General features: G+C 52.5%; 54 protein-coding genes and 1 riboswitch (2 of these 55 cut by a window edge). Of the genes, 27 read left to right on the top strand and 27 right to left on the bottom strand.

What is annotated here, in order from left to right; translation table 11 throughout:
- Both EDM56_RS17330 and EDM56_RS17335 read left to right on the top strand, forming a co-directional pair.
- Window positions 1–46 carry the 3' end of an energy-coupling factor transporter transmembrane component T gene (locus EDM56_RS17330; protein ID WP_122919116.1) on the top strand. It extends 779 nt beyond the left edge of the window, so only the last 46 of its 825 coding nucleotides appear in the window; its start codon lies off the left edge, out of view; its stop codon occupies window positions 44–46.
- Between the two features lie 95 nt (window positions 47–141).
- The gene (locus tag EDM56_RS17335) at window positions 142–654 is read left to right on the top strand and encodes a DinB family protein (RefSeq protein ID WP_122919117.1); all 513 of its coding nucleotides are present in this window, start codon (window positions 142–144) and stop codon (window positions 652–654) included.
- A gap of 53 nt (window positions 655–707) precedes the next feature.
- Here the strand turns inward: EDM56_RS17335 and acnA are convergent, their stop codons facing one another.
- Window positions 708–3,422 carry an aconitate hydratase AcnA gene (gene acnA, locus EDM56_RS17340; protein ID WP_122919118.1) on the bottom strand — a complete coding sequence of 905 codons (2,715 nt, stop codon included), beginning with the start codon at window positions 3,420–3,422 and terminating at the stop codon, window positions 708–710.
- Window positions 3,423–3,631: 209 nt separating this feature from the next.
- Between acnA and EDM56_RS17345 the strand changes: the two genes are divergently transcribed.
- The 5 genes from EDM56_RS17345 (at window position 3,632) to EDM56_RS17365 (ending at window position 11,024) form a co-directional block, all read left to right on the top strand.
- Window positions 3,632–4,411 carry a carbon-nitrogen family hydrolase gene (locus tag EDM56_RS17345; RefSeq protein WP_122919119.1) on the top strand — a complete coding sequence of 260 codons (780 nt, stop codon included), beginning with the start codon at window positions 3,632–3,634 and terminating at the stop codon, window positions 4,409–4,411.
- 455 nt (window positions 4,412–4,866) lie between these two features.
- Window positions 4,867–5,328, top strand: a complete 462-nt coding sequence (locus EDM56_RS17350) for a MarR family winged helix-turn-helix transcriptional regulator (RefSeq protein ID WP_122919120.1) — start codon at window positions 4,867–4,869, stop codon at window positions 5,326–5,328.
- Complete coding sequence (locus tag EDM56_RS17355) at window positions 5,325–8,468, top strand: efflux RND transporter permease subunit (protein ID WP_122919121.1); 3,144 nt, start codon at window positions 5,325–5,327, stop codon at window positions 8,466–8,468. Before EDM56_RS17350 ends, EDM56_RS17355 begins: the two co-directional genes overlap by 4 nt.
- Window positions 8,469–8,484: 16 nt before the next feature.
- On the top strand, window positions 8,485–9,726 hold the full coding sequence (locus EDM56_RS17360) for an efflux RND transporter periplasmic adaptor subunit (protein ID WP_122919122.1): 1,242 nt from the start codon (window positions 8,485–8,487) through the stop codon (window positions 9,724–9,726).
- Between the two features lie 125 nt (window positions 9,727–9,851).
- Entirely contained in the window at window positions 9,852–11,024 is a 1,173-nt protein-coding gene (locus EDM56_RS17365; protein ID WP_122919226.1) for a pyridoxal phosphate-dependent aminotransferase, read from the top strand.
- 58 nt (window positions 11,025–11,082) lie between these two features.
- Here EDM56_RS17365 and EDM56_RS17370 read toward each other — a convergent pair whose 3' ends face one another.
- Window positions 11,083–11,508 carry a helix-turn-helix domain-containing protein gene (locus EDM56_RS17370; RefSeq protein ID WP_183192489.1) on the bottom strand — a complete coding sequence of 142 codons (426 nt, stop codon included), beginning with the start codon at window positions 11,506–11,508 and terminating at the stop codon, window positions 11,083–11,085.
- A gap of 201 nt (window positions 11,509–11,709) precedes the next feature.
- On the opposite strand from EDM56_RS17370, the gene EDM56_RS17375 reads away from it, so the two are divergent.
- A complete protein-coding gene (locus EDM56_RS17375) occupies window positions 11,710–12,180 on the top strand; it encodes a hypothetical protein (protein ID WP_122919124.1) in 471 nt (156 codons plus the stop codon).
- A 58-nt stretch (window positions 12,181–12,238) separates the two neighbouring features.
- On the opposite strand, the gene EDM56_RS17380 is transcribed toward EDM56_RS17375, so the two are convergent.
- From EDM56_RS17380 to EDM56_RS17390, 3 genes are all read right to left on the bottom strand, one after another.
- Complete coding sequence (locus EDM56_RS17380) at window positions 12,239–13,492, bottom strand: M20 family metallo-hydrolase (protein ID WP_246009422.1); 1,254 nt, start codon at window positions 13,490–13,492, stop codon at window positions 12,239–12,241.
- Between the two features lie 150 nt (window positions 13,493–13,642).
- Complete coding sequence (locus EDM56_RS17385) at window positions 13,643–14,488, bottom strand: family 1 encapsulin nanocompartment shell protein (protein ID WP_122919125.1); 846 nt, start codon at window positions 14,486–14,488, stop codon at window positions 13,643–13,645.
- A 26-nt stretch (window positions 14,489–14,514) separates the two neighbouring features.
- Window positions 14,515–15,102, bottom strand: coding sequence for an IMEF encapsulin system ferritin-like cargo protein (locus EDM56_RS17390; protein WP_122919126.1), 588 nt, complete (start codon window positions 15,100–15,102; stop codon window positions 14,515–14,517).
- Between the two features lie 246 nt (window positions 15,103–15,348).
- On the opposite strand from EDM56_RS17390, the gene EDM56_RS17395 reads away from it, so the two are divergent.
- Together EDM56_RS17395 and EDM56_RS31525 are read left to right on the top strand one after the other, a co-directional pair.
- A complete protein-coding gene (locus EDM56_RS17395; protein WP_122919127.1) occupies window positions 15,349–15,630 on the top strand; it encodes a DUF2325 domain-containing protein in 282 nt (93 codons plus the stop codon).
- Window positions 15,631–15,690: 60 nt separating this feature from the next.
- Window positions 15,691–15,828 carry a hypothetical protein gene (locus EDM56_RS31525; RefSeq protein ID WP_183192490.1) on the top strand — a complete coding sequence of 46 codons (138 nt, stop codon included), beginning with the start codon at window positions 15,691–15,693 and terminating at the stop codon, window positions 15,826–15,828.
- A 171-nt stretch (window positions 15,829–15,999) separates the two neighbouring features.
- On the opposite strand, the gene EDM56_RS17400 is transcribed toward EDM56_RS31525, so the two are convergent.
- From EDM56_RS17400 to EDM56_RS17410, 3 genes are all read right to left on the bottom strand, one after another.
- A complete protein-coding gene (locus EDM56_RS17400; protein WP_122919228.1) occupies window positions 16,000–16,248 on the bottom strand; it encodes a S1C family serine protease in 249 nt (82 codons plus the stop codon).
- 9 nt (window positions 16,249–16,257) lie between these two features.
- Window positions 16,258–17,904, bottom strand: a complete 1,647-nt coding sequence (locus EDM56_RS17405) for a recombinase family protein (RefSeq protein ID WP_122919128.1) — start codon at window positions 17,902–17,904, stop codon at window positions 16,258–16,260.
- A 119-nt stretch (window positions 17,905–18,023) separates the two neighbouring features.
- Window positions 18,024–18,404, bottom strand: coding sequence for a Na-translocating system protein MpsC family protein (locus EDM56_RS17410; protein WP_122919129.1), 381 nt, complete (start codon window positions 18,402–18,404; stop codon window positions 18,024–18,026).
- 229 nt (window positions 18,405–18,633) lie between these two features.
- Window positions 18,634–18,777: riboswitch (cyclic di-AMP (ydaO/yuaA leader) on the top strand.
- A 632-nt stretch (window positions 18,778–19,409) separates the two neighbouring features.
- Between EDM56_RS17410 and EDM56_RS32260 the strand changes: the two genes are divergently transcribed.
- From EDM56_RS32260 to EDM56_RS31530, 6 genes are read left to right on the top strand one after another with little or no spacing between them, the layout of a single operon-like run.
- A complete protein-coding gene (locus tag EDM56_RS32260; RefSeq protein WP_122919229.1) occupies window positions 19,410–19,487 on the top strand; it encodes a potassium-transporting ATPase subunit F in 78 nt (25 codons plus the stop codon).
- Window positions 19,488–19,533: 46 nt separating this feature from the next.
- A complete protein-coding gene (gene kdpA, locus EDM56_RS17420; RefSeq protein ID WP_122919230.1) occupies window positions 19,534–21,207 on the top strand; it encodes a potassium-transporting ATPase subunit KdpA in 1,674 nt (557 codons plus the stop codon).
- A 20-nt stretch (window positions 21,208–21,227) separates the two neighbouring features.
- A complete protein-coding gene (gene kdpB, locus EDM56_RS17425) occupies window positions 21,228–23,267 on the top strand; it encodes a potassium-transporting ATPase subunit KdpB (protein ID WP_122919130.1) in 2,040 nt (679 codons plus the stop codon).
- Window positions 23,268–23,312: 45 nt separating this feature from the next.
- Window positions 23,313–23,870 carry a potassium-transporting ATPase subunit KdpC gene (kdpC, locus tag EDM56_RS17430; RefSeq protein WP_183192491.1) on the top strand — a complete coding sequence of 186 codons (558 nt, stop codon included), beginning with the start codon at window positions 23,313–23,315 and terminating at the stop codon, window positions 23,868–23,870.
- Window position 23,871: 1 nt separating this feature from the next.
- On the top strand, window positions 23,872–26,244 hold the full coding sequence (locus EDM56_RS17435) for a histidine kinase (RefSeq protein ID WP_122919131.1): 2,373 nt from the start codon (window positions 23,872–23,874) through the stop codon (window positions 26,242–26,244).
- 28 nt (window positions 26,245–26,272) lie between these two features.
- A complete protein-coding gene (locus EDM56_RS31530; RefSeq protein ID WP_183192492.1) occupies window positions 26,273–26,437 on the top strand; it encodes a hypothetical protein in 165 nt (54 codons plus the stop codon).
- Between the two features lie 109 nt (window positions 26,438–26,546).
- Here the strand turns inward: EDM56_RS31530 and EDM56_RS17440 are convergent, their stop codons facing one another.
- The gene (locus tag EDM56_RS17440; RefSeq protein WP_122919132.1) at window positions 26,547–27,992 is read right to left on the bottom strand and encodes a recombinase family protein; all 1,446 of its coding nucleotides are present in this window, start codon (window positions 27,990–27,992) and stop codon (window positions 26,547–26,549) included.
- A gap of 135 nt (window positions 27,993–28,127) precedes the next feature.
- Between EDM56_RS17440 and EDM56_RS31535 the strand changes: the two genes are divergently transcribed.
- A complete protein-coding gene (locus tag EDM56_RS31535) occupies window positions 28,128–28,286 on the top strand; it encodes a hypothetical protein (protein ID WP_183192493.1) in 159 nt (52 codons plus the stop codon).
- On the opposite strand, the gene EDM56_RS17445 is transcribed toward EDM56_RS31535, so the two are convergent.
- A complete protein-coding gene (locus tag EDM56_RS17445) occupies window positions 28,283–28,807 on the bottom strand; it encodes a hypothetical protein (protein WP_122919133.1) in 525 nt (174 codons plus the stop codon). The two genes, EDM56_RS31535 and EDM56_RS17445, sit on opposite strands and share 4 nt — an antisense overlap.
- A gap of 430 nt (window positions 28,808–29,237) precedes the next feature.
- Entirely contained in the window at window positions 29,238–29,861 is a 624-nt protein-coding gene (locus tag EDM56_RS17450) for a trypsin-like peptidase domain-containing protein (protein WP_122919134.1), read from the bottom strand.
- Between the two features lie 185 nt (window positions 29,862–30,046).
- On the opposite strand from EDM56_RS17450, the gene EDM56_RS17455 reads away from it, so the two are divergent.
- Window positions 30,047–30,583, top strand: coding sequence for a PadR family transcriptional regulator (locus tag EDM56_RS17455; protein WP_122919135.1), 537 nt, complete (start codon window positions 30,047–30,049; stop codon window positions 30,581–30,583).
- Between the two features lie 53 nt (window positions 30,584–30,636).
- Here the strand turns inward: EDM56_RS17455 and EDM56_RS17460 are convergent, their stop codons facing one another.
- From EDM56_RS17460 to EDM56_RS17470, 3 genes are all read right to left on the bottom strand, one after another.
- Window positions 30,637–31,749 (bottom strand): aminopeptidase, encoded by a 1,113-nt coding sequence (locus EDM56_RS17460; RefSeq protein ID WP_122919136.1) that lies wholly within the window; start codon window positions 31,747–31,749, stop codon window positions 30,637–30,639.
- Between the two features lie 142 nt (window positions 31,750–31,891).
- Window positions 31,892–31,978 (bottom strand): YjcZ family sporulation protein, encoded by an 87-nt coding sequence (locus EDM56_RS17465; protein WP_122919137.1) that lies wholly within the window; start codon window positions 31,976–31,978, stop codon window positions 31,892–31,894.
- A gap of 44 nt (window positions 31,979–32,022) precedes the next feature.
- Entirely contained in the window at window positions 32,023–32,118 is a 96-nt protein-coding gene (locus EDM56_RS17470) for a YjcZ family sporulation protein (protein WP_122919138.1), read from the bottom strand.
- Between the two features lie 182 nt (window positions 32,119–32,300).
- Between EDM56_RS17470 and EDM56_RS17475 the strand changes: the two genes are divergently transcribed.
- The 3 genes from EDM56_RS17475 to ytxJ all read left to right on the top strand — a co-directional run bounded on the left by EDM56_RS17475 (window position 32,301) and on the right by ytxJ (window position 33,917).
- Complete coding sequence (locus EDM56_RS17475) at window positions 32,301–32,537, top strand: hypothetical protein (protein ID WP_122919139.1); 237 nt, start codon at window positions 32,301–32,303, stop codon at window positions 32,535–32,537.
- 488 nt (window positions 32,538–33,025) lie between these two features.
- Complete coding sequence (locus EDM56_RS17480) at window positions 33,026–33,430, top strand: hypothetical protein (RefSeq protein WP_122919140.1); 405 nt, start codon at window positions 33,026–33,028, stop codon at window positions 33,428–33,430.
- Between the two features lie 166 nt (window positions 33,431–33,596).
- Window positions 33,597–33,917: a bacillithiol system redox-active protein YtxJ gene (gene ytxJ, locus EDM56_RS17485; RefSeq protein ID WP_122919141.1), complete on the top strand. Its 321-nt coding sequence runs from the start codon at window positions 33,597–33,599 to the stop codon at window positions 33,915–33,917.
- Between the two features lie 115 nt (window positions 33,918–34,032).
- Here ytxJ and EDM56_RS17490 read toward each other — a convergent pair whose 3' ends face one another.
- The 4 genes from EDM56_RS17490 to EDM56_RS17505 all read right to left on the bottom strand — a co-directional run bounded on the left by EDM56_RS17490 (window position 34,033) and on the right by EDM56_RS17505 (window position 38,552).
- Window positions 34,033–35,391: an Ig-like domain-containing protein gene (locus EDM56_RS17490; RefSeq protein ID WP_122919142.1), complete on the bottom strand. Its 1,359-nt coding sequence runs from the start codon at window positions 35,389–35,391 to the stop codon at window positions 34,033–34,035.
- Between the two features lie 132 nt (window positions 35,392–35,523).
- On the bottom strand, window positions 35,524–36,441 hold the full coding sequence (locus EDM56_RS17495; RefSeq protein ID WP_122919143.1) for a glycine betaine ABC transporter substrate-binding protein: 918 nt from the start codon (window positions 36,439–36,441) through the stop codon (window positions 35,524–35,526).
- 52 nt (window positions 36,442–36,493) lie between these two features.
- Complete coding sequence (locus EDM56_RS17500) at window positions 36,494–37,339, bottom strand: ABC transporter permease (protein WP_122919144.1); 846 nt, start codon at window positions 37,337–37,339, stop codon at window positions 36,494–36,496.
- Window positions 37,326–38,552 (bottom strand): quaternary amine ABC transporter ATP-binding protein, encoded by a 1,227-nt coding sequence (locus EDM56_RS17505; RefSeq protein ID WP_122919145.1) that lies wholly within the window; start codon window positions 38,550–38,552, stop codon window positions 37,326–37,328. Before EDM56_RS17505 ends, EDM56_RS17500 begins: the two co-directional genes overlap by 14 nt.
- 245 nt (window positions 38,553–38,797) lie before the next feature.
- Between EDM56_RS17505 and EDM56_RS17510 the strand changes: the two genes are divergently transcribed.
- Window positions 38,798–39,337 (top strand): GbsR/MarR family transcriptional regulator, encoded by a 540-nt coding sequence (locus EDM56_RS17510; protein ID WP_122919146.1) that lies wholly within the window; start codon window positions 38,798–38,800, stop codon window positions 39,335–39,337.
- 76 nt (window positions 39,338–39,413) lie between these two features.
- Here EDM56_RS17510 and EDM56_RS17515 read toward each other — a convergent pair whose 3' ends face one another.
- A complete protein-coding gene (locus EDM56_RS17515) occupies window positions 39,414–41,603 on the bottom strand; it encodes a cell division protein FtsA (protein ID WP_122919147.1) in 2,190 nt (729 codons plus the stop codon).
- 288 nt (window positions 41,604–41,891) lie between these two features.
- Here EDM56_RS17515 and EDM56_RS17520 point away from each other — a divergent pair, with 288 nt between their 5' ends.
- The 4 genes from EDM56_RS17520 (at window position 41,892) to EDM56_RS17535 (ending at window position 45,244) form a co-directional block, all read left to right on the top strand.
- The gene (locus EDM56_RS17520; RefSeq protein WP_122919148.1) at window positions 41,892–42,989 is read left to right on the top strand and encodes a bifunctional 3-deoxy-7-phosphoheptulonate synthase/chorismate mutase; all 1,098 of its coding nucleotides are present in this window, start codon (window positions 41,892–41,894) and stop codon (window positions 42,987–42,989) included.
- Window positions 42,990–43,135: 146 nt separating this feature from the next.
- Window positions 43,136–44,140: a catabolite control protein A gene (gene ccpA / locus EDM56_RS17525; protein WP_122919149.1), complete on the top strand. Its 1,005-nt coding sequence runs from the start codon at window positions 43,136–43,138 to the stop codon at window positions 44,138–44,140.
- A gap of 162 nt (window positions 44,141–44,302) precedes the next feature.
- Window positions 44,303–45,004: a 5'-methylthioadenosine/adenosylhomocysteine nucleosidase gene (locus EDM56_RS17530; RefSeq protein ID WP_122919150.1), complete on the top strand. Its 702-nt coding sequence runs from the start codon at window positions 44,303–44,305 to the stop codon at window positions 45,002–45,004.
- Window positions 45,005–45,244 (top strand): glutaredoxin family protein, encoded by a 240-nt coding sequence (locus EDM56_RS17535; RefSeq protein WP_122919151.1) that lies wholly within the window; start codon window positions 45,005–45,007, stop codon window positions 45,242–45,244. It abuts the gene before it with no gap.
- 64 nt (window positions 45,245–45,308) lie between these two features.
- Here the strand turns inward: EDM56_RS17535 and EDM56_RS17540 are convergent, their stop codons facing one another.
- From EDM56_RS17540 to EDM56_RS17565, 6 genes are all read right to left on the bottom strand, one after another.
- Entirely contained in the window at window positions 45,309–46,178 is an 870-nt protein-coding gene (locus EDM56_RS17540; protein ID WP_122919152.1) for a pentapeptide repeat-containing protein, read from the bottom strand.
- A gap of 104 nt (window positions 46,179–46,282) precedes the next feature.
- Window positions 46,283–47,437, bottom strand: a complete 1,155-nt coding sequence (locus EDM56_RS17545) for an acetoin utilization protein AcuC (protein WP_122919153.1) — start codon at window positions 47,435–47,437, stop codon at window positions 46,283–46,285.
- Window positions 47,434–48,081: a CBS and ACT domain-containing protein gene (locus EDM56_RS17550; protein WP_122919154.1), complete on the bottom strand. Its 648-nt coding sequence runs from the start codon at window positions 48,079–48,081 to the stop codon at window positions 47,434–47,436. The genes EDM56_RS17545 and EDM56_RS17550 overlap by 4 nt, the downstream gene beginning before the upstream one ends.
- 22 nt (window positions 48,082–48,103) lie before the next feature.
- Window positions 48,104–48,736 carry an N-acetyltransferase gene (locus tag EDM56_RS17555; RefSeq protein WP_122919155.1) on the bottom strand — a complete coding sequence of 211 codons (633 nt, stop codon included), beginning with the start codon at window positions 48,734–48,736 and terminating at the stop codon, window positions 48,104–48,106.
- A gap of 208 nt (window positions 48,737–48,944) precedes the next feature.
- The gene (locus EDM56_RS17560) at window positions 48,945–52,094 is read right to left on the bottom strand and encodes a penicillin-binding protein 1A (protein WP_122919156.1); all 3,150 of its coding nucleotides are present in this window, start codon (window positions 52,092–52,094) and stop codon (window positions 48,945–48,947) included.
- 150 nt (window positions 52,095–52,244) lie between these two features.
- Window positions 52,245–53,621: an MFS transporter gene (locus tag EDM56_RS17565; protein WP_122919157.1), complete on the bottom strand. Its 1,377-nt coding sequence runs from the start codon at window positions 53,619–53,621 to the stop codon at window positions 52,245–52,247.
- 162 nt (window positions 53,622–53,783) lie between these two features.
- On the opposite strand from EDM56_RS17565, the gene EDM56_RS17570 reads away from it, so the two are divergent.
- Window positions 53,784–54,161, top strand: a complete 378-nt coding sequence (locus EDM56_RS17570; RefSeq protein WP_281274964.1) for a RidA family protein — start codon at window positions 53,784–53,786, stop codon at window positions 54,159–54,161.
- A 102-nt stretch (window positions 54,162–54,263) separates the two neighbouring features.
- Here the strand turns inward: EDM56_RS17570 and rpsD are convergent, their stop codons facing one another.
- Both rpsD and EDM56_RS17580 read right to left on the bottom strand, forming a co-directional pair.
- Window positions 54,264–54,863, bottom strand: a complete 600-nt coding sequence (rpsD, locus tag EDM56_RS17575; RefSeq protein ID WP_122919159.1) for a 30S ribosomal protein S4 — start codon at window positions 54,861–54,863, stop codon at window positions 54,264–54,266.
- Between the two features lie 247 nt (window positions 54,864–55,110).
- Window positions 55,111–57,149 carry the 3' portion of a YcdB/YcdC domain-containing protein gene (locus EDM56_RS17580; RefSeq protein WP_122919160.1) on the bottom strand. Its footprint extends 235 nt past the window's final position, so only the last 2,039 of its 2,274 coding nucleotides appear in the window; its start codon lies off the right edge, out of view; the stop codon is at window positions 55,111–55,113.

Consider the following 57,149-nt stretch of genomic DNA (forward strand, 5'->3'; position numbering starts at 1 on the left):
CATCCATCCCGAGCATATCGGCGTGCTATTACCAGGACGAATTTAGAAAAGAGCATTCAATCATTTGAAATTTTTTGAATGATTTGGTAAAATTCGAGTGATTTCAAGAGAAATGGCTTTTACAAAAAGGGGGAGCGTTTTGTGAATCAGCGTCCAGCAGCGGAAGACCACTCGGCTTATTACGGGCAATACATCGGATTGGTTCCCGATGGAGAAATTTCGGAGATTTTGGTCGATCAGCATGAGGAGATGACCCGCTTTCTTTCGGAGTTAACAGAGGAGCAGGCAAGCCATCGCTATGAGGAAGGGAAATGGAGCATAAAAGAAGTGATCGGCCATATCGCGGACACGGAGCGGGTGATGTGCTATCGTCTGCTTCGCATCGCGCGGGGGGATCAAACCGCTCTTCCCGGCTTTGATCAAGATTTGTTTATGGAAGGTATTTCGTTTGACGCGTATTCGGTAGCGGACCTGTTGGAAGATTATTCGGCAGTGCGACGCGCCACGTTAACATTGCTGCGTGGTTTGCCGGCTGAAGCGTGGGATAGAAAAGGCGTGGTGAGTGATAACAACACCACGGCGAACGCATTGGCCTACGTGATTGCTGGCCATGAGCTGCATCACATGAACATTATCAAAGAACGGTATTTGTAGGCATAAAAAAGGCTCTCGGAATGACCGAGAGCCTTTTCTTATTGGTAGGAATCTTATTTACTGGTGCGCAGTTGGCGTAGTACGGATTGCAAGATACCGCCGTTTTTGTAGTAGTCGACGTCAACGGTGCTGTCCAGACGAACGATTACATCGAATTCGAATGTGCTGCCGTCTGTACGGGTTGCTTTCACTTTCGTGCGTTGACCAGGTGTTACGTTGTCGTCGATACCTACGATATCGAATGTTTCGGTACCGTCGATGCCGAGGGACTGCCAGCTAGCGCCATCTGCGAATTGCAGTGGCAGCACGCCCATACCAACGAGGTTGGAACGGTGGATACGCTCGAAGCTCTCAGCGATAACAGCTTTTACGCCAAGCAGGAAGGTACCTTTTGCTGCCCAGTCACGGGAGCTTCCTGTACCGTATTCTTTACCAGCCAGTACAACGAGGTTCACGTTGTCTGCTTGGTATTTCATCGACGCATCGTAAATGCTCATCACTTCGCCGGTTGGCAAGTATTTCGTTACGCCACCCTCTGTGCCTGGAGCAACTTGGTTACGGATGCGGATGTTTGCGAACGTACCGCGCATCATGACATCATGGCTACCACGACGAGCGCCGTAGGAGTTGAAGTCTTTGCGTTCTACGCCGTTTTCTTGCAGATATTTACCTGCAGGGCTGGTAGGGGAGATGTTACCAGCAGGCGAGATATGGTCAGTTGTGACGGAATCGCCCAACAGCGCCAATGTTTTCGCGCCTTTGATTTCAACGATATGGCCAGGTTCAGCAGCCAGGTCTTTGAAGAATGGAGGCTCTTGGATGTACGTGGATTTTTCATCCCACTCGTACAGATCGCCTTCTGGAGCATCGATTTCGTTCCAGCGTTTGTTTGCAGAGAATACATGCTCGTATTCGGAGCGGAACAATGCTGGGTTCATCGCTTTGCCCATTGCTTCAGACAGCTCTTGGGAAGTTGGCCAGATGTCTTTCAAGAATACAGGTTGTCCGTCTTTGCCTGTACCGATCGGCTCTTTGGTCAGGTCGATGTTGACAGTACCAGCCAAAGCATATGCGATAACCAATGGCGGAGAAGCCAGGTAGTTCGCTTTTACTTGAGCATGGATACGGCCTTCAAAGTTACGGTTTCCGGACAGAACAGCAGCTACAGTCAGGTCGCCGTCAGCGATCGCTTTGCTAGTTTCATCAGGCAATGGACCGGAGTTACCGATGCAAGTGGTGCAACCATAACCGACAACGTTGAAGCCGATAGTGTTCAAGGAATCGATCAGGCCAGCATCTTTTAGGTATTGCGTTACAACGCGGGAACCAGGAGCGAGCGAGCTTTTCACGTGAGCAGGTTTTACCAAACCTTTTTCAACCGCTTTTTTCGCTACGATACCTGCGCCCAGCATTACGCTTGGGTTAGAAGTATTTGTACAGGACGTGATCGCCGCGATTACGACGGAACCTGCTTTCAGTTCGGATTTCTCGCCATTCGCATAGGAAACCGGAACAGTTGTGTTGATTTTTTCTTCGGACAGTCCGAAGCCAGCTTTGTCGATAGGAGCACGCAGGCTTGCGTTGAATGCTTCTTTCATGGAAGTCAGTTCTACGCGGTCTTGCGGACGTTTTGGACCAGCAAGGCTTGGTACCACTGTGGACAGATCCAGTTCCAATGTTTCGGAGAATACAGGGTCTGGAGTGTCATCGGTGCGGAACAGTCCTTGTGCTTTGGTGTAGGCTTCAACCAGTTCCACAGTTGCTTCATCGCGACCGGTTTGACGCATGTAGTTGAGCGTCTCTGCATCGACTGGGAAGAAGCCCACAGTTGCGCCGTATTCAGGTGCCATGTTGGCAACAGTCGCACGGTCAGCAAGCGAGATGTTGGAGAGGCCGGAGCCATAGAACTCAACGAATTTACCAACCACGCCTTTTTTGCGCAGCATTTGCGTTACAGTCAGTGCCAGGTCAGTCGCAGTAGAACCTTCTGCCAAAGTACCGGTCAGTTTGAAACCAACAACCTCAGGTGTTACGAAATAGAGCGGTTGGCCGAGCATACCTGCTTCTGCCTCGATCCCGCCGACACCCCAACCTACTACACCAAGACCGTTGATCATGGTAGTATGGGAATCAGTACCAACGAGCGAGTCAGGGAAAGCAACCAATTCGCCGTCAACTTCACGGGAAGCAACAACTGTTGCCAGGTACTCCAGGTTTACTTGGTGAACGATACCTGTTGCAGGTGGTACTGCACGGAAGTTATCGAATGCAGTTTGTGCCCAACGGAGGAAACGATAACGCTCTTCGTTGCGTTCAAACTCCAGGTTCATGTTTGTGTCCAGTGCGGATTCGCTACCGAAAGCGTCAACCATCACGGAGTGGTCGATAACCAGGTCAACTGGTACAAGCGGGTTGATCCGTTTTGGATCGCCGCCGAAGCGTTTCATTGCGATACGCATTGCTGCCAAGTCAACAACAGCAGGTACACCGGTAAAGTCTTGCAGCACGATACGTGCAGGCATGAGTGGAACTTCTTGGTTCGCGTCGCGGCCTTTTGTCCAGGTCGCCAGCGATTGTACATGTTCTTTTGTGATGGCGCGATCGTCAAATTGACGAACAGCTGCTTCAAGCAGTACCTTAATAGAGAAAGGCAGCTTGGAAACTTCGCCGATGCCTTGCTCTTCAATTCCTTGCAAGCGATAGTAGGCGTACTCTTTGCCGCCAGCTTGCAAAGACGATTTCACGTTATAAGCGTCTTGCTTTGCCAAAGGAATGACCTCCTATGAATGGAATGAAGGCTGAGAAAGCTCGAGTTCCATCTAGTGAAACCGAGTTTCGTTTCTCGATCGTTTTCATTATACTCGATTTGCCAGTAGTATTCTACCCCATTTTCACAAAATGTTTAAATCTAGTGAAGGCAATTTCTAACCAATTGGAGAAAAAGATGATTTCCTGATGATAAGGGAGGAGAGAAAGCATGAAAGTAGCATCCATTCAAGTCGAAATCAAAGACACAGAAACGCGCGATGAGCGTATCAAACGGGTAGAGGGCATGCTTGACGCGCAGGCAGGAGCGGATTTGATTTTGCTGCCGGAAATTTGGGCGACCGGATATTTTTCGTTCGATCGATACCATGCGGAGGCGGAGCCAATCGATGGCGATTTCGTTCAGCGCTTTGCGCGAAAAGCGAAGGAACTGCAAACACTCCTATTCGCCGGCAGCTTTGTGGAGCGCGACGGCGACAACTATTACAATACGAGTGTTTTGTTCAGCCCGGCAGGCGAATTGATCGGCAGCTACCGTAAAATCCACCTGTTCCGCTATGGCTCGGCTGAAGGCCAGCTCTTGACCGCAGGCAGCGAACCGGTCGTCGTCGAGACGTCTTTTGGCAAAGTGGGACTGGCCACCTGCTATGACCTGCGCTTTCCGGAGCTGTTCCGCCGCCAAGTCGATTTGGGCGCTGAGCTGCTCCTGGTTACATCCGCATGGCCGCATGCACGGCTCGCACACTGGAACTTGTTCAACCAGACGCGCGCGCTGGAAAACCAATGCTATCTGATCTCCTGCAACTGCGTTGGAAAAACCCGCGACGTCTTCATGGGCGGACACAGCCAAATCGTCGACCCGTGGGGCGTCACCATCGCATCGGGCGGTGAGCACGAAACCGTCATCAAAACAGAGATCAACCTATCCCAAATCACCCACATCCGCGAAGTGTTTCCTCAATTAAAGCATCGCATGCTGCCAACTTCTTAAAGGAAGATATAAGAGAAAAAGAAAAAGCCGCCAAATCAATGGCGGCTTTTCGCATGTTATGCCTCGAAGCATTCCTGCTAACGAAATGTTTCTACATATTTAAAGAAGCTTTTATTTATCCTACCACAGCAGCGAAGGGCTTTTTGAAGAAAGCGGAGCACAGCCTTGACCATGCCGACCCAGGCGGAGGCAAAAAACGAAAACGCCTTTAGCGCCACATATCATCCTTGAGAGGCACCCGCCGCGCAGCGTGTGGCTTTGGGGCGCGGTTTTCGTTTTTTACCGGAGCCGGCCATTCCTGCCCTCAGGGGCATGGTAACAGCGAAGCGCAGCTTTCTTCAAAAAGCCCCTCACCTCCACCAATCCTTAACAATTCTTCATCCAATTATTTCTTGCTGCGAAATACCTTCTATGTCATAATATTTTGCAGCACGAAATAGTTTGTGGAGGCACTTATGAAACCTGTCATGCAATTGTCTTCTCTCATTTCACGAGTTTGCGAGCTGTATTTCCTGATCGGTTCCGAAGAGCTTGAACGATGCGGCGTCACAAAGCCACAGATGCTGATCATTCAGCAGCTCAAACAAGGCCCCAGAACCATCGGTGAAATCAGCAGGCTGGTCGATCTCTCCTACAGCACAACATCTGGCATCGTCGACCGCATGGAGCGGCACCAAATGGTCGTGCGCAAAAAGGATGAGAAGGATCGTCGGGTTGTTTGGGTTTCATTGGCGCAACATTTAAAAGATTTGGAGGATAAACTACCTTTTTTGCAGGAGCAGTACAATGAAGAGCTGTTCTCACGTGTGAAACCGGAGGATATGGAGGGAATCATGCAGTCCTTGCAAATCGTTTACACATGCTTTACGCACAAATGGGATGCGTTAAAGCGGGAGAAAGGGAGTGAACACGAATGAGTTTTTCCAGTTTTTCGATCAGACGGCCGATCACCATCATGATGCTGGCGATTGCGGTCCTGATCTTTGGATTTATTTCACTGCCCAAGCTGGCGGTGGATCTGTATCCGGAGCTGAATTTTCCGGTGGCGATCGTGGTCACTTCCGTTGACGGCGGCACGCCGAGCGAGGTGGAGAAGCTTGTCACCAAACCGATCGAGGAGTCGGTCGGAACCGTCGCCAACATCAAGCGGGTTACATCCAACTCGGCAGAGGGCGCATCACAAGTCATTGTGGAGTTCAACTGGGGCGTCGACATGGACCAAGCGACGTTGAACTTGCGCGACAAGGTCGACCAGGTGCGGGGAGCGCTGCCGGATTCCGCCAAGTCGCCGCGTATCTTGCGTCTGGACCCGAATTCGATGCCGATCATCACGCTGGCGGTAACGGGCGAATCCGACATCGTCAAGCTTAAGGCACTCGTGGAAAACGTCATGAAGCCGCGTTTGGAGCGGATCGATGGTGTCGCCTCTGTCGGTATTTCCGGCGGGAAAACGCGCGAGGTGGAAGTTGAGCTTGACCCGAATCGGATTGCGGCTTACGGCCTGACGCTGGACCAAATCCAGCAGGCGGTTATGAGCACCAATATTTCTGGTGCGGCAGGCGTCATTCGCCAAGGGGACGCCAAGATCAACATCAGGCTGCAAAGCGAATTCAAGGACGTTGCGCAAATTGGCGAAACGCCGATTCACGTCGGTCAAGGCAGCATTCAGTTGAAAAATATCGCGACAGTCAGCGACACGTTTAAAGAAGTCACGCAAAAAGCCTATCTCGACGGCATGCCGAGCGTCGGGCTCAACATCCTGAAAGCATCCGGCGGTAACACGATTTCCGTCGCCGATCAGGTGAAAGCCAAGCTTGCTGAGCTGCAGGCAGAGCTTCCAGCAAACATCAAGGTGACAACGACGCTCGATACGTCGACCTTCATTAAAGACTCGATTTATACGGTAGGCGAGCACGCCTTGGTCGGTGGACTTTTCTCCATCTTGGTGCTGCTTTGCTTTTTGAACAGCTACCGCTCCATGATCATCATCGCGATCGTGATTCCGATTTCGGTTATCGCGACATTCTGTCTGATGTATTTTACCGGACAGACGATCAACATGTTCTCCTTGAGCGGACTTACGCTTGGCTTGGGGTCACTCGTGGACTTTGCGGTCGTTATTTTGGAGAACATTTTCCGCCATCGGGAAGAAGGCAAAAGCATGTGGGAAGCCGCAGACATCGGCGCGCGAGAGGTCAGCACGGCCGTTATGGCGTCGGCATTGGCGCAAATTTCCGTATTTTTGCCGATTGTATTCGTCGAAGGTCTGGCCTCGCAATTGTTCGGCCCGCTTGCGCTCACGGTTGTCTTTTCCCACTTGGCAGCCTTGATCGCTTCCATGGCACTTGTGCCGATGCTTAGCGCTCGCTGGCTGAAACGACTGCCGAACACGGCGATTTACGAGAGCGGTACGTACCGTGGCATCAACCCGATTGTCTGGTTTAATGTCGGCTTCCATAAAGTGACGAAAGGCTACGGACGCTTGCTGCGCTGGTCGGTCGGCCACCGCAAAACCGTGTTTTTCATCACAATCGCGATGTTCATTGCGACGATTCCACTGGCGGGCATGGTCGGGGCTGAATTCATACCTAAGCTTGACCAAGGGAAAATCAGCGTCAACATCAAGCTGCCCAATGGTAGCATGCTGAAAGAAACGGAAGCCATTGTTACCCAAGTCGAATCATTTGCCAAAAAGGTTCCGGAGCTTGAGCAGCTATACACGTCGGTTGGTTCCGCCGCGGGCAATTCCGTTGTTGCGCAGGCAGCAACCAACGAGGCGCAGCTGACAATTTCGGTTGGGGATAAAGAAAAACGGAAGCGCACCACACTGGAAATCGTCGAAGATTTGCGTAAGCAGGTCGCGCATATCGCTGGGGCAGAAATAACGGTGAAGGAGCTGGACAACTCCGGCGGCCCGCCGACCGCTCCGCTTGAAATTAGCTTGCGCGGGGACGACATGGCGGTGTTGGAGGACATTAGCAGCATCATCGCCGAAGAAGTGAAACAAGTGAAGGGAACGAGAAACGTCACGACATCGCTTACGTCAAAACAGAATGAGCTGCAGCTGGTCGTTGATCTGCAAAAAGCAGGGACATACGGGCTTTCTAGCCAGCAGATTTTGTCCAGCGTGCGGACGGCATTCCAAGGACAGACCATCACCAAATTCCGAACAGGTGATGATGAAGTCGATGTTAACATGCGTCTGCCGGAAGCGTACAAGGATGACATTTCTTATTTGGAACAACTGCGGATTCCAACGCCGAGCGGTGCGCAGATCTCGCTTTCCTCGGTGGCTAAGATCGTCGAGGAAAACGTTCCGCAGCTGATTAAGCGCGTCAACCAAACGCGTGAAGTGACAATCACGTCCGACATCGTGGATCGCGATCTCAATTCCATTTCAGCGGATTTGCAAAAACGGTTGGCCGGGCTGCGGTTGCCGGACGGCTATACCATCGAGTATGGCGGCCAAAGCAAAGACATGGCTGAAGCATTCGGCAGCCTGGGCTTGGCGATCGTTCTGTCAATCGTACTGGTTTACATGGTCATGGCGAGCCAGTTCGAATCGCTGTTCGCGCCGTTTATCATCATGTTCTCCATTCCACCAACCTTCATCGGCGTGGTGATCGGGCTGTTGGTTACGGGAATATCGCTTTCCGTCTCAGCATTCATCGGCTACATTTTGTTGATCGGGATCGTCGTGAACAATGCGATCGTACTGATCGACTACATCAACACGCTGCGCAAAAAAGGTGTGGAGCGCAATGAGGCAATCTTCACAGCAGGGCCGGTACGTCTGCGTCCGATCCTGATGACGACGCTCGCGACGATTTTGGCGATTTTGCCACTGGCGTTTGGCGGTGGCGCAGGGAACGAATCGCAGGCGCCGATGGCCGTCGTCGTGACGTTCGGTCTGTCGTTCTCGACATTGATCACACTCATTTTGATTCCGGTGGTGTACACCTGGTTTGATGATTTGGGTAACAAGTTCCGCAATCGCAGAAACAAGCGCAAGGCCAAGAAAAAACCTGGAATTACTTCCGATCTGGCGGTCGAATAGGAGGCTCACAATCGCAATGAAAAAGAATGGGAAACTCACCCTTGGGCTGCTCGCGCTCTTTCTCGTGCTGGGAGGCTGCTCGGCAGGCAAGGAAGCGGCGGTCGAGCCGAAGCAGGAAGCAGCGCCGACACCAGTTCAGGTCGAACCGGTCAAGGCTGGCTACATTGAAATCAGCGCCGGAATCTCCGGCAAGCTGGCGCCTAGCGAAGAAGTGAAAGTGGCGCCAAAGGTGAGCGGCAAAATCAAAGACTTGAATGTAAAACTGGGCCAGCAGGTGAAACAGGGAGAAGTGCTGTTCACCTTGGAGCAGACGGACCTGAACAATGCGGTCCAATCGGCACAGGCAGCGCTAAACTTCGCGCAAGCAAGCTTGAATCAAAGCAAAACGAGCTCCAGCCAAGGTGTGGAGCAGGCGAAAAACAGCCTGCAGCAGGCGGAGAAATCGTTGCAGGACGCACAGCGCAATCTGCAGCGCATGCAGCAGCTGTTTAAGGACGGGGCGATCTCGACACAGCAGCTGGAGCAGGCGCAGCTCGCTGCAACGAACGCCCAAATCGCTTACTCGAATGCACAGGATGTCTACCAGTCGGCGCAAAAGCTGACAGGGGTGAATGTCTCCGAAGCGTCGTTCAACCAAAGCCGCGTCACGCTGGCGAATGCGCAGGAGCAGCTCGCAAATACCGTCATCAAGGCGCCGATTTCCGGCTATGTCGCGATGGTCATGGGCGCGTCAGGTGAAATCGCGTCACCGCAAGCAACGGTCGTTACCATCGTGGATACGGATCCGTTGAAAGTGAAAGCGAACCTGGCTGAGCAGGAAGTCACCAAAGTGAAAGTGGGCAGCAAGGTGAATGTAGAAATCACCGCGCTCGCCAAAACAGCAGAAGCGACGGTGACAGCAGTAAGCCCGGTAATGGATCAGACGCTCAAGGCGTACCCGATCGAAATCACCATCCCCAACCCATCTGGCGAGCTGAAGGCGGACATGGTGGTGTCGGTTAAGTGGAAAGCCGATGCCTCGACGGAGAAAAAATCGTTGATCGTCGCCAGAAAAGCGGTGTTTGACGAAGGTGGCAAACACTACTTATATTTGGTCGACAACAACGTCGCGAAAAAAGTAGAAGTTACCACAGGCAAGGAATCGAGCGACCTGATTGAAATCACATCCGGGGTTGCCGAAGGTAATACGGTTGTTGTGCGGGGCCAAACGCTCGTAAAAGACGGGGGCAAGGTCCAAATCCAGCAGACAGGGAATTGACACGCTGGCCCTGCGCTGGTACGCTCACTTCAACAGAAGTTTTTCCCCCTTCTTCTGTCAAAAGGAGAAGGGGGTTTCGCTATGCTCGATCGTATTTTGGGAGTGGAGAAAGGATGAGAGATGAGATGCGTATTCAACCGGCCTCGATGATGGGGCGGCTTCCGACCCAGTTTTTTGCGACACTGGTGGGAAAGGTCAACAAAGTCATTGCTGAAGGACATGATCTAATCAATTTGGGACAAGGCAACCCAGATTTGCCGACGCCACCACATATTATAGAAGAAATGCAATTGCAGGCGGCCAAACCGCTGCATCACAAATATCCGCCGTTTCAGGGCAGACGCGAGTTGAAACAGGCGATTGCTCACTGGTACAAGACGGAGTTTGACGTAGATCTGGATCCGGATGAAGAGGTTGCCATCCTGTTTGGCAGCAAGACCGGTCTGGTGGAGATTTGCCAAATCATGATGAACCCGGGCGATGTTGCGCTTGTGCCAGACCCTGGCTATCCAGACTACTGGTCGGGTGTGGAGATTGTCGGCGGCCGTATGGCGATGATGCCGCTGCGTGCGCAAAACAATTTCCTACCGGATTACGCAGAGCTTGCTCCAGCTGATTTGGAACGGGCTAAGCTGATGTTCCTCAATTATCCGAACAATCCGACTGCGGTCAATGCGCCGATGGAGTTTTATGAAGAGACCATCCAGTTTGCCCGTAAGCATGAGATCGTGGTATGCCACGATTTCGCCTATGGCGCGATCAGCTATGATAATCAAAAGCCGATTAGCTTCATGCAGGTGCCGGGCGCCAAAGAGGTCGGCGTCGAATTCTACACATTGTCCAAAACGTACAACATGGCAGGCTGGCGCGTCGGTGCGATGGTCGGCAACCGCGAGCTGGTCAAACTGATGAACGAGCTGCAGGACCATTATTTCGTCAGTTTGTTTGGTGCCGTACAGATGGCAGCGGTACGCGCGCTTACCGATTCGCAGCAATGCGTCCGCGACTTGGTCAACGTGTATGAAAAACGCCGCAATACGCTGTTTGATGGGCTGGCACGCATTGGTTGGGAAGCGAAACCGTCGCAAGGCTCATTCTTTGCCTGGTTGCCGGTACCGACAGGCTTCACGTCGGCTTCCTTTGCTGACCACCTGTTGGAAAAAGCCCATATCGCCGTTGCGCCGGGCATCGGCTTTGGTCCGACTGGAGAAGGCTATGTACGCGTGGCTTTGCTTTCCACTGAAGCGCGGCTGCAGGAAGCGGTCGAGCGAATCGAGAAGCTGAAGCTGTTTACCTAAGGCAAAAGAAACCCCCTTTCGCAAATCAGCGAGAAGGGGGTTTTGTTCGTTATGCGAATCAAGGGGAAGATACCTTAAGATGCGATTTCCCCGCTTTTTTTGCCCATTCGTCCAAAGCGGTCCGTGGGAACAAAAACGACTGATTCAGCTTGACGTACGGGATATCGGTATGATCAATGAGGGCATTCAGTTCTTTTTCCGTTAGATTCAAATAGCGCTGGGCTTCTTCCTTGGACAGCATAATGGTCTGCTGCTGTGCCGTTAGGAGGGAGCCGTCGTTCGCTTCGCCAAAAGCAGTGAAACGGGACAGCCCGCCAAGGAAATTGGACATGTTGGCTAATTGGCTGTTGATTTGCGCAGCGCTTGATGTGAGCGCCTCGCCATAATCAGCCACCCGATTAATTGCGGAATAAAGCAAATAAGAGCCGATCAGAATGGCAACGCCCAAAAAAATCATCGCTTTATCCAGGTAAGACTTTTGCATAAAAGGTGGCTCCTTTTGGGAATTTCCCATAGTATACCATATGGTCATACGCGGATAAAACGTATGGAAAAAGAAGAAGCTAATCGAATAAAAATCATTCTCAATTGTATTGACAGAGAATGATTTTCATTATAGGATAGCTGTATTGATAATGATAATGACTTTCAACGACAAGTCCAAATGCTGGATCAGGAGGTTGCCATGCGATACGAGATTAATGGATATACCGATATGTATACGGTCATCAGCAACGAACGAAAAATTGGCGGAGCGGTGGAAGCGGCAAAAATTCGCCTTCGTTCCGGGGAAGAGTTTTCTCATGCGGTGATAACCCGTTTAGAGATGTGTGACGCTCAGTTTTGCTCGATCGGCATCGTTACTGAAGAAGGGCAGCGGTTTATCGTACATATTCAAGATATCGGCATGGTCATTGATCCGGTTCATGTGAACGTATCGGACTTGTGCAACATCAAAATGCGCGAAATGAAAATGGCGGAGCGCCTCAAACGTTTGAAGCGTCTGGTGGAGCTCAATGAAGGCAGCTGTACGCTGCCGTTCCGTGAAGAAGCTCAAATGCTCGCAGAAGACATCGGTATCGAATATGCGCTTTCGCATGTAGACCTTCCTTTCCTGCCAAATCCAGATAAAAGCCGCGTTGTGCGGATCGCCTAACGAAAAAAGTACATCCAACCGTAAATGGTGGATGTACTTTTTGGTTTTGTCATCTTATCTACTGTTTTGCCAGCAACCGGGCAAGGGTGCGATATAGCAGTTCCGTTCCGAGCGACATGTCTCCCCAGCTGGAATATTCTTTCGGATTGTGGCTGATTCCATCTTTGCTGCGGACGAAAATCATCGCATAGTCGCAGGCGTAGGAGAGGGCGAGGGCATCATGGAACGGACCGCTCATCAGCTCAGGTGGTGTAAGGCCGATCGCCCCCGCTTCCTCACGCATGATCGCCTTTATCGGCTCGGCGCAATAGCGCGGCTCGCTGTTGGTATCCACGCTGATGCTGTAGGTGAGGCCATTTTCCGCGCAAATCGTCTCAATTGCTTCGCGGAGCTGGGCTTCCCGCTCGTTGCGACGCTCGATGTCGATGTCCCGCAAGTCGACAGTGAATGTCACGCGCTCTGCGATGATGTTGCGTGAGTTCGGGAATACTTGGAGATTTCCGACGGTTCCGACAGTAGGTGCCTCGGGATCTTGCTTGGCGATGTCATTGAGCGCGGTGATGATTTTGGCAGCGCCGAGAAGAGCGTCCTTGCGCAGTGGCATTGGCACGGACCCCGCATGACCTGCGAATCCGTTCAGTTCAACCGTCCACCACAACGGACCGGAAATGCCACTGACGATTCCGACCGGATGATCCAGTGCTTCCAATACCGGTCCCTGCTCAATATGTAGCTCCAAGAACGCACCGATGCTGCCGACCGGATACTCGGAAGCGGCGAAGCCGTCGAGATCGCAGCCGAAATCGATCAAAGCCTGCCGGCGTGTGATGCCATTCTGATCGGCACGCTCCAGCTCACCTTCCTCAAGCTTGCCGAGAATCCCGCGCGAGCCAAACAGTCCTTTGTTAAAACGACAGCCTTCCTCATCGCAAAACGCAACGAGCTCCACGGGGACAGGAGGGATGGCCCCGGACTCACGGTACGTCTGAATCGCTTCCAGACCCCCAAGCACGCCGAGGACGCCGTCGAAGCGGCCGCCGTACGGTTGGGAATCAATATGGGAACCAACCATCAAGACCGGGGCAGCTGGATCGCTTCCTTCCAGACGTCCGATCAGGTTGCCGAAATTGTCGATGCGTGCGGTCATGCCTGCTTCTTCCATCCATGATTTGACCAGTTCTACGGCTTTTTTGTCTTCGGGGGACAGCGCGAGGCGGCACACGCCTGTTTCGGCAATGCGGCCGATGTGAGAAAGGGCTTCAATTCGGTTTTGCAAGCGTTCCGAGTTAATGCGCATGGAATGGTCGGGCATAGAAAGAGCCTCCTTCAATGTGATTTATCGTCATTCTATTCTGAAAATAGATGCGATTATGAGAGAAGAAAAAAACAAGCGCCGCTTACGAATTCGAACCTGTATTGGTTTTAGCGTAAGCGGTGCTTGCTCTTAAGTTGCGGTGATCTGTTATTCCGTTTCTTCCAATGTGCAGATCGCGCTCGGGCGCTTGATCCGCAATGCGGCACACTCATAGACGCGCAGCAGGCTGTTCATTTGCTCGTCGCCAAGGAAGGCGGAGTCAAAGTCCTCGGCAATCGCCAGATCGAGGTTGTGTCTGCCGGTCGCGACGATCACGCCGGAGCGTCCTTTGATCACAGGGGATTGGTAGACGCCGTCTGTCACGAGATTGCGGATATGCTCGATCTCCAGCACGGTTGTACCTTTGTGCACGCGATGCAGGAGGGTATACAGCTCAGGAGAAACAACCATTGCATATGGGCCGCTATGACCCATTTTCAGCAGCTTGTTGCGGGCCTCGACCACATCGGCGAAGGCATTGCCGGATTCCATCCAGTCGCTTTTCAGATGGGTCAGACGGCCTTTGACATTCATCAGTCCAGGGAGATCAAACTCGCTGGATCCGTTGAAAATCAGGTCATCTTCCATCAGGGCGCAGCTCGCTGCAGCGTTGGCGGAAGCGCTCAGGTCGAGCGGCATGCCCAAAGTGCGCGCTTGCGAAATATCGCGGCGATACAGCATGAAATCTTTATACAGGATCGGGATCGTAAGGCTGACGCGGCGACTTGGCTGGGTCAGCTCCAGCGATTCTCCACGCAGATTCAAACCGCCGAAGCGGGATTCGTCATAAATGTCGTTGGTGATGGTTTGGACCCCTTCACCGAGCGGGCCGTAAATATCGAGAAAACGGCGACCTACCAGCTGGCGGCGCGCCATGTCGATAACCGTATCGTCCAATTGCTTCCATTCATCCCGGGAAAGAGGGGAGTCAGGGTAGCGGCTGAGTTTATCCATCGTATGTACCTCCACAAAAAGTGATTTTATTTACCGCGCAAGCTGCCCACGGTCAGCCCTTTTTTGGCTGGGATTGCCACTGCCGGAGCAGTAGCGGCTGGCGTAGCTGTTTTTGACGAGGCTTTGAGATGGTCTACCTGATGAATGTCGTGGCCGTGATCGTGGTCTTCTATGGACGAGAGTTTGACGTCTGAGAAGCGGCTGGCAAGCTCGGTCATGATATCTTTCATACGCAGATAGTCGTTTTGCGTTGACTCCCGCATGGTATTGAGCAGCGAACGGCGCTCTTCATCGCTGAATTCATAAAGCGAAAGCTCCAGATGTTCGCGAAAGTTATGTAATCCAAAGCGCTCTAGATTCAGGTCGGAGAGCATGTGGGAAAGCTCGCGGTCGCTTAGGTTTTCGACAGGTGCGGAGCTGATTTCTTTTAGATAAGGAATCAGTTCTTCCAGCCGGCCCAGCCGTTGCTCTTCTTCCTCTAATATGTGGTGGTAGTAAAGACGCGTATGCTCATCCTGCGCATTGTCGATCACAGGCTGAATGATGCTCATGAACTTGCCGATCGCAGCCTTTGTGCGCTCAAATATGGCATGTGCCTCAACGATTGTCTGCACGGTTCGCCACCTCCTTTATGTACTTGTCCTTATTATATCCTTGAAAATTCCAATGGAGCAAGACAACAAAAACATAGCCAGACAAAATTGGAAAAAATAGCACGAGCATTGTCACAAAAAAGTAGGCGATGAGTATTGTCAAAAACATTTGGGAATGATAATATTTATCAATAAGAATGAGATTCATTCTCAACAATAAAATTCAATCACTCACATACATAAAAAGCCTTAGGGAGGAACACAAACATGTCTCAAATTTTAGTCATTGGCGGCGATCGCCTCGGTAATATCGTCAATCTTCTACAGGATCGCGGTTTTCGCGAGGTCCATCACGTGACAGGGCGCAAAAGCTCGCAAACGAGCGTGAAAATCCCGGCGGGCACGGACCTGATCCTGGTTCTCACCGACTTCGTCAATCACAATCTGGCGAAAACGGTGAAATGCCAAGCGAAAGAGCGCGAGCTGCCGATTTTGTTCTGTAAGCGTTCGTGCGCTGCGATCGAGAAAGTTCTCGTTACCCCGGCGTAACATGACTAAGAATACCTACGCAAGGTTATAGTACAGATGAAACCACTGCGGGAGGTATGTATGGAGAACGCAAACAAACTCAATCAATTACCGATTGCCAGTCTCACGGAAGAGCAGCTGAATCAATTGAAGAAAGCAGAAGAAGCAATCAATCAGACGGGCGAAGATGTCTATTTGATTGCCTTTCAAAAAGAGTAAAAAAGTCCGATCCTCGATCGGGCTTTTTTTTTGTACGTGCCCTAGTCGGATGTCTATCGGCTGAGAGCATCACCCGTCACATGCTAATGCATGGTTCGGGCGATGCAAGCGAAACAGCCGAAAAAGAAGGAGGGGTTTCCCGCCTATCTTTTGTGAATCGCGCCTGGCGCATCAATCTGGGACGATTTCTTCCAGATAAGGCTTCAGGGAATTGACACCGATCGAAAACCCCAGGCTTTGACTAGCTTGAATGATAAACGCGTTCAATCCCACAACCTCGCCGTGCAAGTTGATCAAAGGGCCACCGCTGTTGCCAGGGTTGATGGCAGCATCGGTTTGCAAAATTTCCTCATATACTCGTTTCGCGACCTGAACCCGCCTGTTTTTGGCACTAATGATACCCGTCGTGACGGACTGCATACGTGGCAACTAAAGAGGGAAGTGGGTTGTGGTGAGCTCCGACGGCCGAAATGAGATCGCAAGCTCCAATACGGCAGGCTTGCCGCGTTTTCCCTTGCGGATGACCGAAAGCGACGCCGAATCGATGAGAAAGCGGAGCAGTCTGTTTTGGGCAGGAGCATACGCCAGCGATCGGTAGAGGGACAGAAGTGTGGCGTTTTCGATCTCAGGTGACCAGACAGGTTGTCGTTCCGTTCCGTCGTGCGATTTCGCTGGCGCGTCCTCGTCCATGTCTGCCGTTTTAAGTGACACAAGTTTTTCTTCCAGGAGCTGTCGTTCCTGCTCTACGCTTTGCTTCCGATGGCTGAATTCATGTTCGCTGTAGATGCCGAGCTCGAAATTGCGATAGATCGCCTCGAGCTGCTCCTGCAGCCGTTTGCGCTGCTGCTGTAAATAACGCTGCCTCCGTTCCTCCATCGGCTGCTGCGGTGATTCTTCGAGCTGGGCACGGTATGTGCGCAAGAAGTGCTGCCAATGCTGTCCACCTTCCGGCAGCGGGATGCTGCGCAACGCCTCTAGTAAGAGCCGCTCTACATCGCGGTAGCTGGTGCAGGCGCAGCCTTTTGTCGGACAAATGAGCATTTCCTTTACGCGGACTTTCTTCTCGCCATTTTTTTTGCTAGTTGTCCCTTTGGACACATGCCGTACCATGCGGCAATTGCACCGATTGCAGCGTACGATTCCCGCAAGCTCGGATGTTTGTCGGTTTCCAGGGGTAGAAGGCTTGGCGCGCTCGGCGATTTTTTGTTGCACGGTAAAAAACAGTGCTTCGGAAATGATGGGAGGGTGCGCCTCTGGAACGACGATCCATTCTTCCGCTGGCTTGGCAAGCCGCTTGGTGGCGTACGAAGTACAAGTGCTGTAGTGAATTTCGCCGAGATACACGCGATTTTGCAGGATGGCCTTGACGGTTTGGGCGTTCCAGTGTGTAAGCTGGGTGGGCGAGGGAATGCCGAGCTCGGTCAAGTAGGTCGCGATGGCCCGATAGCTCATTTCTTTGGCGTACCGACCGTTCGCATACAGCTCAAAGATGAGTCGGACGATGTCGGCTTCCGGCTCCTGGATCATCAGCCGTTGGGTGGACGGGTTGGCGGCATAGCCCAATGCGGGAGTCGAGCCCATGAACTTCCCGGAGCGGGCATACGCGTATTTCGCCCCCTGCATCCGCTCGCGAATCGTCTCGAACTCCTCGCGGGAGAGGAATAGTTCAAAGCGGATTTGCCTGAGGTCATTGGCGTTTTTCGGATCATACAGACGATAGGGCGTGAGGATGAAGATGCGTTTTTGGCGCAGCAATTCATAGACAAGTCCGTAATCACGGAAATCTCCGCGGGTCAGACGGGAAATTTCCTTGACGGCGATGCAATTATAGCGGTTATCGGCGACCTCCCGCAGCAGCTGTGAAAACACAGGCCGGGTATCGATTCGCTCGCCGCTGCCGATCTCGATGAGCTGGTCATAGGGCAGACCGTATTCGTGCAAGACACGATCCATCAAGTCCTTTTGCAGGGCGATCGTATCCTCGCCAGTTCGCCGTTCGCGATCCGCATCCTCGCGGGAGCGGCGCAAATAGTTGACCACACGCATAATGTGAACGCCATCTGGCAATTTGGCCATGGAAAAGTCTCTCCTTTCGCCTGCATCGAAAGCTGTCTGTAGACAGTGTATGCCGACGTAGGAGAGGGACGGCGTGCAAAAAAATCGGCGCCGGGTGCGTGCCGGCGCTATTTGTTGCGTTATTTTTGTTTGTCGTCCAAATACCGTTCCACATCACGGTCCATTACAAATACCTCGATGCGCTCGCCCATTTTCGTGCTAATGTCGCTATGACTGGAGAGGACTTTGCACCCGGTGATGCGCTGGACGATCTCTTCTGATTCTTCACTGTACATTTCACGAAGTACCTGACGCATTTCCTTAACGACGCGGCGGCCTTTCTCATGGGAGACGAGATGTTTTTCCTCGACGGTCAGTACTCCTTTAAAACGGGAAATGATCATGTCACACACGATGTACGTTTTTGCTTCCTGTGGTCCGCGTCCCAGCAGATCGCGTTGGAATTTGATGAATGCTTCACTTAAATCGGCTTCCATTTTTTTCTTTGCGGAAATGGCCACTCGTTTTCCCTCCACCATCATGCTCGGTTTGCTAATGTGCCTTATCTTACTTGGGGCAACTTTTGCTTGTCAATATGGTGAAAACGGAAGAAATAATGGGATTGGATGAGGTATCGAGAGATAAAGCCCTTCTAATATGTGGAAATGGCATTGTTTATCGCTTTTTTGCATTTTTGCCGGGATTCACAAGCAAAATCGTTCAGCGTATAATCAGACACGTAAGCATCAATTGCATATTCGGCCTAATCCCGGGGCATCCGGGAACGGAGGAACCAATCTTTTGGGGTTAATTCTGCAGCAGATGCAGAAGGGATGAGAAACTCTTTCGCCATCCTACCCGTCAGCTAACTTCGTCGGCTAAAGCGGAGGAGGTCATAAGACCGCCTTGTATTGAGGGGGCTTTTTTGCTGTCTACTTTTGCAAAATAACCCTACCCTACATGCAAATGATGCAGGTCTTTTTGTTTTGGTTTCATGGAGTAGTGCGAACTGAATATCGCTGTTTTTGGTAAAAAGGAACAGGGAGACAGAGCGCAAAGAAGGCAATTATGCTTGCTGGGCGTTAGGTAGACCAATGGGTACTTTTTCTCGGACAGTGACACGGATGTACGCTTGCATCGGTGAGCGCGGGGCGATTTTTTTCGCTACCGTCCACCTACTGCTTCAGCGCGCCGTTCACTGGGGAAAGGGTAAGCATTGGTCTATTTTTTTGTTCGAGTGCGGTTCGTTCGGACCAAACCGGAGGAGCCGAAAGGGAACGAGGAATGCAGCTAAGCGAATGGGGGTTCGTTTAGAGGGAACATATGCGAAACATGGTGGTTACAGGCAAGAGGGACTATCGATAGATCTGTCGATTGACCCAAGCGTGCGATTGAAACAAACGGGGAGGAAGAAAGCTGATGGACGATGTGATAGCTGTTCTGTTGATAGTGTTATCGTTCGGCGTATTTTTGGGAACGGTGCGGTTTTGTGAAAAAGTGACGGAAGAGCAGGGAGGCGGCGGGCAATGATTTTGCTGCTACTGATCACCGCGGGCGTGACGGGATATTTGATTCATGCGCTGGTGTATCCGGAAAAGTACTAGCCTGTGGCTGTGTGATTGAAGAAAGGGAGGAACGACTGTGGATTTCATCGATATGATCCAAATTGCCGTGGTACTGGCGCTGGTGCTGCTTTGCGCCGTACCGATGGGAGCCTATCTGGCGCGTGCGTTTTCACTGGAACCGACCCGCTTGGACCGGGTATTCGGGGGTACAGAGCGCTTCATTTATAAAATTTCGGGTATTACGTCAGAGGACATGAACTGGAAAACCTATGCGAAAGCGCTGCTGTTCTCCAATCTCGTGATGGTAGTCATTGCGTATCTGCTGCTGCGCTTGCAGGGCGTGCTGCCGCTCAATCCAAGCGGTATCGTGGGAATGGAGCCGCTTCTATCATTCAATACGGCGACGAGCTTTTTGACGAATACGAACTTACAGCACTATAGCGGCGAATCGGGACTTTCGTATTTTTCGCAAATGATGGTCATTATTTATTTAATGTTTACGACACCGGCTACGGGTATCGCGCTTGCGCTCGCATTTATGCGGGGGCTAACGGGAAAACGGAGCATCGGCAACTTTTATGTCGACCTGGTGCGGGCCCATACCCGTGTGCTGCTTCCGCTCGCAGTGGTTGTCACGCTGCTATTGGTCGCACAGGGTGTACCGCAGACATTGGGCGGTACGGTCAATGCGACGACTCTTGAAGGGGCGGTGCAGCAAATCGCCCGCGGTCCGGTGGCGGCGCTTGAATCGATCAAGCATCTGGGCACAAACGGCGGTGGTTTTTTCGGGGTCAATTCTTCGCACCCGTTTGAAAATCCAACGCCGATTACCAACGTCATCGAGATTCTTTCGATGTTCCTGATTCCCGCCGCGCTGCCGTTCACGTTTGGACACATGGCGGCAAGCCGCAAGCAAGGGAAAATCATTTTTGTGGCGATGGGGCTTGTGTTCCTTTTGTTCCTGGCGATCGTCACCGTCAATGAGACGAACGGAAATCCGGTGCTCGCCAATGCTGGTCTGTCGCAGGCAGCAGGCAGTATGGAAGGAAAAGAAGTGCGCTTCGGCATTGCGCAAAGCGCGCTGTTCACGGCTGTTACCACGGCGGCCACGACGGGGACGGTCAACAACATGCACGATACGCTTACCCCACTCGGCGGATTGGTTCCACTTGGGGAAATGATGCTCAACTGCGTTTTCGGCGGTGACGGCGTCGGAACGGTCAACATTTTGATGTACGCGATTATGGCCGTCTTTTTGGCGGGACTGATGGTCGGACGCACACCGGAGTTTCTCGGTCGCAAAATCGAAGGGAAAGAGATGAAGCTGATCGCCATCACGATTTTGGTTCATCCGCTGATCATCCTGGCACCTTCGGCACTCGCTCTGGCTACCGATATGGGGGCGTCCGCGATCTCCAATCCCGGCTTCCACGGCATCTCGCAAGTCGTGTATGAGTTCACGTCGTCAGCTGCGAACAATGGCTCAGGTTTTGAGGGATTGGGTGACAACACGCCATTTTGGAACGTGTCTACCGGCCTTGTGATGCTGTTTGGACGCTATATCTCAATGATCGCGCTGCTCGCTACGGCAGGCTCACTTTTGGCCAAGAAGCCGGTGCCGGAGACAATCGGCACGTTCAAAACGGATAACAGCACGTTCATGGTCATCTTGCTCGCAACCGTGCTGATCGTCGGGGCTCTCACCTTCTTCCCGGTGCTGGCATTAGGGCCGATTGCTGAGTGGCTCACCATACGATAGATGACAAAGGGGAAATCAAAATGAGTACTGCGCGCAAACATGCGCTTACCAATACCGTTTATAAGCAAGCGTTCACTGACGCTTTCCGCAAATTCGACCCGCGTGTCATGATCAAAAATCCGGTGATGTTCATCGTCGAGGTAGGGTTTGTGATCACGCTGCTGCTCACAATCGTGCCTGGTATATTTGGCGCGGAAGCCGACCCGTTCTATAACGGCATCGTCTGCTTCATCTTGTTTGTGACGATCTGGTTCGCCAATTTTGCCGAGGCGCTCGCCGAAGGCAGAGGGAAGGCGCAGGCAGACAGCCTGAAAAAAACAAAGCAAGATACGACGGCCCGCCTGCTGCAAAAAGACGGTTTCATCCGCGAAGTGCCGTCGACGGAGCTGCGTAAAGGCGACATTGTCGTCATCGAAGCCAACCAGCTGATCCCAAGCGATGGGGAAGTGATCGAGGGAATCGCTTCAGTCGATGAATCGGCCATTACCGGTGAATCGGCTCCGGTGATCAAGGAATCGGGCGGCGATTTTAGCTCGGTTACCGGCGGAACGCGCGTTGTCAGCGACCGGATTGTAGTGCGCATCTCGGCGGATCCGGGCGAATCGTTCCTCGACCGGATGATTCAGCTGGTGGAAGGGGCCAAACGCCAGAAAACACCGAACGAGATCGCCTTGAACACGCTGCTCGTCAGCTTGACCTTGATTTTCTTGATCGTGTGCGTAACACTGCAGCCGATCGCGGCTTACGTCCATGTGGCGATTCCAATCGCGACGCTGATTGCCCTTTTGGTTTGCTTGATTCCAACGACAATCGGCGGGCTTTTGTCGGCGATCGGGATTGCCGGGATGGACCGGGTGACGCGATTCAACGTCATCGCTATGTCCGGGAAGGCGGTTGAAGCGGCGGGCGACATCAATACGATCATTTTGGATAAAACGGGAACGATCACATACGGAAACCGGATGGCATCACAGTTCATTCCGGTGGGAGGAGCCAAACAGGCGGAGTGTACGCGGGCTGCAGCTTTGAGCTCGATTCATGACGAGACGCCTGAGGGGCGTTCGATCATTGAACTGGCGAAAAAAATGGGTGTGGCGCATGCGGAGCTGATGGGAACAGGAAGCGAAGGCATCGAATTCCAGGCGCAAACAAGGATGAGCGGCACGATCTTTGCCGACGGCAGCGAAATCCGCAAAGGTGCGGTGGATGCGATCAAGCAGTTTGCAATCACACACGGCGGTACGATTCCCGCTGACCTCGATGCCCAAACGGAACAGATCGCGAAAGAAGGTGGAACGCCGCTGGCTATCCTTGCGGGGACTCACATTCTGGGATTGATCTACTTGAAAGATACGGTGAAAGCGGGGATGAAGGAGCGTTTCGATGAGCTGCGTCGAATGGGGATTCGCACGGTTATGTGCACGGGGGATAACCCGCTGACCGCTGCGACCATCGCGAGAGAAGCTGGCGTGGACGATTTCGTCGCCGAGGCGAAGCCAGAGGATAAAATCGCCTTGATTCGCAGCGAGCAGTCACAAGGCAAGCTGGTGGCAATGACGGGGGATGGAACGAACGACGCACCGGCATTGGCTCAGGCGGATGTGGGCTTGGCGATGAACAGCGGCACGATCGCTGCCAAGGAAGCGGCCAACATGGTCGACCTCGACTCCGATCCGACCAAAATCATCGAGGTTGTCGCGATCGGCAAGCAGCTGCTCATGACGCGCGGCGCTTTGACCACATTCAGCATCGCCAACGACGTGGCGAAATATTTTGCGATCATCCCTGCCATGTTCATGCTCGCGATTCCGCAAATGCAGGCGCTGAATATCATGGGATTGTCCTCGCCGCAAAGCGCCATCCTATCGGCTCTGATTTTCAACGCGATTATCATTCCGCTTCTGATTCCTTTGGCGATGAAAGGCGTCAAGTACGTGCCGATGAGTGCCAGCAAGCTGTTGTCGCGCAATCTGCTGTTGTTCGGCGCAGGGGGTATCGTCGTACCGTTTGTCGGCATCAAAGCAATCGATCTCCTCATGCATGCAGTAGGGCTGGCGTAAGTGCCGCCCTGCTCCCACTTTTGATAGAAAGCACAGGTGACCATCATGTTGAAAAATTTGCGAATTAGCCTCGTTTTGCTCGTCTTGTGCGGGCTCATTTATCCGCTGACGATGACGGGTCTCGCGCAAGCCATCATGCCAAACCAGGCGGAGGGCAGCTTGATTACCGATCCATCGGGCAAGGTGATCGGTTCGGAACTGATCGGACAAAGCTTTTCCGACCCGAAATACTTTACCGGGCGCATTTCTTCTATCAATAACAACGCGGCGGGTTCGGGCTCCAATAACTATGCGCCGTCCAATACTGCCTTAAAAGAACGGGTGGAGAAGGATATCGCGGCTTTTCTCGCAGCCAATCCGGGCGTGAAGAAGGAAGACATTCCAGCAGACTTGCTGACCAATTCCGCATCGGGACTCGATCCGGATATTTCGGTGCAAGCGGCGAAGATTCAGGTGGCGCGGATTGCGCAAGCGCGTGGCCTCGAGCCTAAGAAGCTGGAACAGTTGATTGCGGAACAGACGGAAGGACCGTCACTTGGCTTGTTCGGCGAGTCAAGAGTGAACGTGTTGAAATTGAATCTGGCTTTGGACCAGCTGCGCTAAGATGGCAGAGCCATTTCGCCGGAAATCGCCGGAAGAGATTCTGGAATCGATCGCGACCATGGCGCGCGGACGGCTCACGATCATTCTCGGAGCGGTTCGTGGTGTCGGCAAAACGTATCGGCTGCTGACTGATGGTTTGCAAATGCAGAAGCGCGGCCTCGATGTAGTGATCGGTGTACTTGGTGCTGCCGACCATGAGCAGATGGGCGAGCTTGCCGCCACGTTGCCGCACATGCCGACAATCGAATGGCAGGGTGAGGACGGACCCCGCTATGATCTGGATGTGGCAGCGATCCTTTCGCGCGATCCGGAGGTGGTGCTGGTAGATGGCTTGGCGCACCGCAATGCACCTGGTGCCCCACGTCCAGACCGGTTAAGCGATATTAAGGAGCTGCTCGCACACAAGATCAGCGTGATTACCACGGTGAATATTTACGAGCTGGCAGGCGTAAAGGAGATTGCCGACAAATTGCTGAAAGGGACGACGGTCCAGGTCACCGCGTTCGTGCCGGAGGATACGCTGGCATTGGCCGATGAAGTCAAGCTCTTGGATGTGACCCCGGACGCGATTCTCGCCCGCCTTGCCGAAGGGAGTCTCGACGCGAAAGTGATGGCGAAAAAGGGTGCCAAGCAGCTCTACCGTCGGCATAACTTGTCAGTCTTGCGCGAGCTGTCGCTGCGGATCATGGCCGGAGAAGTGAACGATGCGCTCGATGAATACCGCGACCAGCTGGGGCTGATCGGTCCATCTGGCGCGGCGGAGCGCATTTTGGTCACGGCGCAGTACCATGCGAACGGGTCAATTTTGATTCGGCGCGGTCAGCAGGTTGCCAACCGGTTAGGCGCGGAGCTGCTCATCGTCTGCTTTCGCAAGGATGGGGTCGAACTGACAATGGAGGAGGCGGCATTCCGGCGGGCGATTGTCCGACTGGCGGAAAAGGTTGGCGGTGCCTTCGAAGAGCAGGTGCTGGATCGGTACCAAAGCGTACCACAGGCGATCGTTTCCTATGCGATGCGGCATAAGGTCACACGCATTTTGATGGGGCAATCGAATCGGAGCCGTTGGCACGAGATTGCGTACGGCTCGATTTGCAACCGAATTTTACGGCAAACACGCAGCATCGATGTGTTACTCGTCGCCGATAAAATGAAGCGCGATGGCGAACGGGTAATGCCCGCCCTGCGCAAGCAGCCGATGCGCTCGCCTGACCCGTACCGCCGGCTCACCACCGATGAAATGAAACTGCGCGTTCTCAAGATGCAGCGTGGCCATCTCAAAGTGTATATCGGCGCCGCCCCCGGCGTAGGCAAAACGTACACGATGCTGCGCGAAGGGAATGTGCTGCTGTGCAAAGGAATCGATGTCGTTATCGGGCTTTTGGAAACGCACGGGCGCAAGGAAACGATGGAACAGGTGGGTGAACTTACGCTCATCCCGCGAAAAAAAATTGCGTATCGCAATGTATGGCTGGAAGAAATGGACACGGATGCAATTATCGCCCGCAATCCCGAGGTTGTGCTGGTTGACGAGCTTGCCCACACGAACGTGCCGGGTAGTCAATTCGAGAAGCGGTTTCAAGATGTAGAACGGCTGCTGGCAGCAGGCATTTCGGTCATTACGACGGTAAACGTGCAGCATCTGGAGAGCTTGAACGACAGTGTGGAGCAGATCACGGGCGTACGGGTGCGGGAGACCGTCCCGGACCATATGCTGCAGCATGCCGACGAAGTCGAGCTGATCGATATCGCACCGGAAGCGCTCCGGCTGCGTATGCGCGAAGGCAATATTTATGCGTCGGAGAAGGTGGAGCAGGCGCTGGGCCAATTTTTTAAAAAGGTAAACTTGATCGCTCTGCGCGAGCTTGCCTTGCGCGAGGTCGCGGATGATGTGGATGAACGGCTGGAGGCTTGGGAGCGGAGGGGGGCATTGCGCGGCGCTTGGCAAAAGCAGGAGGCCATCTTTGTTTGTGTCAATCTGCGTCCCGATTCCGAACGGTTGATTCGTCACGGGTTTCGGATTGCGTATCGGCTAAAGGCCGATTGGTATGTGGCGTACGTACAGGAGAAGCCCAGTTTGTCGGAAGCGGAGAATCGGCTGCTGGTGCGGATCAAACAGATCACGGAACGGCTTGGCGGCCAATTCGTGCAATACGAGGCGCCGTCGCGCCGCCGCGCAGTTGTTGTACTGGCGAATGCGGTGAATGAAAAGCGGACGACACAGGTCATCATCGGACATTCCGCTCGGACACGGCTGGCGGAAATTTGTAAAGGCTCGGTCGTGGAACGGTTGCTGCGCCTGGTACGTCACGTCGATGTGCTGGTTATGGCCGATCGGCCTGCTGACATGGGACAGTCCGACAAGCGCATAAGGTAAGCGTAAAGCGAGGAAAGGAGGAGAGCGGATGGAGGAGCAGCGACCGCTTGCGGTCATCGAGACGACCAATGGGACGATCAAGATGACGATGGCGGCAGACCGGCAGGTGAACGAGCAGGAATGGCAGTCATTTTCCGAATGGCTGGCAGGAGCGCTCGCACAGGCTGCCCGCGGCGAATCGGTGGCAACGTAGCAACCCGGCTGTGACGGAGTTTTCCAAACCTAACGGAGAACCGTCGCGGAGCAAATGGTAAAAAAGACGGGAGGCGCTTTTGCATTCGCGGCAATTAGAACGCTGGCGGCTAACGGTAGACGGTGTTTGCGATGCGAACCTGGCGCTTACCGCAATCTGCGTCAAGCCGTTCGAGCAAAAGAGAAAGCAGCTGCTTTTTCTCCAACGGTTTAGCAGAGGCCCAGGCTAGCGGGAGGTTTTGTATGAGAAGAATGGGAGAGTCAGCTTCTCTGATCGGGCAATCAGCGTGCTCCGCCAGCTGTGCGCGCAGCCGCTCTTCTTGTTCACGTTCGGTTTGCAAGCCAAACGCGAGCTCTTCATGCGTGATGACTTGATCGAGGTAGGCCAGATGCCAGCGGTGCTTGCGAGCTTGCAGTTTTGACAGTTCGCGCTGAAGCGACGCTGTTTTTTGCTGGCGGGGGTGCTTGTATGGATCCAGCGCTCTAAGGGCAGCTCGTTCATCGGGTTCAATGTGGGCGAGCACGTCTGTGGCAAACTTTTCGGCCAGGCGATCTTCCCGAATGAGTGGGGCGTCGCATTCACGCATCCGTTTTCCTGTGCAGTGATAGAAGCGATAGCTGTAAGAGCGTCCGTTTTTGTTGACGTGACCGGTTTTGCCGAACATCGGACGGCCGCAACGGGCGCAGTGTAGCAAGCCGGAAAACAGATAGTCGGAGGCGAGCTGTCGCGGATGACGCTCCGTTCGCACCGAAAGCATCGACTGTGCCGCGAGAAACGTTTCCTTTGTGATAATCGGCTCATAAACATCCTCAAGGAGCACCCATTTCTCCGGTGGATTGGCACCGGTGCCTTTTTCCGCGTAATTCCAGCGCAGCGCACCATAGTAGACGTGATTGCGCAGCATCCGGTGCAGCGTAGATTCTGCCCAGCGCGAACCGTGCTTGGGCGGCACGCGTCGCTGATTCAGCCGTTTGGCGATGGCGGCTGCCCCGAGTCCGTCCACCTGCCATTGGAATATATCTTTCACCACTTCCGCTTCTTCCGGGATGACGCGAAGTCCTTCTGCATCAGCGGCAAAGCCATAAGGGGGAGGCCCGCCGGGGCGCTTTTGCTCCAAGGCCATTTGTTCCATTCCTAATTTCACCCGCTCAGCCAAATTTTCCCGTTCCCACTGAGCGAGTGCTGCCACAAGCGTAATGAACAAGCGGCCGATCGCCGTCGTCGTATCATACGCCTCCGTCGCGCTGCAGAAGCTGACGCGGTACCGCTCGAACTCTTGCAGCAGCTGGTACAGGTCCAGCACGGAGCGCGTCAGCCGGTCCAATCGGTAGACTAGCACAACATCCAGGCTACCGGACTGCACATCGCGGAGCATACGACCCAGTTCGGGGCGGTCGGTATGCTTTCCGCTAACACCTTCGTCAAAATAGTAGTCGGCAATTTGCCAATCTTGTGAATGGGCATATGCGGAAAGCTTTTCCTTTTGGGCGGCGATGGAAAACCCTTCCTGTGCCTGCTCTTCCGTCGATACCCGTCCGTAAAGCGCAGCTCTCATCGGCTCACTTCACCTCCTGCCTCTCTTCCTTAGTCTATGTATGGCGCAGGCGAAAACGGCCTGGACAGTGAAAACAGCGGAAATGTTCGACAAGCCATGCGGCATACGATGGGGGAATAAAGGAGGGATGGGAGCATGCAAAAGCCGAGCCCGGCCGCATTGGAGGCGGTATATGGCTATGTGCTTCGGGAGCTGCTGCCGAAAATGGTTGCCAACCAGCCCGAGGCAGCAAAAAAACCGCCGCTCTCTGCATCTGGCAAAGAACAGCGGCCAATCGATGAAAACAAGGCTTAACGCGATTTTTTCGTTGGGAATGCACGATCGAGAAAATATCCGAACGTGACGCATGCTGTGGAAACAAAGAGTGCGGCCATCGAGGATAGGAGCACCCCTTTGACGATGGTGGCGGACAGCAGCAGCATGATAAAAATGGTGGCGATCAACTCCGCTACGACCACCCACTCCGGGGATAAGCCGATTTGCTGAAGAAACGCTTTGAGGAACGGCTCAGCCAGCAGTTCATAGAAGATCAGCAGAATGACGCTCAAGAGCGAAAAGAGGAACAAGGGCAGCAAATGGGTATGATCCACCAGATTGGGGAATAGCCAGCCGGATAGCCAAAGAATCGCAGTGAGAATCAGCACGAGCGGTATGCAGCTAAAAAGGATGACGCTTACAGTGATGAGCATGACAAACAAGGCTGCAAACGGTCCGCCCGTCCGCGTCGCTTGCTTGGGAATCGCGCGATTGAACAAGATCATTCCAAATGTTATGCAAAATCCAAAAAGGATGGAAAGTTCGACGTTTGCCGACATGCAAATTACCCCTACTATCTGTTCGTCATTTTGTGTATCTATTATAGCATAGATTGATCGAAGCTTTGCGAGAATAAACCGCTTGCAAAATATTCAAACAGATGGTTCGCATCTACCGGTACACAGTGGAAGCGGCGCGCAAGCAAAAGCCACAGATCCCGCTCTATGGCAATGACGGCATTCCAAATCCGGGATGAAATCGAATTGGAAAAGGATGTGTCAGGAGAAGATTCCCCTCATTTCCATCATTATCCTATAAATTCTGCAGCTGGCGATGTCGATTATAGTAATAGGGGAGGCTAAAACGGCCTCGCCATCTAGTAACGATTTTCTTGGGGCAGTGCATTCCTTGATAAAGGCAACCAATTCTAGCAGAGTGGTTGTCTTATTTCTTGTGTGAATATGGCAGATGTAGTGAATGTAGGGAGTATTACCTGTAACCGACTACTGATTTACAATAGGACTTTCGATATAATTTCATTATCACGTACAAACCCTTCCGACTCACTACTAGTAGTGGTCGGCTTTTTTTTTGCCCCTTGAAAGGAGTGTGGCGGTGTTTCGGCATTTTTATCCCTTTGGCACATGACGGGGAACCGATGCTGATAACCCATTCTCCGACCTTGGTCTGGGTCGAATCACCCAGCGGGAGCGGGTACAAGCGGCAGTCGGCATTGATCTTGATGATCGCATAATCGCGAACAGGATCGCTATGGACACGTTTTGCCTCAAAAATCCGTCCGTTGCAAAGCTTGACAAGGATGGTTTTTGATTTGCCGACAACGTGCTCGGAAGTGAGTATATATCCGCTTGGGTGAAAGATGAACCCGGAACCGAAGCTGCGCTCCGTTGTCAGATTGTTGGCGGATTGCTGGCGAAACAGCTCTTTGATCATCTGGTCCACGCGAGAGGTAGAGACGTGGTCTTCTGTCACGATCGAAACAACCCCGTCTTTGACTTGTTCCACTAACGGAACGAGGAAATTTTGTGGGTTTAAACTGCTGGAGATAGGGTATTTACTTTTTATATAACCAGACCATTTTTTCCTCTTCACGCATATGTCCCCCCACAACAGATAGGTATGCATCATTTTATGGTGGGAGGAAACATGTGGGAAGCCCAAATATTGATTCACACTTTCCATCATATTGATATATGATTGATTTAGCTTTTATAATGGTCAAGGTAAGTATACTTAGTTACGTACAGAACAACTTTTCACAAACTCGGAGGCTCATAATGGATGTTAAAACGATTATTTTGGGGTTTTTAAATGACGGGGAGATGAGCGGATACGATATTAAGCAGTTTTTTTCCAATAGCATTGGTTTCTTTTATGACGCCAGCTTCGGCGCGATTTACCCTGCCCTGCGCAAACTGGAAGAAGAAGGGCTGGTAACGAAACGGGAAATCATTCAATCGGGCAAACCGAATAAGATTCTATACAACATCACAGACAGTGGAAAAGAATTGTTCCAAAAAGAAATGATGACGCCGATTCAGCCACCGATCGTTCGTTCTGACATGCTTGTGAAGCTGTTTTTTGCTGGTAAGCGCACACCTCAAGAGCAAGAGAAGCTGTTCGATGCTTGTTTGCAGCACCAAAAAGATTTGCTGGCGCAAACGGCCAAATCCCGTACCAAGTTGGCCGAAGGGATGGATGAATTTCAACAATTTTCTTGGGACTTTTCCTTACATTCTATTCAGAGCACTGTGCAATTTTTGGAAGACCACAAAGACCGCTTGCTGAAAACAAACGCTGAAGTGAAGGCGTAACATAGAAAAAGACGATGGTGTCTGCCAGCCCATCGTCTTTTATTTTTTTTTTGCTACCGCAGCTTGTCTGGATTCAGGCACTCCAGCTCGGGTATGACGAAGCGGCCATCTTTGCGGATCAAGGTTTCGTCGAAATAAATTTCTCCGCCGCCCCATTCCGAACGCTGTATGCAGACGAGATCCCAGTGGATCGACGATTTGTTGCCATTTGGCGCTTCGTCATAGCTTTGCCCAGGCGTAAAGTGGAAGCTGCCGTCAATTTTTTCGTCAAACAATATGTCTTTCATTGGATTTTGGATGTACGGATTCACCCCGATGGCGAATTCCCCTACATAGCGCGCACCTTCATCCGTATCGAACACTTTGTTGATTCTCTCCGTATCGCTGGCTGTTGCCTCGATGATCTTCCCATCCTTGAACGTGAGCTTTACATTCTCGAACGTATAGCCTTGGTACGGGGACGGCGTGTTATAGGAAATGACGCCGTTGACCGAATCCTTCACCGGGGCAGTGAACACCTCGCCGTCCGGGATGTTGTTTGCGCCTGCGCATTTGATCGCCGGAATCCCCTTGATGGAAAAACGTAAGTCGGTGCCAGGGCCCGTGATGCGAACCTGATCGGTTTTTTCCATGAGCGCTACCAAGTTTTCCATTGCGTCTGACATTTTGCTGTAGTCCAGATTGCACACATTGAAATAAAAATCTTCAAAGGCATCCGTACTCATGGAGGCAAGCTGGGCCATGGACGCGTTCGGATAGCGCAAAATCACCCATTTCGTTTCGGGTACGCGAACATCCAGCACAGGTCGTACAAAAAGGCGGCTGTGCAAGCTCATTTTGTCGCTCGGTACATCCGACAGCTCATTGATGTTGTCGCCCGAGCGAATACCTATGTAGCAATCCATCTGCTTCATGAAGGCGACATCCGCCTCGCGCATAATCGACAGCTGATTTTCATTGATGTTGAACAGAAGCTCACGCTGAATCGCCGGATCGATCAGCTGGACGTAAGGGTTGCCGCCGGCCTTGCACACTTCGGAAATGACCGATTTGACCAATTCAGGGACAGTGCCGACCGCATAAATCAGCACGTTTTCACCCGGCTGCACACGGGTTGAGTAGTTGACGAGATTACTTGCCAGCTGCTGTAAACGGGAATCTTTCATCACGCTTTCCCTCGCTTTCCTTGGACTTCCTCCCTATTGTACGCAATTTGCACGCAATTGAGCCTTACCGAACGCGGCGCTTTGTTCGCAAATTGAAAAAAGACTGGCGAATGTGCCAGCCCTTTTCCCGTGCGTTCATCGATTAGCAGTCAGCTGCCCCAACGATTACGAGCAAGATGAACAACACCAGTACCAATGCAAAGCAGTCTTCTCCAAAAATTCCACCCATGTTACATCCTCCTTATATGAAAAAGTAGTTAGGGGTACCGTTTTTTAGCACTCTGCTGCGCCGATGATAACCAACAGAATGAACAACACCAGGATCAACGCAAAGCAATCTCCGAAACCACCGTTAAAAATGCTGCTCATAAATGACTTCCTCCTTGATGTTTTTTCTCTTTTCACTTACATCCATAACATATGGCGGTAATCCCAAAGGGGTCACGAGGCAGACGCCCATATTTGCAAAATGTTGTGGTATATGATTCGAAAAACTTGGAAAAGCTAAAGGATACGAAAAGACAAAGCAAGCCGAAAGGATGACACTTTTTATGCGCCGAGCGTTCACAATACCACAGGATGAGCCGCATGTTACCATTACGATTAACGTGGGGGAAGACTTCAAATCGATCGTCTGGAAGGCACAGTATGACATGGATTTCAAAACCGAATGCCTCTTTTGCTACTCTGACAAGATCAAAGGGTATCGCGTGGAGGATGAATGGGGACGGAACGGCAAAGTTGCCGTGTGCCCTCATTGCGAAAAGGTAAATGCCGTTTATCTGTAGGTTTCATATGGAAACAAGCAAAATACCCTCGCTTTCCAATCGGAAGACGGGGGTATTTGTCCGTTTTACGAAAAATAGGAATACAAGTTCTCGCTAATACGGCGACTCCGGTACAAATTTTGCTGGCACCGCAGCGGCGCCGGCCGGACGGCTTTCGTGCTGCCTTCTGGCAAATTTGTCACCGTCATTCGACGTCACGGGTATAAACGCAAGTGCAGACTCATACAAATTGCGAAATGCCATACGAGCATGCTTTTCGTTCAGCTGAGGAAAAAGAAATGCGTGTCATCTCATAAGCGAAAACATAGAACGGCAAAAAGGAAATCTTGCTCCAGACGAACGAGAAGATCGGCATGAAAAATGCTAGGGCATACGCATGAAATGGCATGTCATCCACCAAGTACCACAAGCATTCTGACAGGATTTCGATTAGGATAAAAGAATGTATAGAAAGGTACAACCAGCGAGGAATTGAGGTGAAAACATTCATGCTGAAGAAATGCAGCCGCTGTGGAAGTGAAATGACGATCATGTTGCGCAATGTCGTGTATCGGAGAAGCGTGAAGATTTACAACGTACCGGTACATGTGTGCGGCGATTATGAATGTTCACATTCGCAGGTGGTTGAGATTATTAAAGAAGATTTGAAACAATTAATGAAAGAGCTTGGGCCAGCCCCGAGCCAGCAAGAGATTGAGTTCGAACAGATTTCGGAATTATCCCATCTTCTCGTATATGTTGCTGATCAATCGGAAACAAATCAAGAGACCGCTGTCCGTACGGTCGTAGAAAATCGCGTAAATGAACTGCTCGATCTGTTTCTTCTCGCACAATCGCTTGGCGACGAAAGATGGTGCACGGAAATCCGGAACAGGCTGGTACAGATCGTGTAGTCTTGTCGTGTGTAAAGAAAGGGATGACCTACAACCAAAAGGCGTCTTTTTCTTTACACCTGTGGATGCTTGCCAAATCACCATAAGCACTTCGCGACTGGCATCGCGCTTACCTTTTGCGTTATAGTGGGGGAGAAGAGCGTTACATGCGAAAGGAGCTTATGTGATGAAACAACTACATAGCATCGAGGAATTGGACCAGTTTATCGGCGAAGGCGGAAAGCGGTTGCTATTCAAGCACAGCACGGTATGCCCGATCAGCACGGCGGCGCATGACGAGTACCAAGCGTACTTGCAGGGCGCTGACATCCCGGCAGCGATGATTCTCGTTCGCGAGGATCGCCCGGTTTCCAACGAGGTGGAGAGCCGCTTCGGGGTTAAACATGAATCGCCGCAAATTTTCTTGATCGACAATGGTGAAGTGAAGTGGCATACATCCCATTGGAAAATCACAAAACAGGCGATCGGGGAAGCCGTAAACGCGTAAACATAAGCCAAACAAGCACCAAAAAAGACGAGAGCATCCATTTAGGAGGTTCTCGTCTTTTTTGTACGCATTACCCGCGTCACCCTTTCTCAGGGAGTATGCGGGTGCGTGCTTCCTATTTCGCAGGTTGGATCAGCAGCTCGCAGGTGATACCGATCTCATCGTAAATCGCCACCACTTTTCCTATACCTGCTTGTACACCCGTCACCTTGCCTTTTTCCACAGTGATATGCTCCTCGTCATCCGATGACCAATTGGCCTGTGCGGTGACATCTTTCACCGAGCCGTCGAGCATCGTGGCAAGCAGCTTCACCCGGCTTGCCTTGCCAACCATGATGGTTTTCTCGCTTGGCACGATGGAAAGGGATTGGACTTTCGCCGTTTCAAATGAATTCGTTTTGTACAGCAAGATGTCGCTGTTTTTAGGCGCTTCATTGATGTGATAGGCGATCAGTGCGTAGCTGCCATCCTTAGTTTCGATGGCGGAGGAAAAGGTCTGCACCTCGTTTTTGCCCGATGTGCCGATTCGCGCATTGCCCATCCGATTCCCTTTTACATCGAATTTGTGGATCATGTAGGTTTGCCCCATTGTGGAAATCAGGGCAAATCCACCATCAGCCGTACCCTCAATCATGGTTGCCGAGTATAAATCGATGTCGCGATTTTTCTCCCAAACCAGGGAGCCGCTTTTGTCTACCTTGATGATCCGGTCCGTGAATTTGTTCACATACACATAGCCGCCATCGACCAATCGGGCTGCTGCTTGAAAGGTGTCGGCATGCGGCGAGACAGTAGCCTGCAGCTTCTTGCCTTGGCGGTCGATCGTAACATGCAGTCCGGCACCCTCAAGCGTTACTTGTCCTGTGACATTCTCGGTGATCGCGGAGATTCCTTTGATGGCTGGGTCCGCATACTGCCACCCGAGCTTGCCCACCTGATCTACCAGCAGAGCGAATCCTTGGCCTGTCACCACTACGCTGTGATCCGAAGTTTCGAATGCCGCTGATGGAGGCGACTCGGGGGCTTCTGCGATCGTCTTGTATGTTTGTGTCCACAGTAGCTTCCCGTGTTCATCCACACTCATCATGAAGAGAAGCGGCGATGTGTCTTTCGCATGCTGCAAGCCAGCAGCGAAATAACCGCCGTTTTGCAGCGGCAGCACGGTGAACAGCGCCGTATTCGCAAAGGCAGGGTAGCGCTGCTCCCACTGTTTTTCGCCTCGGTTGTCCACTTTCAGCAGATACGGAATGGATGCAGAAGAGCCAATGCTGCCTGCGATAACAAATCCATCGTCAGCGGTCTGCTGAAATCCGTTTCCTTTCGTCTGTTCGTCAGTTCCCAATGTTTTGGTCAACGTGATGCCAAACCCTTCGACTGCTGTATTCGCCTGTGCCAAGTTGCCTGGAAGGGCTAGTGAGCCAACTGCGAGAAAGCTCGCCAGCAAACAATGCAATGCGAATCGATTCTTTTTCATGGCAACGAAACAATCCCTCCTTACTGGTTCGAAAAACAAACAACCATATTGTACCATTTTGGTGGATTTATTTATTCCAAACATTGTAAAAACGGTACCCGTCGAACAGGTACCGTTTCTTTGTGGCATGCCTTATTTTTTCAAGTCTTCAATCGAGTCGATGTTCATGTAGGTCGGAACGACGAGACCGAGCTTTGTCCCTTTCAAGTTCGGGCCGAGGTCTTCAAACTGTCCCTTCAGCTTTTCCGCATAATCCGCATGTGTTGTCGGCAGCCAAGCTGCGACCATGGCATCGGCATCGCCATTCGACACACCTACCCACATCGGGCCCGCCTCGACCTGGTTCATTTCCACCGTGTACTTCAATTTTTGCTCAAGCACGGTTTTGACGACGTTGGTGCTGGCGATTTCCGAATCCCAGGCGACATATGCCAATGAAATTTTCTTGCCAGGCTCAGGGGCAATCCCTTCCACCCACTTGTTCACTTTGTCCTGATTTTGTGCGACCCAGTCCGCAGCAGCGTCCTCAGGCGACTTTCCATCCGTAATCGCGAGCATGACCTTTTCCATATCCGCCGGTTGCCATTCGAATTTATCGAGGAAGGCATAGGCGGATGGCAGCTGTTCCTTCAGCCCTTTTCTGACGATGGTGTGGATCTCTTCATCTTTGCCGTATACGCCTTTCGGGTCTTTCAAATATTTCAGGTCGTATTTGGAGAACATCCAGTGGGGTGTCCAGCCAGTGATGACGATCGGCTTTTTGTTTTTATAGCTTTCCGCTAACGCGGCGGTCATCGCGGCACTGGAGCCTTCCACCAGCTCATAGTCGTCCAGGCCATATTCCTTGATCGCTTTTTCGGTTGCATTCATCAGGCCAGCACCTGGATCGATCCCGATGATTTTATGGTCAACTTGTTCCCCGACGCTGCCGGACGCCTCAGTGGGTGCAGAGGGGGACGATGGCTGAGCAGCTGGCGAGCAAGCCGCTGCAAGTACGCCGAAACCGGCAAACATGCTAAGCGCGAGAAACAACGGTTTGGTTTTTTTCATGTCGAATCGCTCCTTCTTTCTATCGATATTGAGTAAGGCGGTGTGGCCAATCTTACTTTTTAAAGACAGTCTGAAATCCATGTGTGAATCGATCCAGCAAAATGGCGACGATCACGATGGCGATACCCGCTTCAAAGCCGGTACCAATCTTGATTTGCGTAACTGCACGATAGACGTCTGCGCCCAAACCTTTTGCACCGATCATGGAAGAAATGACAACCATGGATAATGCCAGCATGATGCTTTGATTGACGCCAGCCATGATGGTCGGCTTGGCGAGTGGAAACTGGACTTTGATCAGCTTCTGCCCGGCGGTGGAGCCGAAGGCATCGGCGGCTTCGATCAATTCTTTCGGTACTTGTCGGATCCCCAGATTCGTCAGACGGATCGTTGGGGGCATTGCGAAAATGACGGAGGCGATCACGCCGGGGACTTTCCCCAGTCCAAAGAAGAAGATCGCCGGAATCAAATACACAAACGCGGGCATCGTCTGCATGAAGTCTAAGAGTGGCGTGACTACATTCTGCACACTGTTGCTTCTGGCACACCAAATCCCGGTTGGAATCCCGATGACGACGGAAATCAAAGCTGCGGTCAAGACGAGCGCGAGCGTATCCATCGTGTGTGCCCAGTAGCCCAAATTATCGATGAGTAGTAAGCCGAGCAGCGTGAAGAGGGACATGCGCCATTTGCCGACGCGGTAGGCGATGAGCGTAAGCAGCACGATCAGCAGCCAGGCGGGGGCAATCGTCAGGAGTGCGGTAAAAAAGCTGGCCAAGCTGTCGATGACGAACGATATGCAATCAAAAAGTCCCCCGAAATGATCATCCAAAAATTGCACGAATGCTTCTATCCAATGGTCAAGTGGCAGTTTTGTCGTGAGATTATTCAAAGGCATTCACCTCGGTTTCAGTAGTCTGCGGTGCCGCGGAAAGCGGCAAATTGCCAGCCAATCCGCCGAGTACGGAGCCTTTGACGACGACACCCATCAAGCGTCCCTCATCACCGATGACGGCAACAGGTACGGATGACGTGGCCAGCAGGTCGAACAGCTCGTTTAAGAGCGTATCAGGGGACACGGCAGGCGTGTCGCGCAGCATAACCGCTTCCAGCGTCAGCTCCTGATCGCGCGCTTGTGTCGCGCCATCTGCAGTGACCACGCCGAGCAGCTTTTTGCGTTTATCGACGACATATAGCGTGGACACCCCGCGCTCCCGCATCAACTGCAGGGCGACGCGCGGCCCCCTGTCAGGGGTGATCGTCTCAGGTCGTTTCATGACATGGCTGGCAGACAAAATTTTGGAACGGTCCACGTCCTCGACAAAGCGTGCCACATAATCGTTGGCAGGATTGGTCATGATGTCCTCCGGAGAGCCAATTTGCACGATCTCTCCATCCTTCATCAATGCGATGCGATCGCCCAGCTTCAACGCTTCATCCAGATCGTGCGTAATGAACAAAATCGTTTTCTTCATGGTGGATTGCAGTTCCAACAGCTCATCCTGCATGTCTTTGCGAATCAGCGGGTCAAGCGCGCTGAATGCTTCATCCATCAGCAAGATGTCGGGCGAGTTGGCGAGTGCCCGGGCCAAGCCCACGCGCTGCTGCATCCCGCCGGAAAGCTGGATCGGATAATGGTTTTCCCAGCCCGCAAGACCGACTAAGGCAAGCGCTTCTTTTCCTTTTGCCTCGCGCTCGCTTTTGGCCACCCCTTGAATTTCCAGGCCGTATTCGACATTTTGCAAAACGGTGCGGTGGGGGAACAGGGCGAAAGATTGAAAGACCATGCCCATTTTTTTGCGTCGCACCTGCTGCAGCTCATCTGTGCTCATCGAAGCGATGTCTTGCTGATCGATAAGAATTTTTCCATCGGTTGGCTCGATCAAGCGGTTGAGCAGACGAATCAAAGTCGACTTCCCGCTGCCGGACAGACCCATGATGACAAAGATTTCACCTTCCTGGACGGAAAAGGAAACGCGATTCACGCCGACCGTCAAGCCGGTTTCCTTCAAGATTTCCGCCTTGCTGGTTCCCTTTGTTAAATAGGGAATCGCACGCATCGGTTTGGGTCCGAAGATTTTGGATAAACCCTCAACTACAAGTTTAGCCATGCGTTCACCTCCAGTTCGTTGGTCAAAACGATTGACCCCCATTGTAACGAAGATCGATTTTTCCCACAAAGCTGGAAATCGGGGAAAAACGTTTGTAATTTACGTTCAGAAAAAACTTTACGTACTTTTCTTGCCGAATACTCCGTATTCCTTGTATATGCTGTACGATCGGTCATATTTACTTTTTTCATCTTGAACGGTATAGTGAGAGTAATGAATTTGAACTAGGGGAATGCGTTTCGACCATGGAACCAAAATATGAGGAAGCAATAAGAAAAGCAGAACAACGGGTCGTAGAGGCTTTGGCCAAAAACATGGACCTATACGGAATTACCACATCAACCGGCTTTTTGTATGGAACACTGCTGTTTCAGGACAAAGCGATGACCCTAGATGAAATGGGCTCTGCCTTGGGGATGAGTAAAACCAGCATGAGTACCGGCGTTCGCACATTGATGGATCTGAATATGGTCTCCAAGATTTGGATGAAGGGGACGCGTAAAGACCATTATGAAGTGGCATCTGATTGGTATCAGAATTTCATTGATTTCTTTTCCTTGAAATGGCGGAATGCCGCGGAAGGAAATGCGCATGCGTTGAAAAAGTCGGAGAATGAGCTGATCGCGCTTTTGGCCAAGCCGGATTTTCCACAGGAACAGCGGGAGGCGACGGAGCGGAGCTTGACATTGATTCGCAACGGTCTTGATTACTACGACTGGCTTTTGCGCCTGATCGATACGCTGGAATCGCACGAGATTTTCAATTTCGTTCCGCGTAAAGAGTAGGAGCGCAATGAATAACACAAGTGTTCATAGAAAAAACGGCTTCCCGTCTGTGCGGTGAAGCCGTTTTTTTCTTTCCTTATGATTCCCAGTACAGCTCAAGCTTGTCCCCGCTTTTGATTTCGGTTTGGAAGGTGGCGGGCTCACCGTTGACTAGCATGATCAGCTTGGCGATGCCATCGCTTGCAGGCTGTGTGAGAGATACTTCTACATAGCGGAAAACGTCATTGAAAACGGGAGCTGCCCCGACTGTTGTTTTCACGTTGATCACGGCATCCGGCTTGACTATATGGTCGGCCGCAGCCGGTTCGCCATCCATTGTAATGGAAACCGAAGCGGTTTTGATCGTCACAGGCTGTCCGTTGAAAACGACTTTGAGTTCTTCCTGGACCCAGTCTTCCAACGGGATCACGTCTTGAATCGTCGGCGCAGGTAGCTCTGTTACGCGATGGACGATATTGTCGCCTGTACGGACGCGGGTGGTCCCCGATGCAGACTGGCCGTTAACGAGCAGCTGGCTTTCATGGAACGGGACCGTATAGTCGTGCCCATTGAGGGAGAAAGCCAGGGAGCTGCCATCCAGTGAAGGTGGCACTACCGTCGCACCGGTTTCCGCAAGAGCGGCGAGCACTTCATCAACGGTAGTGCGCAGGCGTACAATCACCTCATCGCGGTCGGCTACGGAATAATCAAGCGGCTGCGCCGTTCCGTTGACCAAGACGAGCGGCTCCAAGGAAAATGGCTGTTCATTGTATGAAACATCGAGCGTGTCGATCATATCAAGCAAATCTTTGACACAGGCGCTCGCCTGCTGTCCGTTTTCGCCCGGCACGACGATGATGGCATCGCCATCGGCAATCGGAGCGTCGAGTCCGACCGGCTCATTGTTTTTCATGATCACAGGCGGTGTGCCGTGGCCGCCCGGGATGATCTTCATCCGGCCGTTGACCGTCAGCGTCATGGCGAGGCCGGGACGGCCATACAGGCGGCGGACGTCCAAGCCGGCTGCCAGCACGGCGTCGCCGAGCGTCATTTTGCGCAGGTCAAAAATGCGCAGCACAGACTCGTTGACTGTCACTGTAACGTATTTGATCGGATGGCGCCGCGCCGCAACTGCAATGCCGACAGGCGTCACGAATTCGGGTCCGTTTAAGAGCGGGTGCGTCCCGACATGCTGGGCGATCGCGTCGGCGCCGCGGACGGCAACGCGCTGAGCCGGCATATTCAGCAAAGCGGCAACTTTTTCCGGCAGGCGCGGCGTCAGGCTGCCGCCCCCGATCAGCATGACCGCTTGCGGCGATTTTCCGTTCAACTCAGTGATCTTGTCCGCGATTTTGCTCGCTAGCCGCTCGATTTCCGGATCGATGGCGGCGATGATCTCGTCGGCAGAAAGCAAATGCTCAAGCCCCAGTATGTCGGTGAACGGAATCGGGCTTTCCGTCGAGAGCTTGCGCTTGACTTCTTCGGCCATCGGAAAATCGACCAAAAAGGCGTTCATCAGCGCGTCGGTAATTTCGTCGCCGGCGACGGGAACCATGCCGTAGGCGGTAATCGCTCCTTCTTCCGTCAATGCCACATCGGACGTTCCGGCACCGATGTCGACCAGCGCGATGTTCAGGCGGCGCATGGTGACGGGGATCAGCACGTTGATCGCGGCGATCGGCTCCAGCGTCAGCGCCTGCATTTCCAGATCGCAGCGTTTCAGGGCGGCGAGCAGCGAATCCACGACGACGCGCGGCAAAAAGGTGGCGATGACATCGACGCGGGCAGTCTCACCGCGCTGGTCGATCAGGCTGCCGATCATTTCACCGTCGAGGAAATAATTGACGACGCTGTAGCCGACGCAATAGTAGCGCGTTACATCCGTCTCATTCAGCTCGATGGCGAGCTGGCTTTGCGCCTCCTGCACGGCGGAAAATTCCAGCGTGATCACATCCTCGCGGGAAAGAAACGCCTGATGGCGAATGTCGATCTCGACGCTGACCCGGCGCGTGCGCAATGATCGTCCGGCAGCGGCGACGGCGACTTTTGAGAGCGGACCGTGGCTTGCTTCCAATGTTTGCTTAATCTTTTCGATGACGCGGGCGACCGCCACGACATCGTGTATTTGTCCATCCAGCATGGAACGCTCGTCATGCTCTTGAATGCAGCAGTCGACGACGCGAAATTTGTCATCGACAGGTTCAACAATCAGGCCGACGACACTTCGGGTTCCTATATCTAATGAAAAGATGAGATCCTGCTTACCAGCATTTGCTTCCTGTGACAAGGCGGGGGTCACTCCTTACGAGCTAGTGTTGCTTTCTAGTTATATGGTATACTAATTCTACTTTGCCGAGGGAGAATCCTGTCGAAAAAACGGGCAAACTGTTCCTGATTTTCCCTTGTAAACGTTACAAATATTTTTACAATTCACTTTCGCGCTTTTTGGTGCTAAAATGCTGACAAAGGAATTTACATCAATTATAATAGTCCCTAACTTTACGCGAATAAAAGTCGACGAGCCCGATGTTCGCGTTGGAATGGTTGGGCAATATAGGAGAGGTGGAGAATTAAGATGAGCCAAGATCAAGTAGAAATCCTGCGCAAACAGGTAGATGAGATTAACCTGCAAATTCTTGAACTGATGAACAAACGTGCTGGACTGGTTCAAGAAATTGGACAGGAAAAATTGAAGCAGGGCATCAACCGCTTCGATCCAGAGCGTGAGCGTGAAATGCTGAACCTGCTGGTAGAAAACAATAATGGTCCTTTCACTGACGATACAGTTCGCCATCTGTTCAAGCAAATCTTCCAAGCTTCGCTTGACCTGCAAAAGAGCGACAATAAAAAAGTGCTGCTGGTCAGCCGCAAAAAGAAAGCGGAAGACACAGTCATCACGATCAAAGGCGTGGAGTTCGGCGGCACATCCCCGATCCTCATCTCGGGCCCTTGCTCGGTAGAGAGCTACGAGCAAGTGAGAGAAGTAGCGGAAAACCACGTAAAACGCGGCCTACGCACACTGCGCGGCGGGGCGTACAAGCCACGTACGTCTCCATATGACTTCCAAGGCCTCGGTGTAGAAGGTCTGGAAATTTTGAAACGCATCGGCGACGAGTTCAATCTCGTTACCATCAGCGAAATCGTAACGCCATCCGATCTGGAACTGGCAGCGAAATACGTTGACGTGATCCAAATCGGTGCGCGCAACATGCAAAACTTCGAGCTGCTGAAAGCAGCAGGCCGTTTGGGCCATCCGGTTCTGCTCAAGCGCGGTCTGGCTGCGACGATCGAAGAATTCATCTACGCAGCTGAGTACATCCTGTCCGAGGGCAACAGCCAAGTCATGCTGTGCGAGCGCGGTATCCGCACGTACGAAAAAGCGACGCGCAACACGCTGGATATTTCCGCAGTGCCATTGCTCAAACAAGAAACGCATTTGCCGGTATTCGTTGACGTAACGCACTCGACGGGTCGCCGCGACCTGCTCTTGCCATGTGCCAAAGCAGGGCTTGCCGTTGGTTCCGACGGTATCATGGTGGAAGTGCATCCTGATCCGGATGTTGCTCTCTCCGATGCCAAACAGCAGCTGAACATTCCGCAATTCAACAAAATGGTGGATGATCTGCTTGCTTCCGGTCTTTACAAACAAGAAATCCCGGTTGCTGCTCGCTAATTGGTCGAAATTGAGAACAGCGCTAGGAAAAACAGGCCTTCCTTCCAAAGGAAGGCTTGTTTTTTGTTTCACTCTTGGGGTATTGTAAAAGTACCTATGAAAATGTATGAAAACAAAAAGTTTAAGGTGAAAGCGAGTGTTTCGCGATGCCCATCACAATCTATGATGTAGCGAGGGAAGCAGGCGTCTCGATGGCCACAGTTTCCCGTGTAGTAAATGGCAACCCAAATGTTAAGCCGACCACGCGCAAAAAAGTGCTGGCGGCAATCGAACGTCTCGGCTACCGCCCCAATGCAGTTGCACGGGGTCTGGCAAGCAAAAAGACGACCACGGTCGGCGTCATCATCCCCGACATTTCCAGCTTGTTTTTCTCCGAGCTGGCGCGGGGGATTGAAGATATTGCGACGATGTACAAGTACAACATCATTTTGTGCAACTCGGACAACCGTTTGGAAAAAGAACTGCAATTGATCAACACATTGCTGGAAAAACAGGTAGACGGGCTGTTGTTCCTTGGCTCAGAGATCAAGGAAGACCATTTGCAAACATTGTCGACAGCAGCGGTTCCGGTCGTGTTGGCCGCGACGCGCGATGCCGACAACATTTTGCCATCCGTTACCATCGATCATTTCCAGGCAGCGTATGACGCGACCAAAGCGTTGATCGATCGCGGTCACAAGCGTGTCGCCATCTTGTCCGGGCCAAAAACAGATCCGTTGGGCGGCCTGCTCCGCTTTGAAGGATACAAGCAAGCGCTTGCGGATTCCGGTATCGCGTTTGATGAAGAGTTGGTTCGAAGCGGCAGCTACTGGTATGAAACCGGTCTGCGCAACATGAATGAGTTTTTGAAGCTGGATAACCCGCCGACGGCTGTGTTTGCAGCTAACGATGAAGTGGCGATCGGCGCCATCCATGCGATCCAAGATTCGGGCAAATCCGTACCGGGCGACATTGAGATCATCGGTCATGACAACATCCGCCTCGCGGAAATGGTGCGGCCGAAGCTGTCCACAGTCGTGCAACCGATGTATGACATCGGCGCTGTGGCGATGCGTCTGCTGACCAAGTACATGAACAACGAGCATGTCGAGGAGCATGTTGTCCTCCTGCCGCACCGCATTGAGTACAGACAAAGCACGCGCCCGCAGTAAGCGGAACATGCGCGACAACCACTACGGCTCCGCCAATTGTTTGGCGGGGCCACCTTTTCGCATGCGGATTAGAAAAGCGATGCGTTACTGATCGGCAGTACATACAGCTAGGGCACGGAGTAACACGAGCGAAAGCCCAGCTTTTCAACAGGAGGAAAAAGAATGCGTATTGGTATCATCGGCGCAATGGACGAGGAAATTGCGCTTTATTTGGAAGCAATGGGAACAAAAGACACAGTAAGCAAGGCAGGCATCACCTACTATACGGGACAGATGGACGGCCATGACATCGTTCTGGTGAAGTCGGGAGTTGGCAAAGTGAACGCGAGCGTTTGCACGCAAATCCTTATCGACCGTTTTGATGTGGAGTCAATCATTTTCACAGGGGTTGCGGGAGCCGTCAATCCGGAGCTGAACATCGGTGACATCGTCGTTTCGACCGATTGCATCCAGCAAGACATGGACGTGACAGCCCTGGGATTTGCACCTGGGCAGATTCCGTATGCGGATAAATGGACATGGGAGGCGGAAGGCAAACTGGTGGAATTGGCGATGCAAGCGTCTGCCAAGGTGACCGGTGACCATCGCGTCATCAGCGGGCGGATTTTGACCGGTGACCAATTCGTCGCGGACCCGTCGAGAGTCGCGGCTCTGTACGAGACGTTCAATGGCGATTGCATCGAGATGGAGGGGGCGGCGGTCGCGCAGGTGAGTGCGATGAACGATGTGCCGTTTGTGATCGTCCGTTCCATGTCGGATAAAGCGGACGGTTCGGCCCATGTAAACTTCGCGGAGTTCACGCACTTGGCATCCCAACGATCTTATGAGATAGTTATGGAAATGCTGAAAGGACTGAAGCGATAAATGAGCAAGCAAGCGATTGTGTATTCCACGAAAGGCTGCGTCGAGTGCGACATGGTCAAGCAAATGCTGACTACGCAAGGCATTCCGTTCGAGGTTCGCGATGTCATGACCAGCGCCGAGTACCGCGACGAGGTGGAAAAATTCGGCTTCATGGGCGTTCCGGTGACGGTCATCGACGGCAAGGCGGTCAAAGGCTTCGTACCGGATGAATTGAACAAGCTGATCGTTGACGAACAATAAGAAAAACGAGAGGCACCCCGCGAAAAAGAGCGGGGTGCCTTTTTTTCTTCTGATCGATGTGCAACTAGGCCGACCAATGCGCCGGACGCGTGAGGTTGGGCGGCAGTTTTGTGCGAGCATCGCCCTTTGCTGAATTGAGCTGGGCTTGCGTGAGAAAGAGGCTATCGGTGAGATCGGCACCGCACAGGTTCGCGTCTCGCAAATCAGCGCCGATGAGGTCAGCAGCGCGCAAGTCAGCGCTGCTCAAATCAGCAGCGATCAAATACGCGCCGCGCAGGTTGCCGCCCCGCAAGTCAGCCCCTTTGAGATTGGCGCCGATCAGGTCGGCTCCCCGGCCGATCGGCTTCTTGAGACCGCGACGCTCCTTTTGATCCCGTCTGGCATTCGCGCGGACAAGCTCGCTTGTTCGCAATAGCAGCTGGTTGACCTCTGCACGGTGCGTCGCAACATCCGTTTTCGCCAGCTTGTCAGGTGACTGCTGGGTAAGCCGTTGTGTTTCGGTGAGTGCGGAGCGGAGCTCATCATAAATCGGACGGGCTGCGGCCAATGTCAGCGCTTCGCTCAAATACCAGAGCAGCTCGTGGAGATGCCACATGATTGGAAATACCTCGAACATTTGCTTCGCGGTACCGGGATGATCACGCCAGTCTTTGCCGCGAAACGTCGATTGGGAAACGTGTTGCCCGGCCCCGAAACAGTCATACACCGTGCATCCGCGAAAGCCGATTTGTCGTAATCGTAGATGCACGCCGCAACGGTAATCCGGCTGCAGGTTGGTACAGGGCTGGCCGGCGTGTTTATCGACTGCGAAGTCGGAGGAAGCCGCGAAAGGCAGCGCGACACAGCACAAGCCAAAGCAATTTTCACAATCGCCGACCAGTGTGCGACGGTCGATGTCGGGAAAAGGGGCTGAATCATGGGTAGTGGTAGACAAAGCATGGTCTCCTTTCGCTTCTTTTTTCAAATGGTCAAACGTTCAAACAAAGAACCAGCCGCAAAATTTGGCTGGTTTGTACGCGTGACGATGGGTGTCAACAATCATCCCAATGGCGCATACATCAAAGCTCGTTCCATGATCACGCGATTTTTTTCGGTGATCTCGGCGCGCCGCGGAATCGGCGGGAAGGGGTGCACGTCGTCAAACAGATGGGTGGGGAGAGGCAGTTCGCTATCCCCGCTCCATTTGCTCGTCCACGCTTGTGGAAGCGGACCATCAGACAAGGGCCTATCGGTCATTTCACTCCACAAGAGCGTCCAGGCACGTGGGACGACACGGTAAATGTCGTAGCCCCCGCCACCAACTGCAATCCAGCGCCCGCCGCACAGCTCATGTGCGAGCTTATGTGCCAGCCGCGGAATGTCTTGGTAGATGCGCATCGTGCAAGATAGATGTGTCAGCGGGTCATAGGCATGCGCATCGCAGCCGTTTTGCGTCAGGATCACGTCAGGCTTGAACCCCCGGGCAATTTGCGGAATAAGCGAGTTGTACAATTCCAGAAACGAGTCGTCCTCCGTAAACGCTTCCAGCGGAACATTCACGGAGTAACCGTAGCCGATTCCGTCACCGCGCTCACTCAAATCGCCAGTGCCAGGAAACAAATATTTGCCCGTCTCATGAATGGACAGGGTCAGCACGTTGGGATCGTCATAAAAAGCCCATTGCACGCCGTCGCCATGATGCGCATCGGTATCAATATAGAGAACGCGTGCGTCCCAATGCTTGCGCAAATAGGCGATGGCGACGGAGCAGTCGTTGTAGACGCAAAAGCCGGAAGCTCGCCCGCGAAATGAGTGGTGCAAGCCGCCGGCAGGATTAAAGGCATGCGAGGCTTGCCCGTTCATCACAATGTCTGCCGCTTGCAGCGTCCCGCCAACGATCAGTGAAGTCGCTTCATGCATCTTGGGAAAGCAAGGGACATCCTCCGTGCCCAGCCCGTAGCTGGGCGCTTGGGGCAATTCGTTTTCGCTGTGTCCTTGTGCGCGTACGGTGTCGATGAATTTGCGGTCGTGAACCAGCGCGAGCTCATCGTCTGTCGCATAGCGCGGCTGGGAGATCTGCCCCTCATCGATCAGCCCGTATGCCTGCATGAGATCGTGAGTCAAAATCAGCCGCTTCTGGTTGAAAGGATGGTCCGCGTGAAAATAGTAGGTCGCGTATTCAGGCGAATAAATGAAGCGGGATTGTTGGCTCAAGATAAAGGTCCCCCTTCATCGATGGGGGCGACAACATGGAAGCCGCGTTCTTTCAAAAGCTGCAGCACATTGCGCGGATCGATCGTTTGCACGCGGAAGACCAGCAGCTTGCGGGTCGGGACACGGCAAGGATAAACAATGACCGAGGTCACATTCGTCTGGGCATCGCGGAACACGTTACTGACTTCTGCAAGCACGCCCACACGGTCCTCCACCTCGACCTCGATATGGGAGCTGGGGCGATTAACGCCGAATAGCTCCACCAAGTTGTGGAAAATATCAGATTCGGTGATAATCCCGACCAGCTCGTCCCCGTCCACGATCGGCAAGCAGCCGACTTTGTGCATGTAGACCGTTTTGGCCGCATCCTCTAAAAAGTCGAGGGGATGGCCGGTGATCACCTCATGCTTCATGATTTCGGTTACGGGACGGGAAAAAACAATCTCGTCATCCTCATGGTTTAATAAGGAGGACGGCAGCGCATCACGCAGATCGCGGTCCGAGACGATTCCGACGAGCTTCCCTTGATCAATCACAGGCAGATGGCGGATGCGGTTTTCCCGCAAAAGCCGAAATGCTTCCCCGATGGTGCTTGCCGGTGTCACGATTTTCGGATTCGGACGCATAATTTCAACCAATCGCATGGAAAAAACTCCTCTCCGCTTCCTAATACATAAATCTATTTTGAAATCTGACCTGGTCAAATCGCATGATTCTGTCATTTTGCACGCGCTTGCCAATGCGAGCCATCAAACAGTTGGCGGGATGGGAACAAATCTCCGGATCGTCGGTCGCCATCCAAATCATGCCGATACTGCCCATGACTTTTTCCATGATTTTGCGGTAACCCCATACATCGAGACCCGTGCCTTTCAAGTCCCAGTGCCAGTAATATTCCGTGCTGATCACGATGTAATCTTCCAGCGCGTCGTCGAGATAGGATAGCTCAAGCATCGCCTTGCCCACGCCAGCAGCGCGGACTTTATGGCTGACCTCGATCGCGCCAAGCTCCAGCAAATCCTCCATCTTGGCCTCTGACCACCGTTCCATCGGATCGGGGTGAAGATACGTCACATAGCCTAGCACCAAATCTCCATCCCGGGCGATGATGATACGGCCCTCCGGCAATTCGGCGATTTCGACTAATGCTTTTTGCTGTTCCTCCGGGACACGGAAAGCCTTGAGACCTTCATCAAACGTCATGGCGGCGAGTCGCTCCGGTTCTACCGGACCTTCAATGATCAGTTCGCGCCCGCCCGCTTCGTAAGTGTTGCAATAATATCGTTTGGTGTGAATCATCGCTGTTGATCCACCTCTTTCGCATCTTCTTCTACGGTTATTATAGCGAACCTAGTAACAAAAAGGCAGAGAGAATGAGGAGAATTTGAAACAAAACGCGACACAAACAAGGAAGGGACGAGTGGATGGTCCAAATGGTTTCGAACAGAAAAAAACGGAGACAGGCGTCTGCTTGTCTCCGTTTTAGCTTGTACATGCCAGAGGAGGTTTACTCGGCCTGCGCGGCATTGACGCTCGCCGATTGCGGCGACTCTCCGTTGCTGTTGACCGCGCTGACATAATACCATCCGTTTTTCTCCGGCGTGCTGTGCACGTAGGTGGTACCTACCGCCGTATCGAGCAGCTGGAAGCCATTGGCCGGGTCCAAGCTGTAATAAATGTTGTAGGCGATCACTTGCTCCGAGCCGGAATTCGCCTTCCATTTCAGCGCATAGCCGGTGCCTGTTTTCTTGATCGACAGGCTCTTCGGCGTGGACGGCAGCCCGTTGGCATTGGTGTTTGTGTTTGTATCCGTCGGTTCAGTCGGTGTGCCAGGCTGATTCGGATCGACACCCGGCTGTGTGCCATGGCCATTCGTACCAGGCTGATTGTTCGTATCTGTACCGCTGTTTGGCGTCGTATCACCTGGAATCGGATATTCCCAGACCGTGCTCGTTCCGAGTGAGGCGATCGGCGATGGTGACGATTCCGCTCCGGTGATGTCAACGGAGGTGAGGTAGTAGCCATACGTACCCGAGGCTTTTGCCGTCGCGTCATCGTAGCCGCCTGCTTTCGGGTCTTTGATGACGGCGAGTTTTTCAAAGCCATGGTCAGCGCTGGCGCGGTACAGCCGATAGCCAAGCAAATCTGTTTCGTTGCCCGGCTGCCAGGAAATGTGAATTCCTTTCTCGCCTTTGCCCGCCGTGACTTTGCCGGGAGCAACAGGAGCGCCTGGCGTCTCGGTCCGCGGGTCGGTTTCGGTAGGCATCCGCTCCGCCCAGTCAGCCGCCTTCGTTCCCGCCTTCTTGTTCAGTGCGGAGATTTGAGCGGCGGACAGTTGCTGCGTATCCGGTGGTTTGAAGAAAATGCCTTCCTCCACGAATTCATCAGGCGTGCCGTCTTTCGCCAAGTAGCGCGTCTCGTCGATGGTGACGACGCGTGCTTTCTGATGCGTGTCATCCACTTTCGTCGGCACGAACTGGCGGTTGAACAAATCGGTGATCGTGTGCTTGGCTTCTTTGGAAAGCTCGCTTGGCAGCAGACCCGATTTGCTGTCGATCGTCGCTGTGATGACATTCCGCGGCTTTTGAAACTTTTCATTTTTACCCGATAGATCGGGTTTCGTCTTCATGACGTTCTGCATGACTTTTCCCCAAATCTCGATCGGGCGTCTGGAGTTGGGGACGCGATGGGGCTCGTCATAGCCTGTCCAGACACCTAGTGTGACCTCTGGCGTATAGGCAACGAACCAAGCGTCATTGTCGCTGTTGGTGGTACCGGTCTTGCCCGCGATGTCGATGCCGCGGGTAATGTATTTACGCACGCCAGCACCTGTACCGGAATCGACGACAGTCCGCATCATGTCGGTCATCAAGTACGCGGTTTCCTCGCTGAAGACCGGTTCCGGCTTGATTTCGTGCTTGAAGATCACATTGCCGGAGCTATCCTCGATCCGGTCGATCATGTAGGCATCGATGAAGGAGCCGTGATTGGCAAACGTTGCGTAGGCATTGGTAATCTCCTCAACCGTCAGCCCGTACGTAAGCCCGCCGATAACGCCGGTCGTTGCATGATCATCGTCCTCCACCAACGTGGTCACGCCCATTTTCTTCACAAAATCGAGCGCGGTCGGAATGCCAACCTTCATATAGGCACGAATGGCAGGCACGTTCCACGATTGCCGCAGCGCTTCTCTCGCGCTGATCATCCCGTGGTATTTAAAATCCCAGTTTTGCGGCAGATGGACGCCCTTTTGCCCGTCCGGCAGTGCGAGCGGGGAGTCGTCGATCGGAGATCCAGGCTGCAGGTAGCCGAGTTCAAAAGCAGGTCCATAGGCAGCTAGCGGCTTCATCGCGGAACCAGGCTGGCGCGGAGCGGTCGTATGGTTTGTCTGTTCCACGCTGAAATCCCGTCCGCCCATCATGCCGAGGATGGCCCCCGTTTTATTCTGGATCAACATCGAACCGACTTCTTCCAGCGCGTTTTCGATCCGTTTTCCGTTGGCATTGGTGTAGGTGGCGTTTTTGGCAAAGTTTTTCGGATCGGACGCGAAGTCCTGCATCATTTTGTTCAAATCTTTGTCGACCGTAGTATAAATCTTGTAACCGCTGCGCAAAACTTCACGGCTTTTCAAATCGAGCATCCGCCGGTACTCCGTCTTGCCGATTTCATCCTTGTCTTTTCCTTCCGATGCGAGCTGGGCATCTAGCAAAGCTTTTGCAGCGCGCTGCTCGATATCCATCATCAGGTAAGGGAATTCGGAGTAAGCCTTGCGCTCCGGCTTGGCCAAGATCGCTTGCAGGTTCGCTCCCGACGCTTCGTCATACTGGGATTTCGTGATGTATCCGTTTTCCATCATGCGGTCGAGAACCATTTTTTGCCGTTCTTTTCCGCGTTTGTATCCTTCCGTCGAAAACGGGGAATACGATCCGGGGTTTTGAATCATCCCGGCCAGATAGGAGGCCTGGGTAAGATCCAAATCTTTTACATCCTTGTTGAAAATCCCTTTCGCCGCCGCCTGCACCCCGTAAATGTTGGTGCGGTTGGCGCTGTGACCGAAATAAATCTCGTTCATGTACGCTTCCAGAATCTGATCCTTGGAAAACATCCGTTCAATCCGCAGCGCGCTGAAAATCTCTTTGGCCTTACGCTTGTGGTTGACATCTGCGTTCAGGATCGTGTTCTTGATCAGCTGCTGCGTCAACGTACTTCCTCCGGTGACGACCGGCTGATTGGTGAACTCCTGATAGGCACCGCGCAGCGTAGATTGTAGTGACACGCCATGATGTTCATAAAAGGTTTTATCTTCCGTTGCGATGATTGCATTGATCAAATAAGGTGACACTTCAGACTTCTTGACTAAGCGCCGGTCTTCATCGGGGGTGCGCAGTTGGCCGATCAGCGTCCCGTCGTTGTAGTAAGCGAAACCCGTCAAGTCATTGCTGAAAATCTTAGTGTGAATCTCGTCGTAACTGCGAACCGGCTCATCTTTTACCAGCGCGGCGACATAGCCTGTCACGACACCGCCCGCAAGCAATACGGACATGAATCCGAAAAGTAGCAGAAGCTGAAGGATCAAGAAAAAAGTCGCCTTTTTGCTTCTGCGCCGCCTCTTTTTACCGGGAGTATCCGATGAGGCAGGCGAATTCGTGTTTGGCATATGCGAACAACCTCCTACAAGAATCGACCCCATTATACCATAAGTAGAAAAATCAGGCATAGTTAAAAGGGAGCAGCATTGATAGAAAAAATCGGTTATGATAGACTGAAAAGTAATGCAATTTTTCCCAAAACAAAAACGCTCCTGACATTACGTCGGGAGCGTTTCTTTCTGCTGGTGTGAGGCTTTCTTGCCACCTCGCATATGAAGCTGGACGATCGCAAGCACTAGTAAGGAGCTGAGCGCCACGACGACCAGAAGGAGAAAAGCGTTGGAAAAGGAGTGGAACGGGGACGTAGTGAGCACGTTCCACTGGGCTGTTTCCATTTCCAGAAACCGGCTGGCCAAAGCAGGCCCGATCGCGTTGCCCAAAAACGTACTCAAATTGAAGAGCCCCATGCCGACGCCCATTTCCGAACGGTCAAGCGGGCGGGAGACATAGCTGCCGAGCGACGACTGGATTGCGGAAAAGCTCAAGTTGATGAGTGCGATGAAGACACCGATCCATACGGGCGAAAAACCGATGATGGTCGACAGAACCGCAAACGCAAGGCTCATCACCAAGACGGCTCCCCGCATGATCGCGGGACTGCCAAAGCGGTCAGACAGCTTGCCGAAATGGGAGCCGAGGATGGCGGTAAGAATCGCCCCTGGGAATAGTACTAGCCCGATCGAGCCAGCTTGCAGCCCGTTCGCATCCTTCAGGAGAAGCGGCAGCAAAAACAGTGAGGAGCTGAGGCAAAAATAAAGCAGCATCCCGATGAATAAGAGCAGGCGATACGGTTTGTTCGCAAGCAGCCGAACCTGGACAAAAGGGGACGGGCTGCGACGAATCTGCAAAACAAACAATGCCAATATGATGACGCCCGACAGGAAAAACCATCCGCTGACGTTGAGACCGAGCAGGAGGGAAGCGATTCCTGAAGCGAGCAGCACGGCACCGAGCGCATCAAAGCTTCCGCCGCTGGTCGGTTTCTCCGACGGCAACGTTTTCTGCAAGAGAGGCAGGGCTAAAATACTGATGACCGGAACGAGAAACAGGTAGCTCCAGCCGAGAAACTGGGTGACGAGACCGCTCAAGATCGGGCCGACCCCCATGCCCAGCGCGACCGTCGACGAGACGTAACCGAGCACATGCCCGCGCTTTTCAGACGGAAAATATTTGGTGGCGACGATCATGGATAATGCCGGAACAGCAGCGGCGCCGCTGGCTTGAATGAGTCTGGCTGCAATCACAAAGCCGTAATGGCTAGCGAAAAAGCCGCAGACCGATCCGAGGCAAAAAATGCTGAGCCCGACCACGATCAAGCGGCGAACAGGGAACAAGTCGGCGAGCTTGCCGTATGTAACCGAGCCAATCGCGAAAATGACGCCATAGCCGACAACAACCCAGCTGACCTCTGTCGGCAGCAAGCTGTAATCTTTCGCGATTTGCGGCAATGCGACGTTGAACATGGTTCCGCTCATGACGGCGAAAAGGACGGCAAAGCAGAGGGAAAAGACGAGCTTCGTCTGTTGGGAAGTCATAGCGGGAATACTCCTCTCTAAAAACAACTCTATATAAAATACTTTGCAAAGTATAATGTTTCTTATTATTTTCGTCAACCGACTTCGAAGTGTTTGCGGAATGTGATATATATAAAGAATATTTAGAGAAAATACACAAAACGTAAGGAGTGGAAGAAGTTGATTACATCTGTCACGACAAAATTGGCACCTGCACCGATCGGACCATACTCACAAGGGATCATCGCAGGACAATACCTGTTCGTCTCGGGTCAGACGCCGCTCGATCCGCAAACGATGGAATTGGTGCCGGGCGGCATTGAGGAGCAAACCCATCAAGTTCTCACAAATATCATGGAGATTTTAGCTGCAGCAGGGGCGACAGTTGACGAAGTGGTGAAGACGACCGTTTTCTTGAAAGACATGAATCAGTTCCCGCTCGTTAACCGGATTTATGAAGAACGGTTCGGCCGATCGCTACCCGCTCGTTCCACCGTCGAGGTTGCGCGGCTGCCGCGCGATGCGCAGGTGGAGATAGAAGCAATTGCATTTTTAGCCTAGTGCCCATGGCGCATCGGGCTTCAAGGCAGGGAGCGTAAGATGTCGAGATGATGAGGCAAAAAAAAGAGGTTGGAACCAGATGGCTCCAACCCTTTGTCGTTATTAACGGCTGTAGTACTCAACGATCAGTTTCTCGTTGATTTCTGCAGGCATTTCTTCACGGTCTGGCAAGCGAGTGAAAGTACCTTCCAGCGCGCCGTCGTTGAACGTGATGTAGTTTGGCAAGAAGTTGCGGGATTCGATTGCTTCCTTCACAACTTGCAGGCTGCGGGATTTTTCACGCAGGGTGATTACGTCACCTGGTTGTACGCGGTAGGAAGGAATGTTAACCTTTTTACCGTTTACCAAGAAGTGACCATGGTTTACCAATTGGCGGGATTGGCGACGAGTAGAAGCAAAGCCCATACGGTATACCACGTTATCCAAACGGGATTCCAGCAATTTCATGAAGTTTTCGCCGTGTACGCCAGCCATTTTAGCGGACTGATCGAAAGTGCGGCGGAATTGTTTTTCGTTTACACCAAACATATGGCGCAGTTTTTGTTTTTCTTGCAATTGGATACCGTATTCGCTCATTTTGCGACGGTTGTTGTGACCATGTTGTCCCGGTGGGAAAGCGCGTTTAATGTCTTTGCCTGTACCATCGAGGGAAATACCCAGACGGCGGGCCAGTTTGTGAGCAGGGCCTGTGTAACGTGACATGTATTCATTCTCCTTTAAATTGGATTCGTAGGTGTTTACTTCCGCAAGGCTTGTCTCGTCTTTATCTACACGACCATCGGACGGTAGCATTTCCGCATCGTGCTCCTCACAGAGCTTCAGCCGCTGTCTGTAAGGGACAAAACAAAGAGGATCACCTTTCGTTTTTACCTACAATCATTGCTACCCTATAACACATACACTTTATAGTATATTGGCGGCATAGGCTGTGTCAAGGAGAATTGATGCATTAATAGCGATTCAGGTTTTGTTTTTCTACCAATTCCGCTCGTTTTTCCAGGAAACGGGAGAAGGCGAGCGCTGCATCCGCACGGGACACTTCTTCATCCGGCTGGAACAGGTTTTGTTCGGCAGGCATGATCCCAAGCGAATTGATGATGATGATCGGGCCGCGCAGCTTGTTGTTGGCGATGTCGGTCATCTTAGTTGTAAACATATCGTTGTGGCTAGCCAGAGTGCGGTAGCCCAGTGCGCGGACGAGCATGTCTGCCAATTCCGCACGCGTGATTTTTTGGTCAGGGTTCAAATTTTTGGCGCTCTTGTCAAGCAGTCCACGGTCGACGGCATTTTCAACAGATGCGAAGTATTTGGACGACTTGGCGACATCGGCATACGATGCAGCGCGGGATTCATAAGCCAATGGCGAAATTTTCCCTTGGTTGAGCGTAATGATCAGCATGTCGATCATTTCGCCGCGCGAAATCGGTAGCTCCGGCATCAGCTTGCCGTCCTTGATCGAGATCGCATCGTATTGGTACATCAGCAGCAGGGCGTCTTCCGCAGGGTTGCCCGCAATGTCGGTAGGCGTTTCGCGATGGAGCGTATACGGTTTGCCTGTGGATTCGGCAATCCAGCCGCCGCTAGCCGCATCGAGGACGTACGAAGCGTCCGCAGGCGTGACGCTCATACGATACACCAGCTTCGCGTTGCGCGGTACCGCACCGTCCGCTTTTTTCTGATCTTCTGGCGCGATAGGTTCGCTGATGTAAACAAGTTCCGGCTCAGCCTCTTTCAACCACGCATCGGCGGCCTGGTCGGCAGAGATATGATCCGGCAATGCTTTCGGATACGTTTCCGACCCGACGTTTACATAATAGGAAGTGACTTCACCCGTTTCGTTGTCGATCGTTACGCTGGCTCCGCCTGAAGCTGCCTGGACGCCGTTGACAAAGCGCTGGAACTGATAATAGGAAGAGTTGGAGCCGCCCGGATTTTTGGCGTTATCACCACTGTTCTCATTTACATAGTAGAGATCGGAGGCATAGGTCGGCGACCATTTCCGCAAGGTGTCCAGCGCCGCTTTTTTCAGGCTGGCAGTTTTGCTTTTCGAAACGGTGTCGGCTTTTTCCGAAAGCATGTGATGCACATCGTTGCTAAACGAAAGTACATCTCCGGAGATCGCATCAATTTCGCAGTACGCTTGGCGCGCATCGGCGTTCTTGTCTTTTTTCTCCAGCTGCAGGTTCCAGACTGGACGGTTGCCGCGATAGCTGGATTCATTGTAGCTGGCGTTACGCAGCTGGTACCCAGAGAGCGGCAAAATCTTTTGCGCGAACGCATATGCCTCGTCTTGTGTCATCTGGCTGCCGGAATGGAGGGCGGGCAGTTTGCTTTCACTCACGGCTTCCGGCTCTGTATCTTTCCATTCTTCCAACGAGGAGTTGACCAGCTTACCTGATTTAGCATCCAAATAGTTGAGGAACGGATTGCGGTAGACAAGGACAGGCTTCTGATTGTCTTGGTTTTGATTCTCCCACGGTAGCAAGTATGCCATTTTCGCTTTTGTACCTTGCTTGAATGCCTCCAATGCCGCTTTTTCATCGATCAAATTGCCTGATTTCGCGAAATTGACGGAATCGGACCAGTTGAGGCTGTAGCTGGTAATCATGCCGTTGCCGTCCACGGTGATATCCACACCGTTATCCGGGAACGGGATGCCATCCACATAGCGGACATAATGGAAATTGTGGAAGACGGTGACGCCAAGCGGCGGCTTCTGCGCGGCTTGATCGCGTTCATACAGTTTCACGAGCTCTGCTTTTTGTGCGTTCGCTTGCTTGAGGAACTGATCCGCTTTTTTCTGTGCGGCCTCCCGGCTTATTTTCGTTGTGTTGACGCTGTCCCGATCCGTACTGCGAGAGTAGGTGGTCAGACCGCCTGTATTCGCGTCGACCGATACAGTGATGTACAAAGAACCGTCATCTTCGCCTTTCTTTTTGCTCCAGGAAAAAGTCCATTCGGGGAAGGAGCGCCAAGCATCGCCTGAAC

This window comes from Brevibacillus fluminis, assembly GCF_003710825.1.
Taxonomy (GTDB): domain Bacteria; phylum Bacillota; class Bacilli; order Brevibacillales; family Brevibacillaceae; genus Brevibacillus_D; species Brevibacillus_D fluminis.

What these genes read in the sequence shown, in the direction of transcription:
- EDM56_RS17345 (WP_122919119.1), top strand. Translation starts at nt 3,632, where the DNA reads ATGAAAGTAGCATCCATTCAAGTCGAAATCAAAGACACAGAAACGCGC.
- EDM56_RS17350 (WP_122919120.1), top strand. Translation starts at nt 4,867, where the DNA reads ATGAAACCTGTCATGCAATTGTCTTCTCTCATTTCACGAGTTTGCGAG.
- EDM56_RS17355 (WP_122919121.1), top strand. Translation starts at nt 5,325, where the DNA reads ATGAGTTTTTCCAGTTTTTCGATCAGACGGCCGATCACCATCATGATG.
- EDM56_RS17360 (WP_122919122.1), top strand. Translation starts at nt 8,485, where the DNA reads ATGAAAAAGAATGGGAAACTCACCCTTGGGCTGCTCGCGCTCTTTCTC.
- EDM56_RS17365 (WP_122919226.1), top strand. Translation starts at nt 9,852, where the DNA reads ATGCGTATTCAACCGGCCTCGATGATGGGGCGGCTTCCGACCCAGTTT.
- EDM56_RS17370 (WP_183192489.1), bottom strand. Translation starts at nt 11,508, where the DNA reads ATGCAAAAGTCTTACCTGGATAAAGCGATGATTTTTTTGGGCGTTGCC.
- EDM56_RS17375 (WP_122919124.1), top strand. Translation starts at nt 11,710, where the DNA reads ATGCGATACGAGATTAATGGATATACCGATATGTATACGGTCATCAGC.
- EDM56_RS17380 (WP_246009422.1), bottom strand. Translation starts at nt 13,492, where the DNA reads ATGCCCGACCATTCCATGCGCATTAACTCGGAACGCTTGCAAAACCGA.
- EDM56_RS17385 (WP_122919125.1), bottom strand. Translation starts at nt 14,488, where the DNA reads ATGGATAAACTCAGCCGCTACCCTGACTCCCCTCTTTCCCGGGATGAA.
- EDM56_RS17395 (WP_122919127.1), top strand. Translation starts at nt 15,349, where the DNA reads ATGTCTCAAATTTTAGTCATTGGCGGCGATCGCCTCGGTAATATCGTC.
- EDM56_RS31525 (WP_183192490.1), top strand. Translation starts at nt 15,691, where the DNA reads ATGGAGAACGCAAACAAACTCAATCAATTACCGATTGCCAGTCTCACG.
- EDM56_RS17400 (WP_122919228.1), bottom strand. Translation starts at nt 16,248, where the DNA reads ATGCAGTCCGTCACGACGGGTATCATTAGTGCCAAAAACAGGCGGGTT.
- EDM56_RS17405 (WP_122919128.1), bottom strand. Translation starts at nt 17,904, where the DNA reads ATGGCCAAATTGCCAGATGGCGTTCACATTATGCGTGTGGTCAACTAT.
- EDM56_RS32260 (WP_122919229.1), top strand. Translation starts at nt 19,410, where the DNA reads ATGATTTTGCTGCTACTGATCACCGCGGGCGTGACGGGATATTTGATT.
- kdpB (WP_122919130.1), top strand. Translation starts at nt 21,228, where the DNA reads ATGAGTACTGCGCGCAAACATGCGCTTACCAATACCGTTTATAAGCAA.
- kdpC (WP_183192491.1), top strand. Translation starts at nt 23,313, where the DNA reads ATGTTGAAAAATTTGCGAATTAGCCTCGTTTTGCTCGTCTTGTGCGGG.
- EDM56_RS17435 (WP_122919131.1), top strand. Translation starts at nt 23,872, where the DNA reads ATGGCAGAGCCATTTCGCCGGAAATCGCCGGAAGAGATTCTGGAATCG.
- EDM56_RS31530 (WP_183192492.1), top strand. Translation starts at nt 26,273, where the DNA reads ATGGAGGAGCAGCGACCGCTTGCGGTCATCGAGACGACCAATGGGACG.
- EDM56_RS17440 (WP_122919132.1), bottom strand. Translation starts at nt 27,992, where the DNA reads ATGAGAGCTGCGCTTTACGGACGGGTATCGACGGAAGAGCAGGCACAG.
- EDM56_RS31535 (WP_183192493.1), top strand. Translation starts at nt 28,128, where the DNA reads ATGCAAAAGCCGAGCCCGGCCGCATTGGAGGCGGTATATGGCTATGTG.
- EDM56_RS17445 (WP_122919133.1), bottom strand. Translation starts at nt 28,807, where the DNA reads ATGTCGGCAAACGTCGAACTTTCCATCCTTTTTGGATTTTGCATAACA.
- EDM56_RS17455 (WP_122919135.1), top strand. Translation starts at nt 30,047, where the DNA reads ATGGATGTTAAAACGATTATTTTGGGGTTTTTAAATGACGGGGAGATG.
- EDM56_RS17460 (WP_122919136.1), bottom strand. Translation starts at nt 31,749, where the DNA reads ATGAAAGATTCCCGTTTACAGCAGCTGGCAAGTAATCTCGTCAACTAC.
- EDM56_RS17465 (WP_122919137.1), bottom strand. Translation starts at nt 31,978, where the DNA reads ATGGGTGGAATTTTTGGAGAAGACTGCTTTGCATTGGTACTGGTGTTG.
- EDM56_RS17470 (WP_122919138.1), bottom strand. Translation starts at nt 32,118, where the DNA reads ATGAGCAGCATTTTTAACGGTGGTTTCGGAGATTGCTTTGCGTTGATC.
- EDM56_RS17475 (WP_122919139.1), top strand. Translation starts at nt 32,301, where the DNA reads ATGCGCCGAGCGTTCACAATACCACAGGATGAGCCGCATGTTACCATT.
- EDM56_RS17480 (WP_122919140.1), top strand. Translation starts at nt 33,026, where the DNA reads ATGCTGAAGAAATGCAGCCGCTGTGGAAGTGAAATGACGATCATGTTG.
- ytxJ (WP_122919141.1), top strand. Translation starts at nt 33,597, where the DNA reads ATGAAACAACTACATAGCATCGAGGAATTGGACCAGTTTATCGGCGAA.
- EDM56_RS17490 (WP_122919142.1), bottom strand. Translation starts at nt 35,391, where the DNA reads ATGAAAAAGAATCGATTCGCATTGCATTGTTTGCTGGCGAGCTTTCTC.
- EDM56_RS17495 (WP_122919143.1), bottom strand. Translation starts at nt 36,441, where the DNA reads ATGAAAAAAACCAAACCGTTGTTTCTCGCGCTTAGCATGTTTGCCGGT.
- EDM56_RS17500 (WP_122919144.1), bottom strand. Translation starts at nt 37,339, where the DNA reads ATGCCTTTGAATAATCTCACGACAAAACTGCCACTTGACCATTGGATA.
- EDM56_RS17505 (WP_122919145.1), bottom strand. Translation starts at nt 38,552, where the DNA reads ATGGCTAAACTTGTAGTTGAGGGTTTATCCAAAATCTTCGGACCCAAA.
- EDM56_RS17510 (WP_122919146.1), top strand. Translation starts at nt 38,798, where the DNA reads ATGGAACCAAAATATGAGGAAGCAATAAGAAAAGCAGAACAACGGGTC.
- EDM56_RS17520 (WP_122919148.1), top strand. Translation starts at nt 41,892, where the DNA reads ATGAGCCAAGATCAAGTAGAAATCCTGCGCAAACAGGTAGATGAGATT.
- ccpA (WP_122919149.1), top strand. Translation starts at nt 43,136, where the DNA reads ATGCCCATCACAATCTATGATGTAGCGAGGGAAGCAGGCGTCTCGATG.
- EDM56_RS17530 (WP_122919150.1), top strand. Translation starts at nt 44,303, where the DNA reads ATGCGTATTGGTATCATCGGCGCAATGGACGAGGAAATTGCGCTTTAT.
- EDM56_RS17535 (WP_122919151.1), top strand. Translation starts at nt 45,005, where the DNA reads ATGAGCAAGCAAGCGATTGTGTATTCCACGAAAGGCTGCGTCGAGTGC.
- EDM56_RS17550 (WP_122919154.1), bottom strand. Translation starts at nt 48,081, where the DNA reads ATGCGATTGGTTGAAATTATGCGTCCGAATCCGAAAATCGTGACACCG.
- EDM56_RS17555 (WP_122919155.1), bottom strand. Translation starts at nt 48,736, where the DNA reads ATGATTCACACCAAACGATATTATTGCAACACTTACGAAGCGGGCGGG.
- EDM56_RS17560 (WP_122919156.1), bottom strand. Translation starts at nt 52,094, where the DNA reads ATGCCAAACACGAATTCGCCTGCCTCATCGGATACTCCCGGTAAAAAG.
- EDM56_RS17565 (WP_122919157.1), bottom strand. Translation starts at nt 53,621, where the DNA reads ATGACTTCCCAACAGACGAAGCTCGTCTTTTCCCTCTGCTTTGCCGTC.
- rpsD (WP_122919159.1), bottom strand. Translation starts at nt 54,863, where the DNA reads ATGTCACGTTACACAGGCCCTGCTCACAAACTGGCCCGCCGTCTGGGT.